Raw genomic sequence first — 51,655 nt, forward strand, 5'->3', positions numbered from 1 at the left:
TGAAACCTAATTTGATACCGAAGTATCGAATTGGATTATCATCAACGAGTGCCCACACAGATTGATAGGTCTATATTGTTAAAGAGCAACTCTTCTTTGTGATTGACATCACTTCGGAAGAGGCGGCCATTCTAGCGATATAATTTATTGTGTCAAACACTTTCTTCAAATTATTTCGTTTTTCTTTTCAGCCTTATCAACTTCGCTTAAACCCTTGTGAGCCCTTGCCCTGTCGACGAGGAGGCATTATAGAGATCGCGCTCACATTGGCAAGTGTTATTTTTCAAAAATTGCAAAAATAATGGTTAAACGATGAGTTTTCGATCAAACCTTTATTTATTCAACTTTACCCCAAACTCTCACACAACTTATCCACAGAGTTGTTCTTTGAGACGTATTTTTCAAGTACCATAAATAAAGAAAGCTGCTTTATTGCAGCTATCTTTATTAAACTTAACCTAAACTCTATTTAAAGAGCATTATGGCTATATGCCAGACCCATCTTGTTCAGAGCCATCATCTTCGTGTAGGCCACATTCTCGCTTTAAGCCAAAGAATCGAGTTTCTTCCTCTGACATTCCCGGCTCCCATTTACGAGTGGTATGTGTATCACCAACTGAAAGGTAACCTTCATCCCATAATGGGTGGTATTTAAGGCCGTGTTGTTCTAAGTAGTAATGAACGTCTTTATTAGTCCAATCAATTACTGGTAGAAATTTAAACACACCGTTCTGAATTGATAGAATCGGTAAACCTGCACGAGATTTACTTTGCTCTCGACGCAATCCAGAGAACCACGTTCCAACATTAAGCTCTTTTAACGCTCGACGCATCGGCTCAACTTTATTGAGCTTGTTGTATTTTTCAATTCCCTCTACACCCTGCTCCCATAATTTTCCATATCGAGCTTCTTGCCAATTCGCACTTTCTTTGGCTCGATAAACTTTTAAATTTAGGTTGAGAGCATCTGTCAGCTCATCGATAAATCGGTACGTCTCAGCAAACAGGTAACCAGTATCGGTTAGAATGACGGGGATGTCCGCTTTGGCGCGAGTAACTAAATGAAGCATAACCGCGGCTTGAATACCAAAACTAGAAGAAACCGCGAACTCGCCTTCTAGATTATCTAAAGCCCACGCTACTCTCTCTTGTGCTGAAAGCTTTTCGAGCTCGACATTAATTTGAGCAAGACGGAGGATTTGCTCCGTCTTTGTTAATGTCAGTAACTCTGTGAGCTCCAGCTTGGATGCTACAGAATCAAGCATGAAAGTCCCTCTTTGATACGAGCACTTCTTGGATAATGCCAGCACGAATAGTGAAATCGCCAAAGGCTTCGCCTTCTTCACGCTCTTTCGACCATCGAGCCACCAGCAGATCAATCTCTTCTAAGATTTGCTTATCCGTGATGTTCTCTTTATACATTTTTGGTACTCGAGTACCGGCACGGTTACCACCTAGGTGCAAGTTGTAACGACCCGGCGCTTTGCCAACTAGACCAATTTCAGCCAACATTGCGCGACCACAGCCATTTGGACACCCAGTTACACGCAAAATGATGTTGTCATTTTCTGGTAGGTTGTGCTTCTCCAGAATCCCCTCCACATCAGTAACAAACTGAGGAAGGAAACGTTCAGCTTCTGCCATCGCTAGCGGACAAGTTGGAAAAGCAACACAAGCCATTGAGTTCTTACGCTGTTCACTTACGCCGTCGTCCATTAAGCCATGTTCACGAGCGATCTTTTCAATCTTCGCTTTTTCGTTTTTAGGTACACCCGCAACAATTAGGTTTTGGTTTGCTGTCATGCGGAAATCGCCTTTGTGGATTTTGGCAATTTCAGCAACACCCGTCTTAAGTGGTTTACCTGGAAAGTCTAATAAGCGACCGTTTTCGATGAAAAGCGCTAGATGATATTTACCATCAATTCCTTCTACCCAGCCAATACGGTCACCACGTTCTGTGAATTCATATGGACGGCTTTGCTCAAACTTAACACCAGCACGTTTCTCGACTTCCGCTTTAAAGACATCGCTACCTACACGATCCAATGTGTATTTGGTTTTTGCGTTCTTACGGTTTGAACGGTTACCCCAGTCGCGCTGAGTTGTTACTACAGCTGCGGCAACATCAAGTGTCTTGTCCAGCGGAATAAAGCCAAAGTCGTCAGCGCGGCGCGGATAAGTTGATGTATCGCCATGCGTCATCGCTAAGCCGCCGCCGACCAGGACGTTAAAGCCTACCAGCTTACCGTTATCTGCAATCGCTACGAAGTTGAGATCGTTAGCGTGTACATCTACGTCATTTTGCGGTGGGATAACCACTGTAGTTTTAAACTTACGTGGTAAGTAGTTCTTGCCTAGAATCGGTTCGTCTTCTTCCGTGCTTTCTACTTTTTCACCGTCTAGCCAAATCTCTGCATAAGCGCGCGTCTTTGGTAATAGATGCTCACTGATCTTCTTCGCCCATTCGTAAGCTTCTTGGTGTAACTCTGACTCCACTGGGTTAGTGGTACACAACACGTTACGGTTTACATCACCCGCGGTTGCAATCGAATCAATGCCAATACTGTTGAGCGTTTGATGCATCAACTTAATATTGGGTTTTAATACCCCATGAAACTGGAACGTTTGGCGAGTCGTCAGACGAATACTTCCATATAAAGAGTGCTCCGTTGCGAACTTGTCGATCGCTAACCATTGCGTTGGCGTGATGATGCCTCCAGGCATACGAGCACGAAGCATCACATTATGTAATGGTTCCAGTTTTTGCTTTGTGCGTTCATTACGGATATCACGATCGTCTTGTTGATACATACCGTGGAAACGAATTAACTGGAAGTTGTCGGCAGTAAAGCCACCAGTAATACGGTCCTGTAAATCTTGCTCAATGGTGCCACGTAATAAGTTGCTTTCTCGCTTCAGGCGCTCGTTATCAGATAGCGGCCCTAACTCTTCACCTAATACAACCTGCTTATTATTGTCCGTAGAAAAAGTCATTAGTACACATCCCTCTGATAACGTTTCGCTTTACGTAGGTCATTAATAAATTGTTCTGCATCGTCACGCGGCATCTTGCCTTCTTGTTCAGCAACGATAACCAATGCGTCGTGCACATCTTTTGCCATACGCGTTGCATCACCGCAGACATAGATATAAGCGCCTTCTTGGATCCACTGCCACACTTGAGCTGCGTTTTCTAAGATGCGATGTTGTACGTAAACCTTTTCTACTTGGTCACGACTAAAGGCAACATCCAATCGGCTTAGTACTCCTGACTTGAGATACTTTTGCCATTCCACTTGGTACAAGAAGTCTTGAGTGAACGTGCGATCACCAAAGAACAACCAGTTTTTGCCTTCAGCATCGCGGTTTTCACGTTCCTGAATAAAGCTACGGAATGGTGCGATCCCTGTGCCAGGACCAACCATGATAATTGGAGTACTATCATCTTCCGGCAGTTTAAAGTTGTTGTTATGCTCAACAAATACTTTAACTTCATCTCCCTCTTCGAGACGCTGTGCTAAGAAACTAGACGCACCACCATATCGTTTTTCGTCGTTTTGTTCGTACTCAACCAAAGCAACCGTTAGGTGTACTTCTTCATCGACCTCTTCTTGGCTTGATGCAATAGAGTAAAGGCGTGGAGTAAGACGACGAAGCAAACCAATCAACTCATCTGCGGTTAACTTGGTTTTCTTTTCTGCCAGTACATCAACGATTTGAGTATTTGCAGAGTACTCGCGAAGCTTATCTTTATCTTCAACTAACTTTTGTAGCTTCTTGCTACCGGATAACTCGGCAAACTTTGTGATGAGCTGCGGGTTAGATGTTGTGATTTCATATTTACTCACGAGAGCACTGTGGATTGACAAGCTTTCACCATCAACGTCAACAGTCTCAACCCCAGACAAACCGACCTTACCAAGAATGGCATTTGCAAGTTCCGAGCTATTTTCAAACCACACACCTAGTGCATCACCTGGCTGATACGTTAAGCCCGAGCCTTCTAAGTCGATTTCTATATGACGAACGTCTTTTCCAGAGTCACGGCCCGTGATTTTTTGACTGGTCAGTAACGTCGCAGTGTACGGATTTTGTTTATTGTAAGGAGAGTGCGCAGTCGCAGCTTGACCCACTGGAAGTTGAACCACATCCGCTTCAGAGCCAGAAGAAAGTGTATCTTTTACCTTGTCTAACGCATTCTTACGCCATTCAGTTGCGGGGGCTTCATAATCCACATCGCAATCAAGACGCTCGATAAATGGAGTCGCGCCTAGCTTTGATAGGTAAGTGTCGAAGTCTTTACCGGTCTGACAGAAGAACTCGTAGCTAGAATCTCCCAATGCAATAACACCATATTGCAGGTTTGGCAGCTTAGGAGCCTTCTTCGATTGCAAAAACTCATGTAGCTCAATGGCATTGTCTGGCGCTTCGCCTTCGCCGTTAGTCGATGCCACAATAATGACATGCGTTTCTTTGGCTAAGTTTTTACCTTTGTAATCGCTTGCATCAAAAAGTTCGACTGCAATTCCTTCTGCTTTTGCTTCCTGTTCCAGAGCTTCAGCAACACCTTTAGCATTGCCCGTTTGGGAAGCAAAAATAATACTCAACTTACCTGCTGGCTTCGCTGATACGGCTGCCGTTGCTTGTGCAATTGGCGTTACCGCTGTGTTTGGTTGATTTTGAGCTAATCCCCAAAAATACCCACTGACCCAAGCAAGTTGCTGTGAAGACAACTCAGAGACAGTTTGTTGGAGTGAGCTAATTTGTTGGTCATTCAGAGGGCTTGTGATTGGAGGATTTCCTCCTTGCCCATTATTATCTTCAGACACATTCTTGTGAGAATACTCATTCTTTTGAAAAGACATTATCACGACATCCCTATTCATTGCGTGACGATAGAGTACCCACTCTCCTTAATAACAAGAAAGAATAGAAGTGAATGTTTTATAACTTTTTGGAAGTAAGAACGGCTTACTTTTTGCTCATCGATCTTCAATGCGGACTTGTTGAAAGCCTACTGCCATTGCCGATTTTGACGCAGTATCCAAATCTTCATAAAGACATTCTTCGCCGTGACTGTCCGTTAGAAAAACAAAACCACCGCGCGCATGTCTGAACTCTACAACCCAACCACCCTCTTGGATTGCAGGCTCAATAATCGCTTCGATAAGCTGATTTTCACGGAATAGATGTCTTAGTTCATTTATTGTCATCGCTATCCCTGCTTTAACTTTCACATTGCTCCTAGGTAAGCATGGTCTAAGTCAGCCAAATAGGGAGAAATTTCGATTAGATATAATGAAGTGATATAAAAAAACGCCGCTTATAAAGCGACGTTTTAAGTAAATCGAATATCTAACATGGCTGAATTTAGAACGCGTATTCCGCACTCACAAAGAAGCCGTTAGCAAAAATAAACTCTTTCCCTAGATCCGACATGAATTTATCGGACTCTAAATCAATCACACGGTAACCTCCACGAAAAGCCAGTCGAGCTTTTTCGAGCGGTACATTGTATTGAACACCTGCCATGAAATCGGTGCTTTTGATACCTTTGTTGTCACCAAAGTTTATCTCACCAATCACATCAAAGTTTGTATCCGGAACTTGAATTTCTGCGTAGCCATACCAAGCCCAAATCAGCTCATCAAATTCTTCTACACGCCTGCTTGAGCCAGCATCAATATATTTAGTGTCACTTAAATTACTGAACGTAAGACCCGCATCAAAGTGCAATAAATCATGCTCTAGAACGTGGTAATACAAGGTTAAATCGAGCTTATCGAACCCCATGTAATTCGCATCAACACTTGAGTAACGAAGGCGCGCATTAGGGACGTATTTAACATCATGTTCAATCGCCGCAAAAAAAGTGCCTGTGGTACTGCTATCTCGTCTCACTTCATTAACTTTAGTGTCGGCAGCCCATACCTCTGCGCCGACTTTTGTCGATACAGAGTACTCTGCAAAAACAGGAAAAGATACTGCCAACGATAATGCCGTTAAAGCGATGTTCGCTTTATTTGTCATGTAGTATTTACTCCGAGATAGCTGATATTCACGTAGAGGACGTGAGAGGAAATATACCATATTCTCACGCCTCTCCATCAACTAAATGATGTTACTCATTATTTATAGCGGGGCTGAGCAACGTAATTCTTGAAGAACCAAATACCCAATGCAATCACGATTAACCATGGTAATAGTTTGAGTACCGCTCCAACCATTCCCAGTAAAAACATCACAACTAACGCAATACCAGTTGCTGCGAATACGGTCATCATTGTGATACCCGTAACCAACAAGGTCGCCGCAAAGACTAAAATAAAGATTAGCTCCAACATAATCACTTCTCCATTTGTTTTCAATAAACAGAGCAGTTTCCATACCAACTTACAAAAACGAAGTTAAGATTATGATTTTTAATAAAAAAACAAAGTCAGAGGCATTTCTGCACTCTGGCTTTATCATTCTTTAGTTGGTAATTTTAGCCATTCACTGGCGAATTTTACACATTCAATTCTTTTGGAATCTTAGCTAGCGCGTCTTGCAATACTTCTAGACCAGAACCTGGTTTGTGCGCATTTTCACTGATATGACGACGCCATTGACGAGCACCGGGCATGCTTTGGAACAAACCTAACATGTGACGGGTAATGTGACCAAGGTACGCACCTTTCGCTAATTGCGCTTCAATGTATGGGTACATCTCTTCAACAATTTCGCTGCGTTTCTTCACTGGAGCATTAGAGCCAAACAACTCTTGGTCTACCGATGCCAGTAGATATGGGCTTTGGTATGCTTCACGACCAATCATCACACCGTCAAGATGCTGAAGATGTGCTTTTGCTTCTTCTAATGATTTCACGCCACCGTTAATCGCAATCGTTAGGTGTGAGAAGTCTTGCTTCAATTGGTAAGCGCGTGGGTAATCCAATGGTGGGATCTCGCGGTTTTCTTTTGGGCTTAAACCACTTAACCAAGCTTTACGAGCATGGATAGTGAACTGCTCACAGCCACCCTTTTCTGAAACAATAGAAACGAAATCCGTTAGGAACTCGTAAGAGTCTTGATCATCAATACCAATGCGAGTCTTGACTGTTACAGGGATATCGACCACGTCTTTCATTGCTGCGACACAATCCGCAACTAACTGCGGTTCAGCCATTAGGCAAGCACCGAAGCGACCGTTTTGTACGCGGTCAGATGGACACCCCACGTTTAGGTTAATCTCATCGTAGCCACGCTCTTGCGCTAGCTTGGCACACGTAGCCAAATCTGCTGGGTTTGAACCACCAAGTTGAAGGGCTAACGGATGCTCTTCTTCGTTATAAGCCAGGAAATCTCCTTTTCCATGAATGATCGCACCTGTCGTCACCATTTCAGTGTACAGCAGGGTTTCTTTGGTCATTAAGCGATGGAAGTAGCGACAATGACGATCAGTCCAATCTAACATTGGTGCTACGGAGAGCCTGCAAGAATGAGTCATGATATAAACACCCGTTTTTATGTTGCCAAGGTCGAGCGCAGCAGTACGCTCAAAAAATAAGTCGGGTATTGTATACCCAAGCACCTCTGGGTGCTAGTTTCAGCGAGAATGATTTGGTTGGCTGACTAGCCAAGTGCTTAGGAATACGCAGAAGTAATACGAATCTGTCATTCGTTGATTCATTCTGTGATGATTATTCCGCCTTCACACCACCACCGACTTGCTTTAATTCATGATTTTCGTTCTGATAGTGGGTAAAATGAAGCATTTCTAAACGAACTTCGTATAGAAATGATTTATCATAGAGCACGTCCGATAGTTATGGTGAAAGGTTTGAACCCAACAATCATTGAACAAATTGAAAGTATCTGCGCAGAGCGTGGAGTACGACTGACTCCGCAACGCCGACGCGTATTTGAACTCATTTGTTCTAATCGCCGCGCCTCAAGTGCGTATGAGCTATTGGAGCAACTAAAAGAGAGTGAGCCTCAGGCTAAGCCGCCCACTGTTTATCGAGCATTAGATTTTCTCCTAGAACAAGGCTTCATCCACCGAGTGGAATCGACAAATAGCTTTATTACTTGTTGTTCTTTCAATACTCAGCAGCACTTTTTCCAATTACTAATTTGCGATAAATGTGGTGATGTCGTTGAACTCGAAGATGAGACGCTGATATCCTTGTTAGCCGAAAATGCCGAGAAGCATGGATTCAAACTGACCAACCAAGTTATTGAAACTCATGGTGAATGCCAGGCCTGTTCCTCCGAGACGAAAGAAAAAGTATAGAAGAACGTTATGCGCGCTGAATTTGTAAACCCGTTTTTAGCTTCTTTAATGAACGTGCTAAAAACTATGGCTTCTCTTGAGCTGAAGCCACAAAAACCGCGAATCAAAAAAGATGAGATCGCACGAGGTGACGTTTCTGGTCTGATTGGTATGGTAGGCCCACAAACTCGTGGTTCAATGTCGATCACCTTTGATGAAGCACTCGCCCTAGAAATCATGCAGAACATGCTTGGTGAACGTCCAAATGGGCTCAATGAAGAAGTGACCGATATGGTGGGTGAGATCACCAACATGGTTACTGGTGGTGCGAAACGCATTCTGGCGGAAAGTGGTTTTGACTTTGATATGGCAACACCGGTTGTGGTTTCGGGCCGAGGTCATACGATTCGCCACAAGTGTGAAGGCTCAATTATTATCATGCCTTTCTCTTCCCAATGGGGAAATGCCTTTATCGAAATTTGCTTCGAATAAAAGAGAAAAAATAGGTTGGCACTGGCCAACCTATTTTGTTTTTGCCTCAGGCAATAAAAAGGTCAGCATTTGCTGACCTTTTCTTTATCTATTCAAACATTAAGCTTTGAACGCTTTAAATGCGTTGATTAGACCATTTGTTGAGCTGTCATGCGAGCTGATTTGAGACTCGTCTGCAAGCTCAGGTAGGATTTGGTTAGCCAGTTGTTTACCTAGCTCCACGCCCCACTGGTCAAAACTGAAGATATTCCAGATAACACCTTGTACGAAAATTTTGTGTTCGTACATTGCGATCAAGTTACCTAGCGTACGAGGCGTGATTTGCTTCACTAGAATAGAGTTTGTTGGACGGTTACCTTCAAACACTTTGAATGGCGCAATCGCTGCCACTTCTTCAGCATTCTTACCTACTTTCACCAACTCTTCTTTCACGGTTTCTTCATTTTTACCAAACGCTAGAGCTTCAGTTTGCGCGAAGAAGTTAGACATCAGTTTTTGGTGATGATCGCTAGCTGGGTTGTGGCTAATTGCAGGTGCAATGAAGTCACATGGGATAAGCTTAGTACCTTGGTGAATTAGCTGGTAGAACGCGTGCTGACCGTTGGTACCTGGTTCACCCCAAATGATTGGGCCAGTTTGGTAAGTTACAGCATTGCCGTCACGGTCAACGTATTTACCGTTTGATTCCATGTTACCTTGCTGGAAGTACGCCGCGAAACGGTGCATGTACTGATCGTAAGGCAGAATAGCTTCTGATTCCGCACCGTGGAAGTTGTTGTACCAAATACCGATAAGCGCAAGGATCACAGGGATGTTGCTTTCTAGATCTGTTGATACAAAGTGCTTGTCCATCTCGTGAGCGCCATCAAGCAGCTCAACGAAGTTGTCGAAACCTACTGCTAGTGCAATTGATAGACCGATCGCAGACCATAGTGAGTAACGGCCACCAACCCAGTCCCAGAATTCAAACATGTTCGCTGTATCGATACCAAATTCAGACACGGCTGTCGCGTTTGTTGAAAGCGCAGCAAAGTGCTTAGCCACATGAGCCTGATCACCCGCCGATTCTAGGAACCAATCACGAGCAGTGTGCGCGTTAGTCATGGTTTCTTGTGTTGTAAACGTCTTAGACGCGATCAAGAATAACGTCGTTTCTGGGTTAACTTTCTTCAACGTTTCAACGATGTGTGTACCATCAACGTTAGATACGAAGTGAAGGTTTAGATGATTTTTGTATGGCGCTAGAGCTTCCGTCACCATGTAAGGGCCAAGGTCAGAACCGCCGATACCGATGTTCACAATATCGGTAATTGCTTTGCCTGTGTAACCTTTCCATTCACCGCCGATAACGCGCTCAGTGAATGATTTCATTTTTTCTAGAACCGCGTTCACTGCTGGCATTACGTCTTCGCCATCTACCATAACTGGAGTATTAGCGCGGTTACGTAGTGCAGTGTGAAGAACAGCGCGACCTTCTGTTTGGTTGATCGCTTCACCACTGAACATCGCTTCAATTGCAGATTTCAGCTCGGTCTCTTTCGCAAGAGCAAACAGGTGCTTCAGAGTTTCCTCATTGATGAGGTTCTTTGAGTAATCGACTAGGATGTCTGAGCCGAAACGTGCAGAGTATTTGTCGAAACGCGCTGCGTCTTGAGCAAACAGCTCTTTAAGATCCATATCTTGTGCAGATTCGAAATGCGCCGTTAGCGCTTTCCAAGCTTGTGTTTGCGTTGGATTGATATTTTTCAACATGGTCTTTATCCCGATGTTACAGTAGGTTCCATTCCTTACAGTCTAGCGAAAACTGTGGAATCCCCGATTTAGCAAATAGAATATAAATTAGATGTTTGGGCAAATTGCCACAAAACAAGTCTTTGTAATTTTTTTTCAGGCGCCAATTATGACCGAGAGCTTTTACACTCACATTGAGTTAGGTCACGTTCCCTGCCCTGAAATTGAACATTCATTTACGATGACAAGAATCATATCATTTACTAATGACAGGCTCTAATTGGAATAGGATAGACGCCAATTTATAAATTTCCAAAGGAACACGTATGTGGGCACAAAAAACACTGCAATTAAAAGCGAGAAGCCGCGGTTTTCACCTGATAACTGATGAAATTGAACAACAATTACCACAAATAAACGAACTTTCAGTAGGTTTATTACACTTATTTATTCAGCACACCTCCGCCAGTTTGACCTTAAATGAGAATGCTGATCCAACCGTGCGTATGGACATGGAAGCGCACTTCAATAAGTTTGTGCCAGAGCGTGCTCCTTATTATCAGCACACCTATGAAGGTGACGACGACATGCCGGCACATATTAAAGCATCACTGCTTGGCAGTAGTGTGACGGTACCAATCCAAAATGGTCGATTAGCTTTAGGAACATGGCAAGGTATTTACTTGGGTGAGCATCGAGACTTTGGTGGCGGCCGCCGCGTTATTGCTACGATTAACGGTGAGTAGATAAAACAAAGGCTAACCTTGGGTTAGCCTTTCGTTGTTTATTTGGAGTATTCCATCTCGACGCGAGGCGTTAGCTTAGTCACGAGTTCATACGCAATCGTACCAATGTGACCCGCCACTTCTTCTACTGGGAGCTCTTTCCCCCAAAGAATCGCTTCTTCGCTGACTTTATCCGTTGCGTCTGGTCCCAAATCGACCGTCAGCATATCCATGGAAACTCGACCTGCAATAGGTACTTTACGGCCATTAACCCACACCGGCGTACCGTTTGGAGCACTTCTTGGGTAACCGTCGCCATACCCTACAGCGATGACCCCAACTTTTGTATCTCGCTCACTGGTCCAAATACCACCATAGCCAACACTTTCGCCCTTCTTCACTTCACGTACCGCAATAAGGTGGGATTTAAGTGTCATGACAGGCTGATACCCAAGATCTTGCGCCGTTTTGTCATCGAATGGCGACACACCATACATGATAATACCCGGACGAACCCAATCTAAATGGCTTTGAGGCCATGCCAATAACCCCGCAGATGCCGCCAGTGAACGTTCCCCTTGGCAACCAGAAGTCAACGATTTAAACAGCTCAATCTGTTGTGGGGTAATATCGCTATCCAGCTCATCTGCACAGCCAAAGTGGCTCATGTAACGCAACGGTTTCGCTACATTTGGACACTCCTTCAGCCGCGTTACAAAGTCGTCATATTGTTCAGGACGAACCCCAAGGCGGTGCATGCCACTGTCAATCTTCAGCCACACGACAACCGGAGTTTCAAGGTCTGCTTGCTCCAAGGCGATAAGCTGCTCTTCACAGTGCACCACGGTTTGGATGTTGTTCGTCACAAGAACAGGTAAATCACCAGGAGAGTAAAAACCTTCTAGCAATAGAATCGGCTTTACTACTCCACAAGCGCGCAGTTGCAATGCTTCTTCAATGCGAGCCACGCCAAACGCATCCGCATGGTTAGCATGTTTTGCGACATGACGTAATCCGTGACCATAACCATTGGCCTTGACGACAGCCATCACTTTACTTTGTGGCGCTTGAGCTTTTACGCGCTGTAAGTTGTGCTGCAACGCAGACAAATCAATGCACGCCTTGGCCGCTTTCATATAGCTCATGGAATTACTCATCATCAATATCGAATGCAGGACCCGCGTAGTTGTCGAAACGCGAATGTTGACCTTGGAAAGTGAGGCGAACAGAGCCGATAGGACCGTTACGCTGTTTACCAATAATGATTTCGGCCGTACCTTTGTACGGACTATCTGGGTGATAAACCTCATCACGGTAGATGAACATGATCAAGTCGGCATCCTGCTCGATGGAACCGGATTCACGCAAGTCCGAGTTTACTGGTCGTTTATCCGCACGTTGCTCTAGGGAACGGTTTAGCTGCGACAGTGCCACAACAGGCACATTTAGCTCTTTTGCCAGCGCCTTAAGAGAGCGAGAGATCTCAGCAATCTCAAGAGTACGGTTATCGGTTAACGAAGGCACGCGCATCAACTGAAGGTAGTCGACCATGATCATAGATAGACCGCCATGTTCACGAGCGATACGGCGAGCGCGCGAACGCACTTCGGTCGGAGTTAGACCAGAGCTATCATCAATGTACATATTTTTCTTCTGCATCAGGATACCCATAGTAGAAGAAATACGCGCCCAATCTTCGTCATCTAGCTGACCCGTACGGATCTTGGTTTGGTCAACACGAGACAAAGAGGCCAACATACGCATCATCAACTGTTCAGCTGGCATCTCTAACGAGAAAATAAGTACGGGCTTTTCTTGTTGCATGGCCGCATTTTCACACAAGTTCATTGCAAAGGTCGTTTTACCCATCGATGGACGCGCTGCGACAATCACCAAATCAGAGCCTTGCAAACCTGCGGTTTTCTTATTGAGATCGGTGAAACCGGTATCGACCCCGGTAACACCATCTTGTGGCGTTTTATACAACAACTCGATACGTTCTAACGTCTTTTCGAGGATGTTGTCGACGTTTTGTGGTCCTTCGTTTTCACTAGTTCGAGACTCGGCGATAGCAAAAACTTTACTCTCCGCCATGTCTATTAAATCTTCAGAACTGCGACCTTGAGGGTCATAGCCCGCGTCCGCAATTTCATTCGCGACACCAATAAGACCACGAACAATCGCACGCTCAGCGACAATATCAGCATACGCATTGATGTTAGCTGCACTTGGCGTATTCTTCGCCAAGTCAGCGAGGTAAGCAAAACCGCCTACATCTTCTAACAACTCGTGACGCTCTAGATATTCCGATAAAGTAATAAGATCGAGAGGTTTACCCGCTTCAAGAATGGTTTTTACACCTTCAAAAATCAGGCGGTGTGGACGACTATAGAAATCACTGCTCACAACACGTTCGGCAACGGTGTCCCAACGTTCATTATCCAGTAAAAGACCACCAATTACTGATTGCTCGGCTTCTAGTGAGTGAGGTGGCATTTTGATTGCGTCGACCTGACTGTCTGAAGGTTTGCGATTTCTGTTTTCCGCCATGACTTTGCTCGATAACTACTATTGACCCACGATTATAACCTTAACCTAGCTGAGATGCTTCCCCGAAGCGACAATTACTTGTTAAGAAATCATCATGTGAACCACCCGGGTAATAGCCTGGTTCTTCCGCCTAGCTCTAATAAAAATTAACCTACCATTGACCCAACCAAATATCTGTATCAGTATCATGCCCCTCCTTTTTGATTACGTTCGAGGTTGATGTGTCCCGATACTGGTTACTTAGCTTTAGCCTACTGTGCGCTAGTGCATCGTATGCTGACGAATCAGTACAGCCAGAGCAAAATATTGATGTACCCGACCCACTAAAAACCGAGGTGGAGTTCGGCTATCAAGCTCACACAGGTAACACGGACTCTCGTTCCCTGAATGCTCGTTTGAGTGCTGAATATACGTCAGGTCGACACCGTTCTAATGGTGAATGGAAGTACTACAACTTGTACAAAGACGGTGAAGAAGACAAACGCTCATCCACCTATTCCCTACAGAGTGACTACAAGTTAGGCCCTAAGACGTATTTGTATGGCAGCTTTAAAGGAGTGGATTCTCGCTACAGTGCTTATTTTAAAGACTATACGTTGTCAGGTGGTTTGGGTTACCAGTTCTCCTACACTGAGAACTTCATTTTAGAGGTAGAAGTAGGCCCTGGTTTTCGCTATCAAGAGCCAAACTTAGACGAAATAGATGATGACGATATTGTCTTTCCCGATATCGTTAGAGAAGGCATTTTTCGAGGAAATATCAACACAACTTGGCATGCGTTGGATAATTTAAGTTTCGCAGCTGATATTACGTTGGTAACAGGTAGAAGTAACACACGTACTGATAGTGAACTCAGTGTAACCAATGATATTACTGAAGATATCGCACTGAAACTGGCGCACTCTCGTCAGTATCACGATAAAGTGCCTGAAGGCTTAAGCAAAGCGGACAGCGTATTTTCCGTTAATTTACTTTTCGCTTTTTAACCCTTTTTCTCTCAGTTTTAGAAATAAAAAAAGCACCTCCGAGGAGGTGCTTTTTAGTATTTCGTCTTGATACTGAATTACTCAGCAGCAACAACTTGTAGGTTCACAGTTGCGAAAACTTCAGAGTGAAGTTGAACGCTGATCTCGAACTCACCAGTGTTACGTAGAGCACCTTCAGGAAGGCGAACTTCGCTCTTAGCAACTTCAACGCCTGCAGCTGTGATAGCGTCAGCGATGTCACGAGTACCGATAGAACCGAATAGTTTGCCTTCGTCACCAGCTTTAGAAGCGATAACTACAGCTTCTAGAGCGTTAACTTTCTCTGCGCGAGCTTCTGCAGCAGCTAGTTGCTCAGCAACTTTAGCTTCTAGTTCAGCACGACGAGCTTCAAACATTTCAACGTTAGCTTTAGTTGCCATAACTGCTTTACCTTGTGGGATAAGGAAGTTACGAGCGTAGCCAGATTTAACGTTTGCAGTATCGCCAAGACCACCTAGGTTACCAATTTTATCAAGTAGAATAACTTGCATTGCTTAATCCTCTTTCTTAATAAAATGAACCGATTACTGATGCTTGTCAGTGTACGGTAGTAGAGCTAGGTAGCGTGAACGCTTGATAGCACGTGCTAGTTGACGCTGGTACTTAGCGCTTGTACCAGTGATACGGCTAGGTACGATTTTACCAGCTTCAGTGATGTAGTTTTTAAGAGTTGCTACGTCTTTGTAATCAATCTCTTGTACGCCTTCTGCAGTGAAACGGCAGAATTTACGACGACGGAAGAAACGAGCCATGGGCTATCTCCTGATCTTAAATTTGAGTAATGTTGTCGGCGTGTAACACTAATTTTCCCACGCCATTTCGGCCGGTTTGATAAGTGACAAAACCACTTACCTTAATGTTACTGCCTTGAACTAAATTCTGAGTTAGTGCTTGTGACCCAAGCCCGCTGACGACTACCGGCATACGACAATAAACTTGTCGAGGTAAGTCAGCTTCGATAATAGTAGAGCGATGCTCCAGCCAAAACCGACAGTGTTCAATGCCACCAGGGCTTTTACTACGAATGGGCGGTTTGGCAATGGTGCCGCTCAGCTCCATTCGATTGGCCATAAGAAAACTTACTCAGCAGCTTCTGACTTAGCTTCAGGCTTAGCTTCAGAACGCTCTTCACGACGTGGAGCACGCTCTTCTTTTTGCTTAAGCATGATAGATTGCTCAGTGATCGCTGCTTTAGTACGCATGATCATGTTACGTAGAACTGCATCGTTGAAACGGAAAGCAGTTTCTAGCTCATCAATTACAGCTTGGTCAGCTTCAACGTTCATAAGAACGTAGTGAGCTTTGTGAAGCTTGTTGATTGGGTAAGCCAGTTGACGACGGCCCCAGTCTTCTAGACGGTGGATTTTACCGCCAGCTTCAGTGATTGAACCAGTGTAACGCTCGATCATGCCAGCAACTTGCTCGCTTTGATCTGGGTGCACCATGAATACGATTTCGTAATGACGCATTGGTTGCTCCTTACGGATTATTCAGCTTCCACAAATGGCTCAGTCGTCCAGAGGAAGCAAGGAACTAAAGATAATTGACTGAGTTTAAGGAGCACGAATAGTACAGAAAGGGCGTAAAATAGGCAAGTGATTATTTGCTCAGCGCAGTGGATATTTAATTTCTTCTAATACTAGAAAACACAAAGGCTGCCAACAAGCTGGCAGCCTTTAAAATCAGCGTGTTATTGCGCTGGCTTATCGGTGCTTATTTAACTTCAGCCAGTTCAGCGCGCATTTGATCGATCACTTGTTTGTAATCTGGCTCACCGAAAATCGCCGAGCCTGCAACAAACATGTCTGCGCCCGCTTCTGCAATTTCACGAATGTTGTCAACCTTCACACCGCCATCGATTTCTAAGCGGATATCACGACCAGACTCGTCAATCATCTTACGAACGGCACGCAGTTTATCTAGTGTATGAGGAATGAATGATTGACCACCAAAACCAGGGTTTACCGACATCAGTAGAATCATGTCGACTTTATCCATAATAAATTCAAGACTTGCAAGTGGCGTTGCTGGGTTTAGTACCACACCAGCCTGACAGCCGTGCTCTTTAATTAACTGCAGTGTACGGTCTACATGATCAGAAGCTTCTACATGGAACGTAATCATCGACGCACCCGCTTTTGCGAAATCAGGAATAATACGGTCAACGGGTTTCACCATTAGGTGAACATCGATTGGCGCTGTGATGCCATAATCGCGTAGTGCTTTACACACAGGCGCACCAAAAGTCAGGTTTGGTACATAGTGGTTATCCATAACGTCGAAATGCACCACATCCGCACCCGCTGCGAGTACTTTTTCTACATCTTCACCGAGACGAGCAAAATCTGCCGATAAAATGGATGGAGCAATAAGAAAATCTTTCATACCTGACCTCAGTAGTAATGAGCAAACAATCTGCGCGCAATTCTACCGAAGCCAGTGGGGAGATCCACTATTTAGATATAATAGTGTGAGAATTAAGAGTTTGATTTATCCATGTCTGGGGCATGAAAAAGCGCAAGTAGCTCATCAACTTTATTACGACCGTTACCATTACGGCTAATGGTACGCTTTACTTTTACCACATTAAGATCCGCGCCGTGATACAACCGACGTGTCAAGGTAGTGTCGTGGTTAGAAATCAACACAGGAATGCCACGTTCAGTCGCTGTTCTTTCAGCAATGTCGGCTAATGCAGCTTGGTCGTCCAACGTGAAACCATTACCTGCGTATGAGGTGAAATTTGCCGTATTTGAAAGCGGCGCATAAGGTGGATCGCAATACACGACGCTCCCTTTGCGCGCACGACGAAATGTTTCAGGATAACCTTCACAAACGAACGTAGCTTTTTGGGCTTTTTCTGCAAAAAACTCCAGTTCCGCCTCAGGGAAATACGGCTTTTTGTAAGAGCCAAACGGTACATTGAAGCCACCTTTTTTGTTGTAACGGCATAGGCCATTAAAACCAAAGCGGTTCATATACAAAAACGCTAAAGAGCGGTACATCACGTCATCGGTTTTATTAAATTCAGCGCGAATGTGTAGGTAGGCTTCTTTGCGGTTGTTCTCAGCGACAAACCAACGCTTCGCTTCAGAGATATACTCTTCAGGGCGTTCTTTCAGCAGGTTGTACAGATTGATCAAATCTGGATTGATATCTGCAAGTAGATAATGGTCATAATCGGTATTCAGAAACACTGAGCCCGCACCAACAAAAGGTTCAACTAGCTTTCGAGCCGGCGGCAAATGACGTTGGATGTCTTCAACCAGTCCGTATTTTCCTCCTGCCCATTTAAGAAAGGCTCGTTGCTTTTTCATCTACTGCTCTATCTATCGACCAAAAATTAAGGCTGCGGAATGTAACATATTTTTCAGGGAAGCTCAGGTTTATTTCACTCGTTCAATTTCACGGTGAACCTGACGGAGTGATTTTGCCCAAGGACTCACCGACTTAACCGAATCTGGCAAGCTTGCGACGGCATCACGAGCCATTTGAATTGTCGGATAATCTTGATATGTGATGATATACCACTCGGTGTCATTACGAACGGTAGGATAAATTCGCACTTGATTATTCAGTTGATGCTCATTGAGAAAGGATTGTACATCTTCCATTGAGGTCATAGCTGCGAGTTGTAAAGTATAAGCTCTTGGCGATAGCGCTTTTAGTTCTTCACGGGCAAATGAAAACTTCACAACAGGTTGGTTTACGTCACCCTCTTCTGACTGAGCAGGTGCTTGCGCCATATCTTGATTCGGTTTTACGACTTTAATCAAAGGAGAGCTAGTTTCATCGGCGGTTTCTGTCTTCTCTATACTTACGACGTCATCAATCGCTTTTGTGTCTGCTGAATCAGTTTTACCTTCAAGCAATGCATCGACCACATTCGACTCAATCACCACTCTTTGTTGATTGTCATCACTGCCTACGCTCGCTACTTCTTCTGTCACTGCTGGCGGTAATGAATCAGAATCATCAACCGCACCAGACTTATCAGGACTGCTAGAACCATCGGTTACAGGTTGCAGTGAAGACTGCGCTGCACTGATTCCTGACTCTTCAAAAGTTGGAATAGCCGTTTGCTCTAAACTGCCAGCAATTTGCTGCGCCTTATCATCAGGACTTGGTTGACTAAGCATCCACCAATAGCCACCAGCAGCAAGCAACAGTAATACTAATACCACCAACGCAATATTCAGGGGTGAACCGACAATCGAGCGGATAATGATCCTTTTTTCCACTTTCATCTCTCCTAACGCCATGATGTCACCCGGTACTGGGTCGACTTTTTTAAATGCATCTCGAACCCGTTTCTCAGACTCATCATCGACGTAGCGCGCAACAAGTGACTCAAAGAAACGACGAGCTTCCACTTCGGACAACATATCAATATCAAGCTCAACAGGCTTTATCTCTTGTCCATAACTGAGACGTGCTAGCAAACCTTCTAAACGTCCAGACTGTGTAAACAATAAGACATTGATGGTCCAATTTGGCTTATGGTGCGCCTCTAAGACCAGCATCCAAAGCTCAGAGATAAGTGTCTCACTCAATAAATGCGCATCATCTACAACAATTGCAATGTCACACGGCTCATCACCTAAAAGCCTTTCAAGGCTATCAAGTAAAGGCTCTTGCTGATTAAACAATGCGTCCGAAACTAGTTGACTCAAAATAAGGACGCGATGCTGCACATCGTCTTGATTAGAATGACAAAGTAACAAACATTGATTCTTGTTACTGGCACCCACTTCAAGGTATCGCTGCGCTAACCAAGATTTCCCGTACCCATCATGACCATTAATCGCAATGAGATTGGAACCAAAGTTAGTAAGTAGACCTAATCTATCAAGCAACTCGATTTGAGAATCTAATTCCAGTACGTGAGCAACACTCATCTAATAACCTTAATACACTACAAGAATGACGCCCAAAGGCGCCATTACAAGGTTAAATATCGCGACCGAAGTCTATTGCCTGCTTGAGTACGTCTTGCGTCGTATCAGCAATTACCTCGGCAGTGCCAATGCCTGTAGGCAAAACCAATCGTAATTGACCAGAGAGGACTTTCTTATCTCGCATCATGTGCTTGATGAAGTCATCGAAATTCATACTGTCTGGAGTATGCACAGGCAGTTTTGCACGACGCAAAATCGCAACAATACGCTCAAATTGCTCTTCCGAGATCAGACCGCGTAGATGCGACGTTTTGGCCGCCATAACAGTGCCGGAAGATACCGCTTCACCATGCAGCCAATTGCCATAGCCAAGTTCCGCTTCAATCGCATGACCAAAGGTGTGACCTAAGTTAAGCAAAGCACGGATGCCCGATTCTTTCTCATCCTGAGCCACCACTTCCGCTTTTATTTCACAGCAACGTGCGATCGCATAAGTTAGTGCTTCTTCATCCAACGCATACAAGCGCTCAAGATTGTCTTCTAACCATACAAAAAAATCTGCATCGTAAATAATGCCGTACTTAATGACTTCGGCGATACCCGCAGCGAACTCACGTTCAGGCAACGTCGACAGGCAGTTGGTATCAATGATCACGGCTTTAGGTTGGTAAAACGCACCTATCATGTTCTTACCCAACGGATGGTTAACCGCGGTTTTTCCACCAACCGAAGAGTCCACTTGGGATAGTAATGTGGTCGGTATTTGAATAAAATCGACCCCACGCTGGTAACAGGCAGACGCAAAACCCACAAGGTCGCCAATAACACCACCACCTAACGCGATGATCACAACATCACGAGCATAACTCCCTTCCAGTAAGAAGTTCATTACTTGATTAAATACATCCAAGTTTTTGTACTGTTCACCGTCAGGCAATTCTAACAAGGATGCACTACAACCGAGCTGCTCGAGTTGCTTTAAAATTTTGTCTGCATACAAAGGCGCCACTGTGACATTACTGATCACAACAACTTTTTGTTTTGCATTTTTGTTTGAGAGAACTTGAGAGAGGTACGCCGGGTCCTCAAATAACCCGGCGCCAATAGAGATTGGGTAGCTACGCTCAGCTAGGTTGACCGTAATCCGTTCCATCGGTTTGCTCCAATTAAAAAAAAGATAAAGACTTATCTCTCTTCTAGCATTTTTACGATCTGGTTGGCTACCACTTTTGCACTTTGATCGTCAGTGCGAACAGTGTAATCCGCTACTTCTTCATATAAAGGATTACGTTCTTCAGCTAATTGCTCCAGTACTTCGCGAGGGTTATCCGTTTGAAGTAAAGGACGCTTCTTGTCGCGGTTTGTACGCGCAAGTTGCTTTTCAATCGTCGTTTCTAAGTAAACAACAACACCACGTGCCGAAAGACGATTGCGGTTTTCTTTGCTCTTAACAGAGCCACCGCCAGTCGCAAGCACGATGCCTTGCTCTTGTGTTAGGTCTTCAAGTACCGCTTCTTCACGCTTGCGGAAGCCTTCTTCACCTTCTACATCAAAAACCCAAGAGATGTCTGCACCAGTGCGTTCTTCGATCACTGTATCGGAGTCAACAAACTCCATATGCAGTTGCTGTGCTAGATGTCTACCAATTGTACTTTTGCCGGCGCCCATTGGGCCAACAAGGAAAATATTACGTTTCTCAGCCATGTTTAGCAGTAATTTACAACATTGATTCAATAAGATCGCCACAAGAAAACACAGCTAAACTGCTGTTCTACAAGGCTTGTGGCACCAGTTCCTCACAGATAATTCGTGATAAGACCCGAAATTATCCAAGCATGGTGCCACTATTGCAACTTTATTTTTGATTTAATCAGTTTTTCCCGAGACAGAACTACTGAATCACCACCTTAGGCGTGACGAAAATTAACAGCTCACTTTTGCCAACATTCTCATAACTTCGACGAAAAAGAGCACCTAATAGCGGCAGGTCGCCCAACAAAGGTACTTTGTCCACCGAGTTAGTAATGCTGTGCTGAAAAATACCACCAAGAACGACCGTTTCACCGTTATTCACTAACACTTGCGTCCCGATACGTTGAGTATCAATCGCAACAGCTTCACCAGTGCCTGTCTTCACGACTTGTCCAGGTCTATCTTGCGTGACACTTAAATCCAACACTAAGCGGTTATCCGGTGTGATTTGCGGGGTCACTTTCAAACTTAATACCGCCTTTTTGAACGTCACCGTCGTTGCACCACTTGATGATGACTCAAGATAAGGAATCTCTGTACCTTGTTCAATATAGGCAGGCTTCTTATTGGTAGTGATCAAACGTGGGCTCGAGATAATCTCAGCTTTAGACTCTTGTTGCAGAGCAGAAAGCTCAAGATCCAACAAGGTGTCTGAACCTAACTTCGCAACTTGGAAAGCAAGACTGGTCGCATTCGGACTGGTTGCAGCTAAGTTTACATTTAGGAAGTCATCGATCCCTACTCCATCACCGTCACCACCGTCATCACCCCCTTCTCCATTATAGAGACCGATCGTGGCAAGGTTGTTCTCAATAGAACCGCCCACTGTATTACTGCCATTAATAGACGTAAAACCCCAACGAATACCTAGCTCGTCCATGTTACCTTCATTGATGGTCACAATACGCGCCTCAATTTGAACCTGTTTAACTGGAATATCCAAAGACTCAATAATTTCTCGAATCACCTCGATGTTTTCAGGTAACTCTCTAATCAATAACGAGTTAGTTCGCTCATCAATGGTCATACTGCCGCGCTCTGACAGCATGCTGATATTTCCTTCTCCATTGATCATCTCCGCAATGTCTGATGCTTTAGCAAAATTAACTTTGATGATTTCAGATGAAAGCTCTCCCATTTCTTCCGTCAGTTTTTGTTTTTCTAACTGCTGCTTCTCACGCAAGTCCAGCTCATCAGTCGGAGCAACTAAAATCACGTTGCCATCAACACGCTTATCTAACCCCTTAACTTGCAAAATAATATCCAGCACTTGCTGCCAAGGGACACCATCAAGACGAAGCGTGAGGTTGCCTTCTACAGAGTCGGAGACAACCAAATTGAATTGGTTGTAATCAGCAATAAGCTGCAAGACGTTTCGCACAGGAATATCTTGGAAGTTAATCGAAATAAGCTTACCTTCTCTTTCTAAAATGCTTTTATCTGGGGCTTTCTCATTGGGTTTGATCTTCGCTACTTTGATTTCCAAAAAACGCCCCGTTAAACGGTAATCATGCATGTATTCTTCATTGATGTGCGCAACCAAGCGCGTCGTCGAGGTGTCGCGAAACACTTCTACGCTCTCAACCACAGTCGAAAAGTCTTTCACGTCTAGGAGATACAATTGCTCGTCTTTTACTGAAGTGTTAAGCAAATCGATACTTAACCCTTCCTGTACACGCTTGATATCTACAATCGCGGCCGGTGACGCCAATTCGACGACAATCACGGCGTCTTTATCTTTATTAGTTCGAAAGTCGATACTTTTTAGGGCATTGGACGAAACTTCTTCTGCTGCAGCTAAAGGGGCTAAAAATACAAACAACCATAAGGAGAAGAGCCCAGTAAGTATCCTTGGTGTACGTGTTAATCCTTGTCTCATTTTCATTACTCAATATCAAAAATAAATGGGGCTATCTCAAAGCCAACTTAACTTTACGTTTTTGCCAACATCCTAAGCCGTCGGGCAACGTTTCATTAATCAACAAATAGGAGTGGCTGACATGGGTCACTTTGCCATTATTGCGTCCAAGGTATTGACCCGGCTTAACTTTATAGACGGTGCCATTGGGAGCCTGAACGAGGCCAGAAACCGTGTTATCCATGCCCATGACCCCTTTCAAACGTAATTGGCTTAATGGGAATCTTTCTAATTTTCCAGTTCGCCTTCTTGAGGGCGGTTGCCAACAATCTTTTCTTGCAACTGGCTGAGTCGCGATGGTGGCTTCTTTGGGTAATTCAAAGGGTGCACGCTGTACTTCCGGTGCGTACGTGACTGCAACATACTTGTCTACGGGCTTAAGCTTCTCGACCTCTCGACGCGCCTGTGTTTCCACTCCTCGAATAAAATCCGTCAATGATTCATCATTCGCCTGGCAACCCATCAATAGAGAACCCATCAGTACCAGCAACAAAGACTTACTTGTCATTTTTCGTCTCCTCCGGCTTAAACTGATAGGTGTTAGCGCGCACCCGAAAGTGCAGGGTTTCGCTCTCTTGGCTGACACGTTGCCAAGTCACATCTTTAAACGTGATGATTCGAGGTAGCGTCGCTATCGCCTGAGAAAAATGGCCGATGTCATGAAAGTCGCCCGTTAACTCTATGTTTAAAGGGAGACGATAAAGGAAGTGCTCTGATTGTTTTTCGCCCCAGTCGATTCGGGTGAAAGTCAGCTTATTGTCGATGCCAAGTTCATTCACTGAAGCGAGCATTGTAGCCAGCTCTTTTTGCGCAGGCAGTTGCTGCAGTAATAACTCGTAACGGGTGGTAAGTTCATCCAATTGAGATTGAAGCTGAGGCAACGCTGCCACTTTGTTCGCTTTGATCTTCAATGCCACCTTGAGTGTCTGCTCCTGCTGGATCAAGTGATTCAACTGTTCGTCTTTCGGTTTAAGGTAAAACCAATAACCTAAGCCTTGAATCACCATGATCAGAAGCGCGATTACTACAATCTGGGGCAACAATGGCCACTCGGCCATTTCATCTATTTCGAGATCCTGCCAATCAACCACGTTGAGCCTCCAATTTCTTCTCCGTTACTTTGAACATGAAAGACACTTTGAATGTTTGAAACTCTTTCCCAAAACGGGCTTTGCCGTGAACGATGGAATGCATTTCTACGTCGTTCAACTTGGCCGAGCGCTCCATGTTGTCTAGCATCGTGGCAAGTTTTGGAGTGCTATCTGAGATCCCAGAGATCTCAATTTCCAGATCATTCATTTTGATCTTGTCGACATATACACCTTCAGGGATAACGGCAGGCATTAAGTTCATGAACTCGGTCGTTTTGTTTCGTCCGTTTTGTAAACCTTCAACGACCTTTAGACGTTCGAGGATTTTGCTGTGCTCTTGCTCTGCAATTTTCATTGCTTCAATACGCTGGTCGAGTTCGGCAATGTAGTGAGTGAGGTAATCGAGCCGCTCCTGTTGTTGATCTTGTTGGTACTCAAAAAACTTTCCAATACCCCACTGGATGCCAACAGCGACCAACATACCTAATGCGACCAAACTGATGAAACGACGTCGGTGCTCTTCTCTTTGATTCTCTCGCCAAGGAAGTAAATTAATGCGATAAAGCACGGGCGCCTCCTAGCCAATGAATGCCACGAACGGCCAGTCCGGCTGCTGTTGAGAAATGCTGCCAATCCACAGCACGACGCTTACGCTTAGACACCTTCATCTCAAATAGCCCTAGCGGATTTAGCAATTCACACTCTAACGACAATTGTTGAGACAACTCCTCTGCGAGCATGGGAGTGGAGGCCCCTTCCCCTGATAACCAGATACCCTTGATGTTTTGTGAGCCATTGATTGAGGTATAGAGCTGCATCTGGCGCTTTACTCGCTCTACGATTTGACGGTTAAACAGCTCTGTTTTCTCCTGAGCATCATCGGACAGAAAATCGACTGGAGAAGCGCTGTTTGCTCCGCGTGTGCCGTAAGCAAACTCTTTGTGAAACAGTTCACCTTGTTCGGTAAACATGGTGAAGGAGCTCGATAAAGTGCCAATATCGAGTAAGCAGTATTTGTTTTTGTCAGGAAAGCGATCGGCGGTGAGCTTCCAGATATGACCAAGGCTTTGCGAATGCACGTCCACTAAAACAGGTTTTAGTCCGGACTTTTGTAATGCATCGACTCGGCCTTCTACCACATCTTTTCTTGTCGCAAACACTTGATAGCTATCACTGCCACTCTGCCCGCCCTCAGCGCGAAGACGAACGAAGTCTAAACTCAGCTCTTCGACAGGGAATGGCGATTGATGAGAAAAGGCTTGTATCACTGCAAACTCAACTTCACTCTCTTCAAGATTTTGTTCTATTTGCAGTTTCTTGCTAATTACCGAGTTATCAGGAACTGAGATCGCAACTTTTTTAGCACCAAAAGGCAGTTCTTTTTTTATCTGCTTGAGGGTCTTTACAATTTCTTGATGATTTATGGTGTTATTTTCAGCGACAATACCTTCCTTTAGTAATATTTCTTTGTAACCCAACAGAGCGTAATTGTTGCCTGTGGGTTTAAGTACTACGGCTTTGAGGCTGTTATGGCCTATATCGATGCCGGTAACGATTAGCTTATCCATCTCTTACTCTCGCTCCGAAATTTCTTCGTGCAAAGGTTGTTATTAGCATCCAAATAAGAGTTAATATCTCTTATGTGCTAAATTTTTGACCTAAGAGTACAAGGGTTTGCCGTTACACAGCCTCAACCAATCAGGGATTCTCCGGTGAAGTTCATAAAGCGTTTATTATTTTTAACATTGATTTGCATAATTCTTGGAGTCACCACAATATTTGGCTTCTATCAGTACGTGAAGCCTGAATTGCCAGATGTTGCAACTCTAAAAGACGTTGAATTACAAACACCTATGAAGGTGTTTAGTCAAGACGGGAAGCTGATCGCACAGTTCGGTGAAAAGCGTCGTATTCCTGTTACTTATGACGAAATTCCTCAAGACTTAATTCACGCGCTCATCGCAACCGAAGATAGTCGTTTCTATGAGCATCCTGGTATCGACCCTATCGGCATCACTCGTGCAGCGGTTGTTGTTGCGGTTTCAGGCTCGGCTAAACAGGGTGCAAGTACGATTACGCAACAGCTAGCTCGTAACTTCTTCTTATCTAATGAGAAGAAGATCATGCGTAAGATTAAAGAGATTTTTATTGCTATCCATATTGAGCAGCTTTTAAGTAAGCAAGAAATCATGGAGCTTTATGTCAATAAAATCTTCCTTGGTTACCGCTCATATGGCTTTGGTGCTGCCGCTCAAGTGTATTTTGGCAAGAGCCTTGATGAATTGACGTTAAGTGAGATTGCAACACTCGCTGGTATGCCAAAAGCGCCATCAACCATGAACCCAATTTACTCTCTTGAGCGCGCAACAAAACGCCGTAACGTTGTATTAATGCGAATGCTTGATGAGAAATACATTACACAAGAGCAGTATGACGAAGCACGCAATGAGCCTATTGTGGCGCGTTATCATAGCGCTGAGATTGAGCTTTCCGCACCTTACGTAGCAGAGTTGGCTCGTGCATGGGCAGTAAAAGAATACGGTGAAGAAGAAGCTTATACCTCTGGCTTGAATATCTACATGACTGTGGATTCTAAACTGCAAGATGCTGCAAATACGTCTGCGGTAAATAACCTCTTGTCATACGATGAACGTCATGGCTACCGTGGTGCAGAAAGTGTGCTTTGGAAAGAAGGGGAAGCGGCCTGGGACAATGAGCAAATAGAAAAGCACCTGAAGAAACAGCCAACTTATGGTGACCTTTACCCTGCGGTTGTGACGAAAGTCGATGATAAGACGGCACAAGTATGGGTTAAGAACCATGAAGAGCAAACCATCCCTTGGACTGGAATGCACTGGGCGCGTAAGTACATTACTGATAACCGCCAAGGCTCAACACCAAAGTCAGCGCATGATGTGCTAGCGACAGGTCAACAAGTTTGGGTTCGCGAAGTAAGTGAAACCGATGAAGATGACAACACAACACTGAGCTGGAAACTGAGCCAAGTGCCGACAGCAAACACCGCGTTTGTTGCGATGAACCCAGAAAATGGCGCGATATTGTCGCTGGTTGGTGGTTTCAACTTTGTTCACAGCAAGTTTAACCGTGCAACCATGTCAGTGCGTCAGGTTGGTTCAAGTATCAAGCCTTTCATCTACTCGGCAGCAATTGACAAAGGGCTGACTCTAGCCACTTTGATTAACGATGCGCCGATTAACAAGTGGGATGCAGGTTCTGGTTCAGCTTGGCGACCAAAAAACTCACCACCGACTTATGGTGGTCCAACGCGTCTTCGCCTCGGCTTAGCTCAATCAAAAAACGTCATGGCAGTGCGTACACTCCGTGAAGTTGGCCTCGAGGAGACACGTCAGTACCTTACTCGTTTCGGTTTTGATATTAACCAAGTACCGCGCTCAGAGACCATCGCACTCGGAGCTGGCAGCTTAACACCAATGAAAGTGGCACAAGGTTACTCTGTGTTTGCGAACGGTGGTTATTACGTTGAACCATTCTATGTAGAACGCGTGGAAGATGCATTCGGTGAAGTACTGTTTAAAGCCAATCCAAAGAGTGTTTGTCATAAGGATTGTCCGCAAATGAGCGAGCAGCCAGAAAATCGCTACGCTGATGAATTTGGCGAACAAGACGTCGCAATTGATGGCCTTGCAACAGACAATGCCCTTGAAAATGATGAACCTCAATATGCACCGCAAGTTATCTCTGAACAGAATGCATTCTTAATGCGTGAGATGATGTACAGCAACATTTGGGGTGGCGGTAACTGGCGTGAAGGCACAGGTTGGAATGGTACAGGCTGGCGCGCGCAAAAACTTGGTCGTCGAGATATCGGGGGTAAAACGGGTACAACGAATGATTCCAAGGATGCTTGGTACAATGGCTATGGACCTGGTGTCGTTGCGATAGCTTGGGTTGGCTTTGATGATCACTCACGTGCACTTGGCCGCACCACTGTTAACAGCAACCTAGGGCAAGGCCAAATTTCTGGTGCCGAGTCGGGTGCGAAAACCGCAGAGCCTGCTTGGATTGACTTCATGCGTGTTGCGCTAGAAGGGACGCCGGAGCAAGGTAAAAATATTCCAGAGGATATTATTCGAGTTCGTATTGATCGCAACAGCGGTATGCTAACGCACAAGGTAGATAGCACATCAATGTTCGAATACTTTGAAAAAGGCACGGAGCCTACCGAATACGCTGGCGACCGTTTAGAAGATAGTATTTATTCTTCAGGCTCTGGCGCAGAAGAACTGTTCTAAATCACAAAAGCACAAGGGAGAGCATCAAGCTCTCCCTTTTTTATGTCTGCTTCTTATGCTGCAGCATTCAATGATGGATAAGAAGCCAACACCTCTTTAATCTTCGCTGCTAAAGCTTCAAACCTAGCTCGTAATGGTGAGCCCGGACGGTATACGAGAACGATATTACGCGAGGGGGTTGGGTTAACAGCTGGTACGTAGCATACGCCATCTTTTTGCTTCTCATTAGGGATAGAAAGCTGAGGCAATAACGTAATCCCCGCACCGGCAGCAACCATGTTGCGTAACGTCTCCAAGCTGGTGGCTTTAAAACGCTCATCGTCTTTTGCACCAGCGGCAAAACAAAAACCTAACGCTTGATCTCGCAGACAGTGGCCGTCTCCCAACGCTAAAACGGTTTTACCATTCAGCTCCAACATATCAACATGGTCGAGAGAGGCCCACTCGTGGTCACATGGCACTGCGACACTTAATGGCTCTTGATACACTTCGATCTCTTTAAATGGCGCAGTTTCATCAACCGAAGCTAAAACTAAGCAATCTAGTTTACCTTCTTCCAATTGACGCACTAATTGATGTGTCTGAGCTTCGTGCAGAAATAGCTCCAGCTCAGGAAATGCTTCTTTTATCTGCGGCAGAATTTTGGGTAATAGATAAGGCCCAACCGTCGGGATGAAACCAATATGCATCGGTCCAGTCATGGCTCCGCTTTGACCGCTTGCCATATCTCTGAAGGTTTTCACTTCACTTAAGATGCGTTTAGCCTGCTCCACCAGCTGTAACCCTGAATCGGTAAACAAAACACGTCGGCTGCTTCGCTCTAAAAGCGTGGTCCCGAGTTCATCCTCTAGTTTACGAATTTGCCCACTCAGTGTTGGCTGACTAACAAAACATGCCTCTGCCGCTTTGCGAAAGTGCTTATGTTCCGCAAGTGCAACTAAGTACTCAAAATCTCGAATATTCATAATTCACGCTTCGCTTCTATAACAATAGCTAATACCTATCAAAACCATAACACCAAACGATTAGAGCTATCAAAGGATTTTTACAATAATGGGCTCAACAAAACGAAACAGAGCGACGAAAAACGCTAAGCTCTATACGCATAATTTAAAATAGTTAAAGGAAATCATTATGTTTGTATCTAAAGAAGGTCAACAAGTCCCTCAAGTTACTTTTCCAGTTCGTCAAGGTGACTCTTGGGTGAATGTAACGACCGATGAACTATTTAAAGGTAAGACCGTTATCGTATTTAGCTTACCGGGTGCATTTACTCCAACCTGTTCATCAAGCCATCTACCTCGTTACAACGAATTGTTCCCTGTATTTAAAGAGCACGGAGTGGATGAGATTATTTGTGTCTCGGTCAATGATACGTTCGTGATGAATGCATGGAAACAAGACCAAGAAGCAGAAAACATTACCTTCATCCCGGATGGTAATGGTGAATTCACCGATGGCATGGGTATGTTAGTGGATAAAAATGACATCGGCTTTGGCAAACGTTCATGGCGTTACAGCATGCTAGTAAAAGATGGCGTAGTGGAAAAAATGTTCATTGAGCCAAACGAACCAGGCGACCCATTCAAGGTGTCAGACGCAGATACGATGCTGAACTACATAGCGCCTGACTACAAAACGCAAGAATCCATCACGGTGTTCACTAAACCAGGCTGCCCTTTCTGTATGAAAGCGAAACAAAATCTAATTGACCACGGTCTTCAATATGAAGAAGTAATTCTGGGTAAAGACGCAACAACAGTTAGTCTACGAGCTATATCTGGTCGCACGACTGTTCCACAAGTCTTTATCGGTGGCAAGCACATCGGCGGTAGCGAAGAGCTAGAAGCGTATCTAGGCTAAGCTGTCCATAGCCTACACCCTCGGTCTCCGGTGCCTTTTGGCTCGGAGGCCAACCCTAAACCACTTCTTCTACTAGTCTAGATAAGTAGTTATCTGCCAATAAGGTGACTACTTATCCAGATTCAACTATCCAATTCACTCTCCAAGCTCAATGTAGCTAGCTTGGCTTAAAACAAAAGCGAGAGTTCACGATGAAACAAGTTAATGTCGACGTAGCGATTATTGGTGGCGGGACGGCTGGTCTTGGTGCTTATCGAGCAGCAAAAGCTCATACCAACAGCGTGGTAATGATTGAGGGCGGTCCCTACGGAACAACCTGTGCTCGTGTCGGATGCATGCCGTCTAAGCTGTTAATTGCGGCAGCAGAAAGTGTTCATCAAATCGAAAAAGCACCTGGATTTGGGATACACCCGCAAGGTGAAGTACGAATTAACGGACGAGAAGTGATGGATCGTGTAAAGCGCGAACGAGATCGTTTTGTTGGCTTTGTGCTTGAAAGTGTCGATGATATTCCCGCTGAAGACAAACTATCGGGCTACGCGAAGTTTGCCGATGACCACACTCTCATCATAGATGATCATACTCAGGTCACCGCACAGCGCATTGTTATTGCGACAGGATCTCGTCCGACATATCCGGCAGCTTGGAATGAACTGGGTGATCGCCTAGTGATTAACGATGATGTATTTGACTGGGATGACTTACCAGAGTCCGTGGCAGTATTTGGCCCAGGAGTCATCGGCCTTGAATTGGGTCAGGCTTTACACCGCCTAGGAGTGAACGTGAAGCTCTTTGGCCTTGGAGGACAAGTGGGCCCACTGACAGACCCAGAGGTGATGGCGTATGCAGATAAAGCCTTTAAGGAAGAGTTCTACCTTGATGCAGATGTAAAAGTCGAAAGCATGAAACGCATTGCTTCGTCAGACAATGACGGCGAAGACAAGGTCGAAATCCAATTCATCAACCATGATGGCGAATTAGAAACTTTCGTTGTCGATTACGTATTGGCCGCAACGGGTCGTCGTCCAAACGTCGATAAGCTGGCGATCGAGAACACCAATGTGGCTCTCGATGAACGTGGCGTACCAACGGCGGATCACTATACATTGCAAACTTCGGTAGAGAGCATCTTCATCGCAGGTGATGCAAGTAACCAAATTCCACTGCTGCACGAAGCCGCTGACCAAGGCCGTATTGCTGGAGACAACGCAGGCCGTTTCCCAGATATTCGTGCGGGTCTGCGTCGCTCACCAATTTCAGCCGTGTTCTCCGACCCTCAAATTGCTATGGTTGGCGAAACATATAAACAACTAGAAACACGTTTAGGCACATGTGGATGTTTCGCAACCGGTGAAGTCTCGTTTGAAAATCAAGGACGTTCGCGCGTCATGCTTCGTAATAAAGGTATTCTGCATGTCTACGGAGAGCAAGGCACTGGACGTTTTTTAGGTGCAGAAATGATGGGCCCGAATGCAGAGCATCTTGCGCACCTTTTAGCGTGGGCGCACCAAAATAGGATGACGATTTCTGAGATGTTAGATATGCCCTTCTATCACCCAGTGATTGAAGAAGGCGTCCGCACCGCTCTACGTGATTTGAATTCAAAACTACACTTAGGGCCAGAAATGGTGAAACATTGTCTTGACTGCGGCCCAGGCTGCTAACGCTTTCAGGCTTCTATCTAAATATAAAGCAAAGCCTCGTCATCAACGAGGCTTTGCTTTACTACTTTGGCGCAATGAAATCTCTCTTACGCTGCCATCATTGCATAGCGGCTGACCATACAAATCGCGACAACACCGATCATAAAGAACCCACCAGCGATACTCAGCGCAAGTTTCAACTCTGTCGACATCATTATATTTCCTGTTAAAGACTGACAGCGCACCATACATCAATTACGTGCCACAAAGCTTTTACAAAGCTAACTTTCCATTTTTGGTTGTGTCATGGCGCTCTAAGCCCGTGTAAGAAACGCTTTCCACCATTTAGTTAGATATATAATCTGAAGCAACACTAATGGTTTGGAAAACACTATGACTTGTCGCCGCTGCGAGGAACATTGGTTTTGGAAAAAACTTGGACGTTGCCAACGATGCTTGGATCAATTGACGGTACTTTCTGTACTGTGTTGGATTGTGTGGTGGTTTACGCTCAAAGATGAACCACAAAGCATCGAGTCGATCGCTTTGATCTTTGCCGGCTTCGCTTTCAACGTTTTGTTGTTTCTACACTTATGGATGCGTTTTGTCATCTTGCCTTGGCAACGTCGAAAGGGACAAAAAAAGGCGAATAAAAAAGAGAAAAGTGACAGATAGAAAAAAGCCCCAAAACCAATGTCAGTTCTGGGGCTCTCTTAGATTCTTCTAAGAAAAAGCAGTGGTACTTTAATAGACCGGGCTTCCTCTCAAAGGTTCCAAATTTTTTCGATTTTTTTAGCGAATACTGATGTAAGTAAACAGGAAAATGACTATGTCATTGAATGCTAATAAAATCACTCCACAACTTCAGTTCATGCCACATGCGTTTTTTGGATCACTTGCTCCATTAAATTGATCTCAAGCGCTACCTCATCACATGCATGTTGACGTGGGCACTGATCGCAATCTTTCAGAACTTTCTCCGGCAGTAATGACTTCGATGTCGGTAAAAAGCTTTGCTTCATAAAGAACTCAGGCGTTCGCGTTAGAACAAAGACTTTCTTGATCGCCATCTGGCGCGCTTTCTCAACCAAATAGTTCACAATCGCACTGCCCTGCCCTTGGCCTTGCCAGCCCGCTTCGATACCAAGAGAGCGTATTTCAGCCAACCCTGAGTCATACACATATAGAGAAGCGCAACCCGTCACTTCACCATGATGCTCAGCCACCGCGAAAGAGCCAATATCTCTCACGAGCTCATTACGAGAGCGCGGAAGATTCTCACCAAGGTTCGCCCAGTAAGCAACCATACCTTCCAACGTTTCAATGTCCGTCAAACGTGCAGGACGCACTTTCACCGCCGAGCTATCACGTTGGCTCAGGCGCTTATCCGCTTGTTCTACCGCGTAAGCGACCTGGTGAGGCGAAACACCACCCAAAGCACAACGCTTTTCCAAACACGAATCGATAGTCAGGATGTCATACACATCCGCTTCAATGACCTCTGAGAAGGCTTTTAACTCTTCGATAGACAGTTCTTCTAGCGCACAACCTTTAGCAATAGCATCAACGACCGCGACACCGACGATGTGGTGAGCTTCACGGAATGGGATGCCTTTCGCCACTAAGTAATCAGCTAACTCCGTCGAGTTTGCGTAACCTTGTTTCGCCGCTTCTAGTGTGCGCTCGCCATTCACTTTAATACCGTCAAAACACAGAGCTGCCATTTCCATGCAGTCGTTCCATGTATCTAAAGCGTCAAACAACCCTTCTTTATCTTCCTGCATGTCTTTGTTGTACGCCAATGGCAAGGCTTTAACTGTCATCATCATGCTCGATAATGCGCCATAGACACGCCCTGTCTTACCACGGATCAACTCAAGTGCATCTGGGTTTTTCTTCTGTGGCATTAATGACGAACCAGATGTCACCGTATCCGCTAACTCAATGAAGTTTGACTCGCCTGAATTGTAGAAGATCATATCTTCGGCGAGACGAGAAAGGTGCAGCATAGAAATCGAAGCCACCGACATCAGCTCCATCACATGATCACGATCTGAAACCGAATCGAGTGAATTACGCGTAGCACGGTGGAAACCGAGATTATGTGCTAATTGTTCGCGATCAATCGGATAAGCCGTTCCCGCTAACGCACCCGAGCCAAGTGGACAAGTATCGAGACGCTGTAAGGCATCATTCAGACGAGAGTAGTCACGCTCGAACATTTCAACATAAGCCAAGCACCAGTGAGCAAAGGTTACAGGTTGAGCACGCTGAAGATGAGTATAGCCTGGCAATACGGTGCCTTGGTGCTGTTTAGCAACATGGACCATTTGTGCTTGTAGGCGATCTAAAGCAATCAACAATTGCTGACCTTGCTGACGACACCAAAGTTTCAAGTCTGTGGCGACTTGGTCATTCCGAGAACGCCCAGTGTGGAGTTTTTTACCTAAATCTCCCACTTTACTGATTAGCTGCTGCTCAACCCAAGAGTGGATATCTTCTGCATCAGAGCGAAGAATTTGGTGAGGGTCTTCCATCACTTCTAACTTCAGCTCATTTAAAGCAAGTTCCAGTTTTTGCTGTTCTTCTGCCGATAGCACATCAACAGAAAGCAGAGCTTTAGACCATGCGATTGAACCTACGATGTCTTGCTCAGCCAATCGGTAGTCAAAACGCAACGAATCATTGAACTCTTTAAATCTGGTGTCTGCCGCTTGGGTAAATCTTCCGCCCCATAATGCCATTGCGTCTCTCCTGATGACTATTGCTTACTCTAACGTTCTCGAATGAGTAGTAACCAATTTGATGGTCATTTGCTCACTTTTTCTTATGGGTCAACGTTACGGCAATTTCGATAAAAAATAAAGTATAAATTCAATATTTTTACATATATATTCAAGACAAATTTAGGTACCCGCTTTTAGAAACCAAAAGACCCGCCTATAAATGGCGGGTCTTTATTCAATCCAAGATGGATGTTAAGGGATTATTTCTTCTGGCTGTTCAATGCACGAATACGGCTTGATAGCGAGTAAAGACGGATGAACCCACCTGCATGGCTTTGGTCGTAAACTTCATCTTCACCAAAAGTCGCGAACTCTTCTGAATACAAGCTGTTGTCAGAACGTTTTTGCGTGACTGTCGCTTGACCTTTGTAAAGCTTAACAACCACTTCACCGTTAACGTCTTGCGCTAGCTCTTCTGAAGCAGCAAGGATCGATTTACATAGTGGCGTAAACCAACGGCCATCGTATACAAGGTGAGACGCTTTTAGACCTAGCTCCTCACGGAACTCGAATGATGATTTGTCTAGCACAAGCTGCTCTACAGCGCGCAGCGCTTCCATCATGATGGTGCCTCCCGGTGTTTCATAACAACCACGAGACTTCATCCCAACAAGACGGTTTTCCACGATATCGATACGGCCAACACCGTGCTTAGCGCCCTTCTCGTTTAGGTAAACCAGTGCGTTGTATGGTGTCATCGCTTCACCATCAACTTCGACCACTTCACCTTTTTCTACTTTCAGCGTGACGTATTCCGCTTCATTTGGCGCTTGCTCTGGGTCGACAGTCCACACCCAGCAGTCTTCGTTTGGTGCGTTCCACGTATCTTCTAAAACGCCGCCTTCCGTCGAAATGTGCCATGCGTTTGCATCACGTGAATAGATCTTAGTAAGAGACGCAGAGCAAGGAATATTACGCTCAGCGAGGTAATCCAAACACTCTTCACGACTCACTAGGTCCCACTCACGCCAAGGTGCAATCACTTGTAAGTCCGGTGCTAGTGCTGCGAATGCGCCTTCGAAACGTACTTGGTCGTTACCTTTACCTGTACAGCCATGACACAGAGCGTCCGCGCCCACTTTACGTGCCACTTCAACCTGCGCTTTGGCAATGATTGGACGCGCCATTGATGTACCTAGCAGGTACTTACCTTCGTAGTACGCGCCAGTTTTTAGCGTTGGGTAAATGTAGTCTGCGACCATTTCTTCTTTCAAGTCAGCGATGTAGCACTCAGAAGCACCAGAGGCTTTTGCTTTCGCTTCAATGCCTTCTAGCTCTTCGGCACCTTGACCAACATCGGCAACGAAAGCCACTACTTCACAGTCGTAGTTCTCTTTTAGCCACGGGATAATTACTGAAGTATCTAGACCGCCTGAGTATGCGACTACCACTTTATTTACGTTCACTTTGCTCATGTTTTTTCTCCAAACTTAACTGGCGCTGCGCTCGGCGGTCAGTGCCAACTACGACTTCCTAATATTGAATTCTTTTGCTGATGCTTATTGAGGCAAGAATTGAGTACCAATACTTTCACCAGCGAATAACTGTGCTAATTTTTCTGGGTAACGCCAGGTCGCGACTTCAATTGGACGGCCAAGATCATTGGCGGCCTCCAAAGCGGCTTTAACTTTGACGATCATGCCATCGGTGATCACATGTCCATCGATCAACGAGTTAGCTTGCTGCTCTGACAGGGTTTTGATCAAATGGCCTTTTCCATCTAGTACACCACTCACGTCTGATAACAGGACTAACTCCGCATCTAATGCGCCCGCAACCGCGACTGCTGCTTGATCAGCATTCACATTCATCATCTGGCCATCTTTGGTTAAACCAATTGAACTGATGATCGGCAGTGCACCTGTGTTTAGCACCGCTTGTAATAGGGCTGAGTCACCCGGTGATGCTTTGCCTACCGCGCCGAGTTCTGGGTCAAGTTCTTCAACAAGACACAAACCACCATCCGCAAGGCTAAGGCCCACAGCGTTAAGACCGTCCGCAATCGCTTGACCTTGAAGTAACTTATTCGCAGTGCCTGCAAGCGCGCCTGCAATCACAGGAATTTGATCGTAAGGCGTTACGCGTAAACCGTTTTTCTTAACGGTTTCAAGCTGAAGCTTTGCCATCAACTCATCAACTAGGTAGCCACCGCCATGAACGATGGCGATTTGTCGCTGTGCCGATTTTTGGTAAGCCGCAATGGCACCAAAAAGTTGGCTTAAGGTTTGAGTGCATGATAGAGCTGCACCACCTAGCTTAATGACTAAAGGAGCTTGATTGGTTTGCGTCATCGCATTTCCCTCTTTCAACGACTACAGCAACGCTGTCAGTTCTGGGTAACCGTAATGAATATTGAGACATTGCATCGCTTGACTCGATGCACCTTTAAGTAGGTTGTCGATAGCTGAAATCACAATGATGTGTTCGCCTTGTACCTTCCAGCCGATATCACAGAAAGGGGTATTTTCGACATCCTGAATACGTGGAATACCGTCGCCTTTAAGACGCACCGCAGGCTTGCCTTGATAAGCTTGTTCAAACGCCTGTGCCACTTGTGCTTCTGTCACACCTTGCGCAAGCTTCATGGTGATAGTGGCAAGAATGCCGCGTTTAAAGTTGCCGAGGTGCGGAGTAAAAATCACATCGCAACCCAAGTGCTGAGCAATCTCTGGCTGGTGACGATGGTTAAATACACCATAAGGTTGCAAGCTCACTTCACAGAAGCTGTTAACCATGGAGGCTTTACGCCCTGCACCTGATACACCACTGGTTGCGTTGATCACTGGCCATTGGTTGGTATCGAGCAACGCATGTTCTAATAAAGGTTTGATTGCAAGCTGTGAAGCGGTTGGGTAGCAACCTGCTACTGCAATCAAAGGAGTGGTTTTTATTGATTCTTGGTTCCACTCTGCTAAGCCGTATGCTGCTTTATCTAGCCAGTTGTTATGTTGATGTTCGAAGCCATAAAAAGTGTCGTAAAAGCCTTCACTTTTCACACGGAATGCACCCGATAAATCGAATACCTGACAGCCTGCCTCCAAGAAAGTTGGGGCTAAATCATGGCTGACTTCGTGAGCCGTTGCCAAAAACACCACGTCCGATTCTTGAGCGATTTGCAGTGGATCCGTTAGTGGTAAAACTGGCATATCAATGATGCCCGCTAGCTTACCGTGCAGCTGCGCGATGCTCTTTCCCGCATCAACACTGTTGGCGGAAACGTATAAACCTGATAGCGTGAGTTGTGGGTGTTTATTAACCATTAACGCTAACTCTGCGCCGGTATAACCGCTGGCTCCAATAATCGTGGTTTTTAGCATTGTGTAACATCCATATACTTAAAGGCTCAAATGACTATTCATATTTAATTTTTGCTTTATTTTGATTTTTTATTCATTAAATATGATTTAATATGTGTTTTACATTTTTGTGGTCTGTCTGTCAACAGGAGATTTGAAGAATCCATGCAATTACCAACTTTTCTAGAGGTCTATGAAGGACTCATCAGCACCTCTTCTATCAGCTCCACGGATCCGAGCTGGGATCAGGGCAATGCAAAAGTCATCGAAAAACTCGCATCTTGGTTTAAAGATCTGGGTTTTAGCGTTGAAGTGATCGAAGTCGAGCCAGGCAAGCACAATATGATCGCACGTATGGGTGAGGGTGAAGGTGGCCTTTTACTTGCTGGCCATAGCGATACCGTGCCATTCGATCAAGGGCGATGGAATTTTGATCCGCATAAACTGACGGAAAAAGACAACCGCTTCTACGGTTTAGGCACAGCAGACATGAAAGGCTTTTTCGCCTTTATTTATGAAGCAGTGAAGAAAGTCGATTGGAGCAAGCAGAGCAAACCACTTTACGTATTAGCCACTTGTGACGAAGAGACCACCATGTTGGGCGCGCGACATTTCACAGCAAACGCCCCATTTAAGCCGGATTACTGCATCATTGGTGAACCCACCAGCCTTGTGCCAATTCGAGGTCATAAAGGGCATGTGGCAAATGCCATTCGCGTAACAGGCAAGTCCGGTCATTCATCGGACCCAGCGCTTGGCGTTAACGCTATTGAGATCATGCATGAAGTCATGTTCGCCATGATGCAACTGCGTGACAAATTGATTAAAGAATATCACCATCCGGGTTTTGCCATTCCAAGCCCTACCCTAAACCTTGGACACATTCACGGTGGTGACAGCGCTAACCGTATTTGTGGTTGCTGTGAGCTGCATTACGACGTGCGTCCTCTTCCTGGCATTAGCCTTGATGGTTTAGAGAACATGTTGCGCGGAGCATTAAAAGAAGTCGAAGCGAAATGGCCAGGGAGACTGGAGATTATTCCATTGCATGAGCCTATTCCGGGTTACGAATGCCAACATGACCACCCATTTATTGGTGGTGTTGAAGAGATTTGCCAAACTAGTTCAGAAACCGTGAACTACTGTACTGAAGCACCATTTCTACAGCAGTTGTGTCCAACCTTGGTACTCGGCCCTGGGTCAATCGACCAAGCCCATCAACCGGATGAGTTTCTATCCTTCGACTTTATCGACCCCACAATTGATGTGCTTTCAAAGGCGATGGTCAAGTACTGCTGTTAATACGCGTTTAAGCTCGAAAGTCTGTGCAGCTCGATTGAGCTGCATCTTTTTATCTTCACAATTTAGCGTTAGCCTTAACACTTATTTAACTTGTTATTTTGTAATTAATTTTCACTTCTTACTCTATGGCTGCCGTAAATTTGCTCTAAATCAGGAGACAGCGGAATAATTGCAAACTTAGTCTGCTTTATTTGACTATAACTGGTGCTTTTCGCTAGATTGGAGTCTTAACAAGGACAATGGATGTAGTTTTTTTACGAGGCAGGACGACAATGAACGAGAAATACGCCGCACTCAAAAGTAATGTGCGCATGTTAGGCCACTTATTGGGTAACACCATTCGCGATGCCCATGGCGAAGAAATCTTCGAGAAAGTGGAAACCATTCGTAAATTATCCAAATCAGCTCAAGCAGGGAATCAAGCAGACAGGGACAGCTTGATCGAAGAAATCAAACATCTACCTGATGAGCAGCTAACGCCCGTTACTCGCGCGTTTAACCAATTTCTAAACCTCACCAATATCGCTGAGCAATACCACACGATTTCACGCCATTGTGAAGAGCACATTTGTGAACCAGACGCGATTAACTCGCTGTTTTCTAAACTGGTACAAAACGATGTGAGCAAACTGGACACTGCCCAAGCGGTTCGTGATCTAAATATTGAATTGGTATTGACGGCTCACCCAACAGAAATTACGCGCCGTACGATGATCAACAAACTGGTCAAGATAAACGAGTGCTTATCAAAGTTGGAGCTAAGCGATCTTTCATCTAAAGAGCGCAGAAAGACCGAACGCCGCCTAGAGCAACTTATTGCCCAAGGCTGGCATTCAGACGTGATTCGACAACAACGCCCTACTCCGTTGGATGAAGCAAAGTGGGGCTTTGCGGTCGTTGAAAACTCTCTATGGGAAGCAGTACCGGACTTCCTACGTGAGATGAATGACCGTCTAAAATCTTACCTTGGAGAAGGTTTACCCATTGATGCTCGCCCAGTGCACTTCTCCTCTTGGATGGGCGGTGACCGTGACGGTAACCCGTTTGTTACTCACAACGTTACGCGTGAAGTCTTACTATTGTCTCGTTGGAAAGCCGCCGATCTTTATCTCAATGACATCAACGAGTTGATCAGCGAGCTGTCTATGACAGTTTCAAACGATCAAGTCCGTGAACTTGCTGGCGAAGATCAGCACGAACCATACCGTGCGATCCTGAAGCAATTACGCACTCTGCTCAATGAAACCAAAGATATTCTCGATGCTAAGATCCACGGTCAAAAACTGGCCGTTAAAGCCCCACTGCAAAAAGTCGAGCAACTTTGGGAACCGCTGTATGCCTGCTACCAGTCACTAAACGAATGTGGCATGGGTGTAATAGCCAACGGCTCACTACTGGATACACTACGCCGCGTAAAAGCATTTGGTATCCATCTTGTACGTCTTGATATCCGCCAAGAGAGCACGCGTCACTCAGACGTCTTGTCTGAACTAACTCGCTACTTAGGTATTGGTGATTACGAACAATGGAGTGAGCAAGATAAGATTGCTTTTCTAACTAACGAGCTGGCATCTAAACGTCCGCTTCTCCCTCGTGATTGGGAACCGTCTGAACCCGTCAAAGAGGTTTTGGATACCTGTAAGATTGTTGCAGCACAACCGCGTGAAGCGTTTGGCGCTTACGTTATTTCAATGGCACGTACCGCTTCTGATGTACTAGCCGTTCATCTACTGCTACAAGAAGCAGGTTGCCCTTACCGCATGGATGTGTGTCCTCTGTTCGAAACGCTAGACGATTTGAACAACGCAGAATCGGTCATCAAGCAGCTTATGGGGATTGACCTTTACCGTGGTTTTATACAAAACCACCAGATGGTCATGATTGGTTACTCTGACTCAGCGAAAGATGCAGGTGTTATGTCTGCTGGTTGGGCTCAGTATCATGCGATGGAATCGTTAGTTAAAGTGGCTGAAGAAGAAGGCGTTGAGCTAACTCTATTCCATGGTCGTGGGGGCACAGTCGGTCGCGGTGGCGCACCTGCGCATGCTGCGCTTTTGTCGCAACCACCAAAAAGCTTGAAAGGCGGTTTACGTGTAACAGAGCAGGGCGAAATGATCCGCTTTAAACTGGGACTCCCAGATGTCGCAGTAAACAGCTTTAACCTATATGCAAGTGCGATTCTGGAAGCCAACTTGTTACCGCCACCGGAGCCAAAACAAGAATGGCGCGACTTGATGGAAGTGCTATCAGAAGTAAGCTGTGAGTCTTACCGAAATGTGGTTCGTGGCGAGCCAGATTTCGTTCCTTACTTCCGCCAAGCAACACCAGAACTCGAACTCGGCAAGTTGCCACTTGGTTCTCGTCCTGCAAAACGCAACCCTAAGGGCGGAGTAGAAAGCTTACGTGCAATCCCGTGGATCTTCTCATGGAGTCAAAACCGTTTGGTACTTCCTGCATGGCTAGGCGCAGGTGAAGCGATTCAATACTCGATCGATAAAGGCCACCAAGCATTGCTCGAAGAGATGTGCCGCGAATGGCCATTTTTCTCAACTCGTCTCGGCATGCTGGAAATGGTGTACTCGAAGTGTAATATTGATATCTCTCGCTACTACGATGAGCGATTGGTGGATGAGTCGCTCCGTCCACTCGGTGAAAAACTTCGTGCTCAGCTTCAAGAAGACATCAAAGCGGTACTGAATGTAGAGAACAATGAAAACTTGATGCAGCATGACCCTTGGGGACTCGAGTCGATTCGCTTACGCAATATCTACGTTGAGCCATTGAATATGCTACAGGCAGAGCTACTATACCGCACGCGTCAAACCGAAGAAGCTTCTGCAAACTTGGAAGAAGCGTTGATGGTGACGATTGCTGGTATTGCTGCTGGTATGCGCAACACAGGCTAATCGTTTCATTTTTAATAAAAAGCTGGGCAAATGCTCAGCTTTTTTTTATCACAGGATAATCGCACCAAAACAAAGGCAGTTAAATATACCACTATAGACCCAAAAAATACCAAAATAAAAGAATAAAAAACCACAAGCTAACACTATTGATTATTATGTTAGTTTTTTAGGGTAATTTTGTCCTACTATTCCACTTCATGCTTATTATTTATATACTACTTGCCTGCTGAGAGCTCATAAATCCAATCATACCTGCTCCAGCCTTGATGGGACTCCCCATCTCTCTAGGTGATAAACGGCTTTAAGGTGACAGGACCAACATTGTTGGTGCTACTTATACATTAAAAAACTCAAGTGCCAGTAAGAGCGCAGCTGAAAGTATAAGTAGCTTGTTTACAAGTTTATTGACCATTTGGATTGAAGACATGTCATTACCACACGTAATCTTAACTGTTCTTAGCACTCGCGACGCAACCGGTTACGATATCACTAAAGAATTCTCTGCTAGCATCGGTTACTTCTGGAAAGCAAGCCACCAACAGGTGTACCGTGAACTCAACAAAATGGCTGAGAAAGAACTGGTTACTTGCGTATTAGAACCCCAAGAAGGCAAACCAGACCGCAAGGTTTACTCCATTACAGACGCTGGTCGCAGCGCTTTAGGAGAGTGGTTTGATCAACCAACTGCACACCCAACAGTTCGTGATGAGTTTTCAGCGAAATTGATGGCATGTGCCGTTCAACCAGCGGCTCCATTCCGTGACCAACTCGCCGAGCTAGTTGAAGAGTCTCGCAAACTGGTTTCTCACTACAAAGAAATTGAAGCGGCTTACTACGCAACGCCGTCAACTTTAGATAAACAAGCTCGCCTAGAACGTCTAACGCTTCGCCGTAACCTACTGTTACGTGAAACTTGGATCACTTGGGCAGAAGAAGTTCTAACTGAACTTGAAGTGATTGGTTAAACTCCTTTTGCTTTGATAAAACGAAAAAGGCTTGCCACTTGGCAAGCCTTTTATCTTTTTGAAACTAGGTTTACGCACCGACTACTGCGCGAGGACGAACACCCAACGTATGGCATAACGCGTAAGTCATCTCTGCACGGTTTAGTGTGTAGAAGTGAAAATCCTTAACCCCTTCACGACTCAGTACACGCACCATATCAATAGCTTGGCTAGCTCCTACAAGCTGGCGAGTCACCGGATCATCATCCAAGCCATCGAATTGTTTGCTCATCCATCCTGGTACTTTCACATTGTTCTGTGCCGCAAAGCGAGAAGCTTGCTTAAAGTTCGATACAGGCAAAATTCCTGGCACAATCTCTACGTCAATTCCTGCTGCGACACAACGGTCACGGAATCGCAGGTAAGACTCAACGTCAAAAAAGAACTGAGTAATAGCACGGTTTGCACCTGCATCTACCTTACGTTTTAGGTTCAATAAGTCAGACTGTGCGCTTTTAGCTTCAGGGTGAACCTCAGGGAATGCAGCAACGGAGATATCGAAATCGTGGCGTGATTTCAGCAGCTCAACCAAATCCGAGGCATACATATCAGGCGCACCGCCACCTGGAGGAATATCACCACGCAGAGCGACGATATTTTCAATACCATTGTTCCAATAATCATCGGCAATATTAATCAGCTCTTCACGAGTCGCATCAATACAAGTGAGATGGGGAGCGGCAACCAATCCGGTTGTTGCTTTAATTTCTTTAATGATGGAGTGTGTTCTGTCACGCTCGCCGGAGTTCGCACCGTAAGTCACAGAAACAAATTTAGGTTGAAGCGTTTTAAGACGGTGCACTGAATTCCAAAGTGTTTCTTCCATCTTAGCGCTGCTTGGCGGAAAAAACTCAAACGATACATTGATGTTATCTGATAACTCAGCAATATTCTGGTTCAAGGCGTCGATATGGCCTGCGTGCGTATATCCCATCTTACTCTCCCTGCGGCACTCCGCCACGAAAACAAATCCTTAAAATCGACGTTTAGACGTCTATATGTCTACAGAATGTATTGAATACGATTTAATGTCAACCTTGTAATTATGAATTTTTCTCAAGTTAATAATGAAGATAGTTCAAGTTTCTACTTGAGCATCATCTCACCATTTTGCACGGGTTATGACTTCAGTATGGCACTGATAGGGGAATAAAAAACCCTGGATTAATTCCAGGGTTTTTAGGTCAATCGCAACTTTAAAATAAACCAGCCAATCGGTTGAGGTCGGATTGAATAGCGCCGGCTGTCACTTCTCTGCCTGCGCCTGGTCCTCGAATGACCAGAGGGTTATCTTTGTACCACTTGCTCTCTATGGCAAAAATGTTATCGCATGGCAATAAGTTGGCGAGCGCGTGCTCACGAGATAACGCTTCGACTCCCACCGTTGCTTTACCATTTTTTTCTAAACGCGCCACATAGCGAAGCACTTGATCGTTTCTCTGTGCTTTTGTCAGACGCTCTTGAAGTATTTCACTCAACAACGCTCCATTATCGAAGAAATCATCTAAGCTCAGTTCTCTTAATTCTTCTGGAACCAAAGACTCAACTTTAACGCTGTCTGGTTCTATATCTAGGCCCGACTCTCGAGCCAAGATGACTAACTTACGCATTACATCGGAGCCATCTAAATCAGAACGAGGGTCAGGTTCGGTTAACCCTTGCTGCCAAGCAAGATCGACTAAATCATTAAATGGCACAGAACCATCAAACTGTTGGAACAGCCATGATAACGTCCCCGAGAAAATCCCCGATAGAGCGACGATTTCATCCCCACTTTCACGAAGATCTCGCACGGTATGGTTTATCGGTAACCCAGCACCAACCGTTGCGTTGTATAGCCAATGACGACCAATTTTAGCGAATGCATCTTGAACCTGATGGTAGTACTGACTATCTGCGGAACCGGCCACTTTGTTAGCGGAAATCAAATGAATGCCTTGCTGTGCGATTTCTACGTAGCGCTGAGCTAACTCTTTACTCGCGGTAACATCAAGCACGACGGCTTCATCATAGCTTTTAAGTGCTCCCAAACGTGCCAGCCAATCCCCATTGTTTGCTATGCTTTCATCATCAAATCGTTCAGCAACACTCGCCGCCTCAATACCTTGCTCATCGAACCAATAGGTTTGGCTATCCACAACCGCGACAAGATCAAAGCTCATACCATGACGTTTTTCGAGCTCACTTTTTTGCGTCGCAAATAAATTTAACCAACTAGAACCAATATTACCCTTGCCACATAAAGCCACTGCCACGCGTTTTTGCGCTTGGAACAACTGGCTATGAATCGTTTGAACCAACGCCTCGGTATCAGTACGGCGCAAAACAGCGACTAGGCTCAGTCCTGAGTCTGTTTCAGAGATAAATTCTACCGGAGAGTGCTTTAGCTTCTGATAAAAGCCAAAGCAATGATTGGCGTTTTTCGTAACGCCTGCACCTACCGCGGCTAAGAGCGAGTAACCTTCTTTTAGCTTAATTTCTGCCTCTACCGCAAGCTCTTGCAAGTGTTTCAATGCACCACCGGCGATTTCTGCGGTGTAAGCCAAGCGTAGCGTGTGCTGATCGGATTGAGCTTCAAATGCCAGTGGCTCTAATTGCGCGCGCTGCAACGCTTGTAATACATCACTCTGTGTTTTTTCGAAGTCGTGCCCATGCATGAAAGACAACTGCACCAATAAAACATCATCCAGTGAAGTAATAATTTTAGCGCCACGACCAGATGCCAATACACGCTCAATACGAGTAGAACCCGACTCTGGCAGATAGCTACACTTGAGATTAAGGTCCATGGTACTTTGCGCCACAGGCTGAAGCGTACGACTGTGTAGCACTGGGGCAGCTAAGCGAGCAAGTTCACTGGCTTCATCCAATCGAAGTAACGGTAATAAACAAGCGTCAGACACCAAACGTGGATCGGCACTATAGACACCAGCAACATCACTCCAAATCGTGACAGTACTGACTTCAGCAAGCGCGCCTATGACCGTTGCAGAATAGTCAGAGCCGTTACGACCAAGTAGAATGGTTTCTCCTGCCTCGTTCTGAGCCATAAATCCAGTAATTACCACACGTTTATGGTTATGCTGCGCGAGGATCTCTTTAATTAAAGGGTATGAACGAGCGCGATCAACCTCTGGTTGAGTTCCCGCTTCTGCACGTAAAAACGCTCGTGCATCTTGTGCAACCGCAGGGATAGAACGTTGAGATAATAACGCGGCCAATAGGCGAGCAGACCATACTTCTCCGTGTCCCAGTACCGCAGATTTTTGCGCATTAGTGAGTGGTGCAGTCAGCTCCGAGAGAGTACTGAACTCATCATGTAATAAAGCTAACAGCTCTTCTTTTGCTTCACTCTCCAACAAGCTTTCTATTAGCTCAGTTTGAAACTGTCTTAAGCTTTGAAGCGCTTCATGCGCAATTCGGCCATCTTTATTTAACCCTTCCAAAAACTCAATCAAGCGGTTAGTGGTTTTTCCTGCAGCAGAGACGACCACCAGATCATTTTCTGTCGAATACTCCTTGAGAATACCCACAACGCGTAAGTAGCATTCTGGGTTTGCTAAGCTACTGCCACCAAACTTATGCAGCTGACGTTGTACAGTCATTGTTATCGTCTCCTATTACTGGGTAGCTTTAGCGAACGCTTGTTCTAAATCTGTGATGAGGTCTTGTGCATCTTCCAAACCGACAGACAAACGCAATAGTTGATGAGAGACCCCAGCCTCCGCCAGCGCCTCCTCACCCATTGCACGGTGCGTCATGGATGCTGGGTGGCAAATCAAACTTTCTACACCACCTAATGACTCTGCTAATGAAAACAGTTGGAGCTCTTTCACAAACACCTTTAACTGCTCAAACGAACCAGCAAACTCAAAACTCAACATAGAGCCAAAGCCCGTTTGCTGCTTTTTAGCAATGTCGTGACCTGGATGTTCCGGCAGGCTTGGATGATAGATAGTTTTAACTAACGCTTGTTTCTGTAGGTAAGCTAGTACCTGCTGTGAGCTCTCTTCATGTACTCTCATACGAGCAGCAAGCGTACGAATACCTCGCAGTGTCATGTAACTATCGAAAGGTGTGCCCGTTGCACCAATACAATTACCCCACCATGCAAGCTCTTCTGCATGCGCTTCTGTGTTGGTGATGATTACTCCACCAATTACGTCCGAATGACCGTTGATGTACTTTGTTGTGGAGTGGATAACAAAATCCGCACCTAGCTCTAAAGGTTTTTGGTACACGGGTGTCAAAAAGGTATTGTCCACCGCAACTAACGCGCCGATTTGTTTCGCTTTTTCACAAGTAGCTGCAATATCCACTACGCGAACCAGAGGGTTTGACGGAGTTTCTAGCAAAATGAGTTTTGGTTTTTGTGCCAATGCAGCATCTAAAGCCTGTTCGTCTGATTGATCGACAAACTGAACCTTAAAATCGCCTTTGTTAGCTCGGGTATTAAAAAGACGATAGGTACCACCATAACAATCGTGAGGAGCAATAATGAGATCATCTGGGCCGAGAAAAGCGGAAACCCATAAATTTAATGCCGACGTACCGCAGTTAGTAACAACCGCTCCTTTTCCAGACTCAAGTTCAGATAGCGCACTTTCCAACAGTCCGCGGTTTGGATTACCAGATCGTGTGTAATCATACTTGGGCACTTCACCAAAAGCAGGAAAACCATAGTTAGTGGAAAGATAAATAGGTGGAACGACAGCATGATATTGGCTGTCTGATTCAATACCAGTGCGTACTGCAATGGTCGCAGGTTTGCGAGTGCTCATGGGTGTATCCTTTCACGGGTAATGACTTCTAAATAGGAATGCGCTATATCTAATGAGTAACATAAAGTGATCAACACGCTTCCTTTGCTGTTATGTTCACTTTACTCGTCAAAAAATGAGACGTCAACACTTCTAGACGTCTATATGTCTTTGCTTATGGCGGTAAATGCAGCTAAAATCAGCACCTAAATTATTTTTAACCGATTACATAAATGAAGGTGTGCAATGGCTGACTGGAATGGCGAATACATTAGCCCATATGCAGAGCACGGCAAAAAAAGCGAACAAGTAAAAAAAATTACCGTCTCTATCCCGCTAAAAGTTTTAAAGGTGCTAACTGATGAGCGTACTCGCCGTCAGATCAATAACTTACGCCATGCAACCAATAGCGAATTGCTATGCGAGGCATTTTTGCACGCGTACACAGGTCAGCCACTTCCGACAGATGAAGACCTTCGTAAAGACCGTCCTGATGATATTCCAACAGAAGTAAAAGCGCTGATGACGGAAATGGGCATCGAATTTGAGTCATTCGACGAAGAATAAAAAAGCCTGATAAGAGGTTTCAGGTAATAACTCTTGCCTCGAGCCAAATGAATGACATAAAAAATGGGACGCAATAGCGTCCCATTTTTGTGTATCACATCTGAAAGATATATTACTCTGCCATGTAGTTTTCAGGCATCTCGATACGAGCTACACCTGAATTAACCGCCGCCTGAGCAACCGCTTTTGCAACACGTGGTAGCAAACGTGAATCCATTGGTTTTGGAATAATATAGTCCGCACCAAACTCTAGCTTATCAACACCTGCAGCCTTCAATACGGCTTCAGGTACAGGCTCTTTTGCTAGCTCACGAATCGCCTCAACGGCTGCAAGTTTCATTTCATCATTGATTTCACTTGCACGCACATCAAGAGCACCGCGGAAAATGAATGGGAAACACAATACGTTGTTAACTTGGTTAGGATAATCACTACGGCCAGTACCCATGATCAAGTCATCACGAACTGCGTGAGCAAGTTCCGGCTTGATTTCAGGATCCGGGTTAGAACATGCGAATACGATTGGCTTATCTGCCATCAACTTCAACGCTTCCGCTGGCAATAGGTTTGGACCAGATACACCTAGGAACAGATCTGCACCTTCAATCACGTCTTCTAGTGTGCGCTTATCTGTATTGTTCGCAAATAGCTGCTTATATTCATTAAGATCATCACGACGAGTGTGAATCACACCTTTGCGATCTAGCATGTAGATTTTTTCGCGCATCGCGCCGCATTTGATCAGAAGCTCCATACACGCTACAGCGGCAGCGCCAGCGCCAAGACAAACAATTGTTGAATCTTCAAGTTTCTTACCTTGAAGTTCGATTGCATTCAGCATACCCGCTGCCGTTACAATAGCAGTACCATGTTGATCATCGTGGAATACTGGTACATCACAACGTTCAATCAAACGTTTTTCAATCTCAAAACAGTCTGGTGCTTTAATATCTTCAAGGTTGATACCGCCAAAAGTGTCTGCAATGCTCGCAACAGTATCAACAAATTCATCGATCGTGCGGTGCTTAACTTCAATATCAATAGAGTCAAGACCTGCAAAACGCTTAAACAGTAACGCTTTACCTTCCATCACTGGCTTAGATGCAAGTGGACCTAGGTTACCTAGACCTAGAATAGCGGTACCGTTAGAAATAACAGCAACCATGTTCCCTTTTGCAGTGTACTTGTACACGTTATCCGGGTTTTGTGCGATTTCACGCACTGGCTCTGCAACACCAGGGCTGTAAGCAAGGGCAAGATCACCCGCCGTTTCCGCAGGCTTTGTCAGTTCGACAGCAATCTTTCCTGGAGTTGGATAAGCATGGTAATCCAATGCTTTTTGGCGATGTTCTTCTTCTGGAGTGGCTGCTTGGTGGTTGTCTTCAGACATGGACGTTTCTCTTTTTTATTTTTAGGTAAGGGGGCATAAATTCTATCGGATAGAAATCAAACTTCATAGGCAAGATTGCGAGCAATATCCTTAAAAAGCCGATAATAAAAGAGATTAGACCAGATAACGGGGTTAAGCACCTGATTTTCGAGTCAGGTGCTCTTTCTTCTTACTATTATTGGAGTATGCAAACTCAGAAAGTATCGTTACTCTTCGTCCACGTATTGCGCTTGGAGATAATTCTCAATACCAGACATTTCAATCAAGCCAAGTTGCGTCTCTAGCCAATCAACATGTTCTTCTTCATCTTCAAGAATATCTTGGAAGAGATCTCGAGACACATAATCTCGAATGTCTTCAGCGTAGGCAATCGCATCTTTTAAATCTGGAATAGCCGCCATTTCAAGCTTTAAATCACACTCGAGCATTTCCTTGGTATCTTCACCAATCATCAACTTACCTAAATCTTGTAGGTTCGGTAGGCCTTCAAGGAACAAAATACGCTCAATTAGATGATCGGCATGCTTCATCTCATCGATAGATTCGTGATATTCCTTGTCTGCTAGGTGCTTTAAGCCCCAGTCTTTATACATTCGGGCGTGAAGAAAATACTGATTAATAGCGACGAGCTCGTTACCGAGCACTTTATTGAGATGTTGAATGATGATTGGATCGCCTTTCATGACAAAACCCTCCTCTTTGGCTTCATTTAAATGTAGAAGCAAATGAGAAGGTGTCAAAATGTAAGGCAAATAATTACTGCATACTTACAGCAATTAGCTGGCTTGTTTAAATTCCGTGTAACTAGTTTCCGCTAAAATTTCCTTGGCCTGTCTGATGCACTTACCACATTGGCTGCCCAATGCCGTGCACTTTTTGATTCCTTTAATATCTGTTACGCCTTCATCTATCGCCAACTTCCTAATTTTTTTGTCGGAGACACCATGGCAAAGACAAACGTACATACTCAAAAAACCTATAAAACTAATCTGTGACAAACAATATAAACAAGAATAGTTCTTGTTACCAGTCGCATTATGGTGTCCGCTCAGAATATTTGGTTATAACGATTTTACCGCTGCAGGAAAAGATCAAAGGGTTAAGAGGGGTGAGTAAAAGCGTTAAGAAACAAAGCCGGTAAAACTCTGTTTTTAAATCGAAAAAGTGACGTCTTTTATTTCAACACTTATAACTAAATGTAATCTAGAAATGAAAAAGGGAAGCCTAAGCTTCCCTTTTCGATGCGCTTTCTTCAAAAAGAAGAACAGTGCAAGATTTCGTTTAATTCGTTATGAATTAGTCGAAGATCTTAGCAACAACACCAGCACCTACTGTACGGCCACCTTCACGGATCGCGAAACGTAGACCTTCGTCCATTGCGATTGGTGCGATTAGCTCTACAGTCATCTGTACGTTGTCGCCTGGCAT

At 45.0% G+C, this 51,655-nt stretch carries 47 protein-coding genes and 1 pseudogene; 12 read left to right on the forward strand and 36 right to left on the reverse strand.

All coding sequences use genetic code 11. The features are described from left to right. Positions 1–485: 485 nt before the first annotated feature. The 7 genes from R7Z10_RS22025 to dusA form a co-directional block, all read right to left on the reverse strand. Positions 486–1,265 (reverse strand): phosphoadenylyl-sulfate reductase, encoded by a 780-nt coding sequence (locus R7Z10_RS22025; RefSeq protein ID WP_005382748.1) that lies wholly within the window; start codon positions 1,263–1,265, stop codon positions 486–488. Next, positions 1,258–2,994 (reverse strand): assimilatory sulfite reductase (NADPH) hemoprotein subunit, encoded by a 1,737-nt coding sequence (gene cysI / locus R7Z10_RS22030; RefSeq protein ID WP_005382750.1) that lies wholly within the window; start codon positions 2,992–2,994, stop codon positions 1,258–1,260. Before cysI ends, R7Z10_RS22025 begins: the two co-directional genes overlap by 8 nt. Beyond that, positions 2,994–4,865, reverse strand: coding sequence for an assimilatory sulfite reductase (NADPH) flavoprotein subunit (locus tag R7Z10_RS22035; RefSeq protein ID WP_213880920.1), 1,872 nt, complete (start codon positions 4,863–4,865; stop codon positions 2,994–2,996). The genes cysI and R7Z10_RS22035 overlap by 1 nt, the downstream gene beginning before the upstream one ends. Positions 4,866–4,982: 117 nt before the next feature. Further along, on the reverse strand, positions 4,983–5,213 hold the full coding sequence (locus R7Z10_RS22040) for a hypothetical protein (protein ID WP_005381264.1): 231 nt from the start codon (positions 5,211–5,213) through the stop codon (positions 4,983–4,985). A gap of 157 nt (positions 5,214–5,370) precedes the next feature. Then, positions 5,371–6,030 (reverse strand): TIGR04219 family outer membrane beta-barrel protein, encoded by a 660-nt coding sequence (locus R7Z10_RS22045; protein WP_318105951.1) that lies wholly within the window; start codon positions 6,028–6,030, stop codon positions 5,371–5,373. A 98-nt stretch (positions 6,031–6,128) separates the two neighbouring features. Beyond that, positions 6,129–6,344 carry an envelope stress response protein PspG gene (gene pspG, locus R7Z10_RS22050; protein ID WP_005381266.1) on the reverse strand — a complete coding sequence of 72 codons (216 nt, stop codon included), beginning with the start codon at positions 6,342–6,344 and terminating at the stop codon, positions 6,129–6,131. Positions 6,345–6,508: 164 nt separating this feature from the next. Then, complete coding sequence (gene dusA, locus R7Z10_RS22055; protein ID WP_017821727.1) at positions 6,509–7,489, reverse strand: tRNA dihydrouridine(20/20a) synthase DusA; 981 nt, start codon at positions 7,487–7,489, stop codon at positions 6,509–6,511. 321 nt (positions 7,490–7,810) lie between these two features. On the opposite strand from dusA, the gene zur reads away from it, so the two are divergent. Next, a complete protein-coding gene (zur, locus tag R7Z10_RS22060) occupies positions 7,811–8,275 on the forward strand; it encodes a zinc uptake transcriptional repressor Zur (protein WP_005381268.1) in 465 nt (154 codons plus the stop codon). 9 nt (positions 8,276–8,284) lie between these two features. Continuing rightward, on the forward strand, positions 8,285–8,746 hold the full coding sequence (locus R7Z10_RS22065; RefSeq protein ID WP_005381269.1) for a chemotaxis protein CheX: 462 nt from the start codon (positions 8,285–8,287) through the stop codon (positions 8,744–8,746). A 99-nt stretch (positions 8,747–8,845) separates the two neighbouring features. Here R7Z10_RS22065 and pgi read toward each other — a convergent pair whose 3' ends face one another. After that, a complete protein-coding gene (pgi, locus tag R7Z10_RS22070; protein ID WP_005381270.1) occupies positions 8,846–10,498 on the reverse strand; it encodes a glucose-6-phosphate isomerase in 1,653 nt (550 codons plus the stop codon). A 305-nt stretch (positions 10,499–10,803) separates the two neighbouring features. On the opposite strand from pgi, the gene R7Z10_RS22075 reads away from it, so the two are divergent. Continuing rightward, on the forward strand, positions 10,804–11,223 hold the full coding sequence (locus R7Z10_RS22075) for a secondary thiamine-phosphate synthase enzyme YjbQ (protein ID WP_005381271.1): 420 nt from the start codon (positions 10,804–10,806) through the stop codon (positions 11,221–11,223). 38 nt (positions 11,224–11,261) lie between these two features. On the opposite strand, the gene alr is transcribed toward R7Z10_RS22075, so the two are convergent. After that, positions 11,262–12,338 carry an alanine racemase gene (gene alr / locus R7Z10_RS22080; protein ID WP_318105964.1) on the reverse strand — a complete coding sequence of 359 codons (1,077 nt, stop codon included), beginning with the start codon at positions 12,336–12,338 and terminating at the stop codon, positions 11,262–11,264. A gap of 13 nt (positions 12,339–12,351) precedes the next feature. After that, the gene (locus tag R7Z10_RS22085; protein WP_318105953.1) at positions 12,352–13,752 is read right to left on the reverse strand and encodes a replicative DNA helicase; all 1,401 of its coding nucleotides are present in this window, start codon (positions 13,750–13,752) and stop codon (positions 12,352–12,354) included. A gap of 221 nt (positions 13,753–13,973) precedes the next feature. Here R7Z10_RS22085 and R7Z10_RS22090 point away from each other — a divergent pair, with 221 nt between their 5' ends. Further along, positions 13,974–14,738 carry a DUF481 domain-containing protein gene (locus tag R7Z10_RS22090; protein WP_005381276.1) on the forward strand — a complete coding sequence of 255 codons (765 nt, stop codon included), beginning with the start codon at positions 13,974–13,976 and terminating at the stop codon, positions 14,736–14,738. Positions 14,739–14,815: 77 nt separating this feature from the next. Here R7Z10_RS22090 and rplI read toward each other — a convergent pair whose 3' ends face one another. From rplI to pilM, 14 genes are all read right to left on the reverse strand, one after another. Then, a complete protein-coding gene (rplI, locus tag R7Z10_RS22095; RefSeq protein ID WP_005382760.1) occupies positions 14,816–15,268 on the reverse strand; it encodes a 50S ribosomal protein L9 in 453 nt (150 codons plus the stop codon). Between the two features lie 33 nt (positions 15,269–15,301). Then, complete coding sequence (gene rpsR, locus R7Z10_RS22100) at positions 15,302–15,529, reverse strand: 30S ribosomal protein S18 (protein ID WP_000090472.1); 228 nt, start codon at positions 15,527–15,529, stop codon at positions 15,302–15,304. 16 nt (positions 15,530–15,545) lie between these two features. Next, positions 15,546–15,848, reverse strand: a complete 303-nt coding sequence (priB, locus tag R7Z10_RS22105) for a primosomal replication protein N (RefSeq protein WP_005381298.1) — start codon at positions 15,846–15,848, stop codon at positions 15,546–15,548. Positions 15,849–15,856: 8 nt separating this feature from the next. Then, positions 15,857–16,246: a 30S ribosomal protein S6 gene (gene rpsF, locus R7Z10_RS22110; protein ID WP_005381299.1), complete on the reverse strand. Its 390-nt coding sequence runs from the start codon at positions 16,244–16,246 to the stop codon at positions 15,857–15,859. A 244-nt stretch (positions 16,247–16,490) separates the two neighbouring features. Continuing rightward, positions 16,491–17,162, reverse strand: a complete 672-nt coding sequence (rpe, locus tag R7Z10_RS22115) for a ribulose-phosphate 3-epimerase (RefSeq protein ID WP_005381300.1) — start codon at positions 17,160–17,162, stop codon at positions 16,491–16,493. Between the two features lie 92 nt (positions 17,163–17,254). Next, positions 17,255–18,094 carry a Dam family site-specific DNA-(adenine-N6)-methyltransferase gene (locus R7Z10_RS22120; RefSeq protein ID WP_137282402.1) on the reverse strand — a complete coding sequence of 280 codons (840 nt, stop codon included), beginning with the start codon at positions 18,092–18,094 and terminating at the stop codon, positions 17,255–17,257. Between the two features lie 69 nt (positions 18,095–18,163). After that, positions 18,164–19,675: an SPOR domain-containing protein gene (locus tag R7Z10_RS22125; RefSeq protein WP_137282403.1), complete on the reverse strand. Its 1,512-nt coding sequence runs from the start codon at positions 19,673–19,675 to the stop codon at positions 18,164–18,166. A gap of 52 nt (positions 19,676–19,727) precedes the next feature. Continuing rightward, positions 19,728–20,828, reverse strand: a complete 1,101-nt coding sequence (aroB, locus tag R7Z10_RS22130; protein WP_005381318.1) for a 3-dehydroquinate synthase — start codon at positions 20,826–20,828, stop codon at positions 19,728–19,730. Between the two features lie 32 nt (positions 20,829–20,860). Then, positions 20,861–21,379, reverse strand: coding sequence for a shikimate kinase AroK (gene aroK / locus R7Z10_RS22135; RefSeq protein WP_005381319.1), 519 nt, complete (start codon positions 21,377–21,379; stop codon positions 20,861–20,863). Positions 21,380–21,566: 187 nt separating this feature from the next. After that, positions 21,567–23,312 carry a type IV pilus secretin PilQ gene (locus tag R7Z10_RS22140; protein WP_031779065.1) on the reverse strand — a complete coding sequence of 582 codons (1,746 nt, stop codon included), beginning with the start codon at positions 23,310–23,312 and terminating at the stop codon, positions 21,567–21,569. A gap of 25 nt (positions 23,313–23,337) precedes the next feature. After that, positions 23,338–23,853 (reverse strand): pilus assembly protein PilP, encoded by a 516-nt coding sequence (locus R7Z10_RS22145; RefSeq protein ID WP_005381321.1) that lies wholly within the window; start codon positions 23,851–23,853, stop codon positions 23,338–23,340. Then, the gene (locus tag R7Z10_RS22150; RefSeq protein ID WP_005381322.1) at positions 23,843–24,436 is read right to left on the reverse strand and encodes a type 4a pilus biogenesis protein PilO; all 594 of its coding nucleotides are present in this window, start codon (positions 24,434–24,436) and stop codon (positions 23,843–23,845) included. The genes R7Z10_RS22145 and R7Z10_RS22150 overlap by 11 nt, the downstream gene beginning before the upstream one ends. Further along, positions 24,429–25,004: a PilN domain-containing protein gene (locus R7Z10_RS22155; RefSeq protein WP_005381323.1), complete on the reverse strand. Its 576-nt coding sequence runs from the start codon at positions 25,002–25,004 to the stop codon at positions 24,429–24,431. Before R7Z10_RS22155 ends, R7Z10_RS22150 begins: the two co-directional genes overlap by 8 nt. Continuing rightward, positions 24,988–26,004, reverse strand: coding sequence for a type IV pilus biogenesis protein PilM (gene pilM / locus R7Z10_RS22160; RefSeq protein WP_005381324.1), 1,017 nt, complete (start codon positions 26,002–26,004; stop codon positions 24,988–24,990). The genes R7Z10_RS22155 and pilM overlap by 17 nt, the downstream gene beginning before the upstream one ends. A gap of 144 nt (positions 26,005–26,148) precedes the next feature. Here pilM and R7Z10_RS22165 point away from each other — a divergent pair, with 144 nt between their 5' ends. Beyond that, on the forward strand, positions 26,149–28,710 hold the full coding sequence (locus tag R7Z10_RS22165; protein ID WP_005381325.1) for a penicillin-binding protein 1A: 2,562 nt from the start codon (positions 26,149–26,151) through the stop codon (positions 28,708–28,710). A 53-nt stretch (positions 28,711–28,763) separates the two neighbouring features. Here the strand turns inward: R7Z10_RS22165 and oxyR are convergent, their stop codons facing one another. Beyond that, on the reverse strand, positions 28,764–29,675 hold the full coding sequence (oxyR, locus tag R7Z10_RS22170; RefSeq protein ID WP_005381326.1) for a DNA-binding transcriptional regulator OxyR: 912 nt from the start codon (positions 29,673–29,675) through the stop codon (positions 28,764–28,766). A 169-nt stretch (positions 29,676–29,844) separates the two neighbouring features. Between oxyR and R7Z10_RS22175 the strand changes: the two genes are divergently transcribed. The 3 genes from R7Z10_RS22175 to R7Z10_RS22185 all read left to right on the forward strand — a co-directional run bounded on the left by R7Z10_RS22175 (position 29,845) and on the right by R7Z10_RS22185 (position 32,891). Then, a complete protein-coding gene (locus R7Z10_RS22175; RefSeq protein WP_005382781.1) occupies positions 29,845–30,573 on the forward strand; it encodes a redoxin family protein in 729 nt (242 codons plus the stop codon). 191 nt (positions 30,574–30,764) lie between these two features. Continuing rightward, entirely contained in the window at positions 30,765–32,237 is a 1,473-nt protein-coding gene (locus tag R7Z10_RS22180) for a dihydrolipoyl dehydrogenase (RefSeq protein WP_104979780.1), read from the forward strand. Positions 32,238–32,609: 372 nt separating this feature from the next. Then, on the forward strand, positions 32,610–32,891 hold the full coding sequence (locus R7Z10_RS22185; RefSeq protein WP_137282406.1) for a DUF3624 domain-containing protein: 282 nt from the start codon (positions 32,610–32,612) through the stop codon (positions 32,889–32,891). Positions 32,892–33,085: 194 nt separating this feature from the next. On the opposite strand, the gene argH is transcribed toward R7Z10_RS22185, so the two are convergent. From argH to argC, 4 genes are all read right to left on the reverse strand, one after another. Next, on the reverse strand, positions 33,086–34,960 hold the full coding sequence (argH, locus tag R7Z10_RS22190) for an argininosuccinate lyase (RefSeq protein WP_318105959.1): 1,875 nt from the start codon (positions 34,958–34,960) through the stop codon (positions 33,086–33,088). 242 nt (positions 34,961–35,202) lie between these two features. Then, a complete protein-coding gene (locus R7Z10_RS22195) occupies positions 35,203–36,417 on the reverse strand; it encodes an argininosuccinate synthase (protein ID WP_017821738.1) in 1,215 nt (404 codons plus the stop codon). Between the two features lie 84 nt (positions 36,418–36,501). After that, positions 36,502–37,293: an acetylglutamate kinase gene (gene argB / locus R7Z10_RS22200; RefSeq protein WP_005381333.1), complete on the reverse strand. Its 792-nt coding sequence runs from the start codon at positions 37,291–37,293 to the stop codon at positions 36,502–36,504. A 21-nt stretch (positions 37,294–37,314) separates the two neighbouring features. Beyond that, on the reverse strand, positions 37,315–38,319 hold the full coding sequence (gene argC / locus R7Z10_RS22205) for an N-acetyl-gamma-glutamyl-phosphate reductase (RefSeq protein ID WP_005382790.1): 1,005 nt from the start codon (positions 38,317–38,319) through the stop codon (positions 37,315–37,317). A gap of 144 nt (positions 38,320–38,463) precedes the next feature. On the opposite strand from argC, the gene argE reads away from it, so the two are divergent. The 3 genes from argE to R7Z10_RS22220 all read left to right on the forward strand — a co-directional run bounded on the left by argE (position 38,464) and on the right by R7Z10_RS22220 (position 43,471). After that, positions 38,464–39,600, forward strand: coding sequence for an acetylornithine deacetylase (gene argE / locus R7Z10_RS22210; protein WP_005381335.1), 1,137 nt, complete (start codon positions 38,464–38,466; stop codon positions 39,598–39,600). 272 nt (positions 39,601–39,872) lie between these two features. Next, the gene (ppc, locus tag R7Z10_RS22215; protein ID WP_005381336.1) at positions 39,873–42,506 is read left to right on the forward strand and encodes a phosphoenolpyruvate carboxylase; all 2,634 of its coding nucleotides are present in this window, start codon (positions 39,873–39,875) and stop codon (positions 42,504–42,506) included. 425 nt (positions 42,507–42,931) lie between these two features. Then, on the forward strand, positions 42,932–43,471 hold the full coding sequence (locus R7Z10_RS22220) for a PadR family transcriptional regulator (protein WP_005382791.1): 540 nt from the start codon (positions 42,932–42,934) through the stop codon (positions 43,469–43,471). 70 nt (positions 43,472–43,541) lie between these two features. On the opposite strand, the gene metF is transcribed toward R7Z10_RS22220, so the two are convergent. The 3 genes from metF to R7Z10_RS22235 form a co-directional block, all read right to left on the reverse strand. Next, a complete protein-coding gene (gene metF, locus R7Z10_RS22225) occupies positions 43,542–44,444 on the reverse strand; it encodes a methylenetetrahydrofolate reductase (protein WP_005381345.1) in 903 nt (300 codons plus the stop codon). A gap of 262 nt (positions 44,445–44,706) precedes the next feature. Next, entirely contained in the window at positions 44,707–47,115 is a 2,409-nt protein-coding gene (locus R7Z10_RS22230) for a bifunctional aspartate kinase/homoserine dehydrogenase II (RefSeq protein WP_213969083.1), read from the reverse strand. 15 nt (positions 47,116–47,130) lie between these two features. Further along, a complete protein-coding gene (locus tag R7Z10_RS22235; protein WP_005382793.1) occupies positions 47,131–48,291 on the reverse strand; it encodes an O-succinylhomoserine (thiol)-lyase in 1,161 nt (386 codons plus the stop codon). 225 nt (positions 48,292–48,516) lie between these two features. Here R7Z10_RS22235 and metJ point away from each other — a divergent pair, with 225 nt between their 5' ends. Continuing rightward, positions 48,517–48,837, forward strand: a complete 321-nt coding sequence (gene metJ / locus R7Z10_RS22240) for a met regulon transcriptional regulator MetJ (protein WP_005381353.1) — start codon at positions 48,517–48,519, stop codon at positions 48,835–48,837. 112 nt (positions 48,838–48,949) lie between these two features. Here the strand turns inward: metJ and R7Z10_RS22245 are convergent, their stop codons facing one another. From R7Z10_RS22245 to tuf, 4 genes and pseudogenes are all read right to left on the reverse strand, one after another. Further along, complete coding sequence (locus tag R7Z10_RS22245; RefSeq protein ID WP_005381358.1) at positions 48,950–50,227, reverse strand: malic enzyme-like NAD(P)-binding protein; 1,278 nt, start codon at positions 50,225–50,227, stop codon at positions 48,950–48,952. Between the two features lie 206 nt (positions 50,228–50,433). Then, a complete protein-coding gene (bfr, locus tag R7Z10_RS22250) occupies positions 50,434–50,910 on the reverse strand; it encodes a bacterioferritin (RefSeq protein ID WP_005381359.1) in 477 nt (158 codons plus the stop codon). Positions 50,911–51,003: 93 nt separating this feature from the next. Beyond that, positions 51,004–51,192, reverse strand: coding sequence for a (2Fe-2S)-binding protein (locus tag R7Z10_RS22255; protein ID WP_005381360.1), 189 nt, complete (start codon positions 51,190–51,192; stop codon positions 51,004–51,006). A 331-nt stretch (positions 51,193–51,523) separates the two neighbouring features. Further along, positions 51,524–51,655: pseudogene (gene tuf, locus R7Z10_RS22260) on the reverse strand (elongation factor Tu); the annotation flags it as partial.

The sequence above is a fragment of the Vibrio sp. Vb1018 genome (assembly GCF_033338775.1).
Lineage (GTDB): Bacteria > Pseudomonadota > Gammaproteobacteria > Enterobacterales > Vibrionaceae > Vibrio > Vibrio alginolyticus.

Coding starts and splice junctions, on each gene's coding strand:
- ppc (WP_005381336.1), top strand. CDS start 39,873: ATGAACGAGAAATACGCCGCACTCAAAAGTAATGTGCGCATGTTAGGC.
- R7Z10_RS22035 (WP_213880920.1), bottom strand. CDS start 4,865: ATGTCTTTTCAAAAGAATGAGTATTCTCACAAGAATGTGTCTGAAGAT.
- R7Z10_RS22145 (WP_005381321.1), bottom strand. CDS start 23,853: ATGACAAGTAAGTCTTTGTTGCTGGTACTGATGGGTTCTCTATTGATG.
- R7Z10_RS22125 (WP_137282403.1), bottom strand. CDS start 19,675: ATGAGTGTTGCTCACGTACTGGAATTAGATTCTCAAATCGAGTTGCTT.
- rpe (WP_005381300.1), bottom strand. CDS start 17,162: ATGAAAGATTTTCTTATTGCTCCATCCATTTTATCGGCAGATTTTGCT.
- rpsF (WP_005381299.1), bottom strand. CDS start 16,246: ATGCGTCATTACGAAATCGTATTCATGGTGCACCCAGATCAAAGCGAG.
- argB (WP_005381333.1), bottom strand. CDS start 37,293: ATGACGCAAACCAATCAAGCTCCTTTAGTCATTAAGCTAGGTGGTGCA.
- aroB (WP_005381318.1), bottom strand. CDS start 20,828: ATGGAACGGATTACGGTCAACCTAGCTGAGCGTAGCTACCCAATCTCT.
- R7Z10_RS22120 (WP_137282402.1), bottom strand. CDS start 18,094: ATGAAAAAGCAACGAGCCTTTCTTAAATGGGCAGGAGGAAAATACGGA.
- alr (WP_318105964.1), bottom strand. CDS start 12,338: ATGAAAGCGGCCAAGGCGTGCATTGATTTGTCTGCGTTGCAGCACAAC.
- cysI (WP_005382750.1), bottom strand. CDS start 2,994: ATGACTTTTTCTACGGACAATAATAAGCAGGTTGTATTAGGTGAAGAG.
- R7Z10_RS22220 (WP_005382791.1), top strand. CDS start 42,932: ATGTCATTACCACACGTAATCTTAACTGTTCTTAGCACTCGCGACGCA.
- oxyR (WP_005381326.1), bottom strand. CDS start 29,675: ATGAATATTCGAGATTTTGAGTACTTAGTTGCACTTGCGGAACATAAG.
- R7Z10_RS22235 (WP_005382793.1), bottom strand. CDS start 48,291: ATGAGCACTCGCAAACCTGCGACCATTGCAGTACGCACTGGTATTGAA.
- R7Z10_RS22245 (WP_005381358.1), bottom strand. CDS start 50,227: ATGTCTGAAGACAACCACCAAGCAGCCACTCCAGAAGAAGAACATCGC.
- R7Z10_RS22065 (WP_005381269.1), top strand. CDS start 8,285: ATGCGCGCTGAATTTGTAAACCCGTTTTTAGCTTCTTTAATGAACGTG.
- priB (WP_005381298.1), bottom strand. CDS start 15,848: ATGGCCAATCGAATGGAGCTGAGCGGCACCATTGCCAAACCGCCCATT.
- zur (WP_005381268.1), top strand. CDS start 7,811: ATGGTGAAAGGTTTGAACCCAACAATCATTGAACAAATTGAAAGTATC.
- bfr (WP_005381359.1), bottom strand. CDS start 50,910: ATGAAAGGCGATCCAATCATCATTCAACATCTCAATAAAGTGCTCGGT.
- argC (WP_005382790.1), bottom strand. CDS start 38,319: ATGCTAAAAACCACGATTATTGGAGCCAGCGGTTATACCGGCGCAGAG.
- R7Z10_RS22075 (WP_005381271.1), top strand. CDS start 10,804: ATGTGGGCACAAAAAACACTGCAATTAAAAGCGAGAAGCCGCGGTTTT.
- R7Z10_RS22180 (WP_104979780.1), top strand. CDS start 30,765: ATGAAACAAGTTAATGTCGACGTAGCGATTATTGGTGGCGGGACGGCT.
- R7Z10_RS22195 (WP_017821738.1), bottom strand. CDS start 36,417: ATGAGCAAAGTGAACGTAAATAAAGTGGTAGTCGCATACTCAGGCGGT.
- R7Z10_RS22230 (WP_213969083.1), bottom strand. CDS start 47,115: ATGACTGTACAACGTCAGCTGCATAAGTTTGGTGGCAGTAGCTTAGCA.
- argH (WP_318105959.1), bottom strand. CDS start 34,960: ATGGCATTATGGGGCGGAAGATTTACCCAAGCGGCAGACACCAGATTT.
- metF (WP_005381345.1), bottom strand. CDS start 44,444: ATGGGATATACGCACGCAGGCCATATCGACGCCTTGAACCAGAATATT.
- pilM (WP_005381324.1), bottom strand. CDS start 26,004: ATGGATAAGCTAATCGTTACCGGCATCGATATAGGCCATAACAGCCTC.
- rplI (WP_005382760.1), bottom strand. CDS start 15,268: ATGCAAGTTATTCTACTTGATAAAATTGGTAACCTAGGTGGTCTTGGC.
- R7Z10_RS22045 (WP_318105951.1), bottom strand. CDS start 6,030: ATGACAAATAAAGCGAACATCGCTTTAACGGCATTATCGTTGGCAGTA.
- dusA (WP_017821727.1), bottom strand. CDS start 7,489: ATGACTCATTCTTGCAGGCTCTCCGTAGCACCAATGTTAGATTGGACT.
- R7Z10_RS22040 (WP_005381264.1), bottom strand. CDS start 5,213: ATGACAATAAATGAACTAAGACATCTATTCCGTGAAAATCAGCTTATC.
- pgi (WP_005381270.1), bottom strand. CDS start 10,498: ATGTTGAAAAATATCAATCCAACGCAAACACAAGCTTGGAAAGCGCTA.
- pspG (WP_005381266.1), bottom strand. CDS start 6,344: ATGTTGGAGCTAATCTTTATTTTAGTCTTTGCGGCGACCTTGTTGGTT.
- R7Z10_RS22085 (WP_318105953.1), bottom strand. CDS start 13,752: ATGGCGGAAAACAGAAATCGCAAACCTTCAGACAGTCAGGTCGACGCA.
- argE (WP_005381335.1), top strand. CDS start 38,464: ATGCAATTACCAACTTTTCTAGAGGTCTATGAAGGACTCATCAGCACC.
- metJ (WP_005381353.1), top strand. CDS start 48,517: ATGGCTGACTGGAATGGCGAATACATTAGCCCATATGCAGAGCACGGC.
- R7Z10_RS22025 (WP_005382748.1), bottom strand. CDS start 1,265: ATGCTTGATTCTGTAGCATCCAAGCTGGAGCTCACAGAGTTACTGACA.
- R7Z10_RS22175 (WP_005382781.1), top strand. CDS start 29,845: ATGTTTGTATCTAAAGAAGGTCAACAAGTCCCTCAAGTTACTTTTCCA.
- R7Z10_RS22255 (WP_005381360.1), bottom strand. CDS start 51,192: ATGTACGTTTGTCTTTGCCATGGTGTCTCCGACAAAAAAATTAGGAAG.
- rpsR (WP_000090472.1), bottom strand. CDS start 15,529: ATGGCTCGTTTCTTCCGTCGTCGTAAATTCTGCCGTTTCACTGCAGAA.
- R7Z10_RS22140 (WP_031779065.1), bottom strand. CDS start 23,312: ATGAAAATGAGACAAGGATTAACACGTACACCAAGGATACTTACTGGG.
- R7Z10_RS22185 (WP_137282406.1), top strand. CDS start 32,610: ATGACTTGTCGCCGCTGCGAGGAACATTGGTTTTGGAAAAAACTTGGA.
- aroK (WP_005381319.1), bottom strand. CDS start 21,379: ATGGCTGAGAAACGTAATATTTTCCTTGTTGGCCCAATGGGCGCCGGC.